This window comes from Aerococcus sp. UMB7834, from assembly GCF_030215145.1.
Taxonomy (GTDB): domain Bacteria; phylum Bacillota; class Bacilli; order Lactobacillales; family Aerococcaceae; genus Aerococcus.
Window position 1 is genome coordinate 115344 of record NZ_JASOLI010000004.1, and the last position, 57671, is coordinate 173014.

General features: G+C 47.3%; 50 protein-coding genes (2 of these 50 cut by a window edge). 42 read left to right on the forward strand and 8 right to left on the reverse strand.

Features of this window, described 5'->3' with window-relative positions; genetic code table 11:
* The 10 genes from QP339_RS04315 to QP339_RS04355 form a co-directional block, all read left to right on the forward strand.
* Positions 1 to 1620, forward strand: partial view of a phospho-sugar mutase gene (locus tag QP339_RS04315; RefSeq protein ID WP_284910564.1) — the 3' portion only. The gene continues 102 nt to the left of window position 1, outside the view; the window shows 1620 of its 1722 coding nt (coding positions 103–1722); the start codon falls outside the window, past its left edge; the stop codon is at positions 1618 to 1620.
* A 61-nt stretch (positions 1621 to 1681) separates the two neighbouring features.
* Positions 1682 to 2572 (forward strand): RNase adapter RapZ, encoded by an 891-nt coding sequence (gene rapZ / locus QP339_RS04320; RefSeq protein ID WP_070616497.1) that lies wholly within the window; start codon positions 1682 to 1684, stop codon positions 2570 to 2572.
* Positions 2569 to 3597, forward strand: a complete 1029-nt coding sequence (locus tag QP339_RS04325) for a gluconeogenesis factor YvcK family protein (protein WP_284910565.1) — start codon at positions 2569 to 2571, stop codon at positions 3595 to 3597. The genes rapZ and QP339_RS04325 overlap by 4 nt, the downstream gene beginning before the upstream one ends.
* 15 nt (positions 3598 to 3612) lie before the next feature.
* Positions 3613 to 4545 (forward strand): DNA-binding protein WhiA, encoded by a 933-nt coding sequence (gene whiA, locus QP339_RS04330; RefSeq protein ID WP_284910566.1) that lies wholly within the window; start codon positions 3613 to 3615, stop codon positions 4543 to 4545.
* A gap of 189 nt (positions 4546 to 4734) precedes the next feature.
* The gene (locus QP339_RS04335; RefSeq protein ID WP_284910567.1) at positions 4735 to 5175 is read left to right on the forward strand and encodes an NfeD family protein; all 441 of its coding nucleotides are present in this window, start codon (positions 4735 to 4737) and stop codon (positions 5173 to 5175) included.
* Between the two features lie 31 nt (positions 5176 to 5206).
* Positions 5207 to 5335, forward strand: a complete 129-nt coding sequence (locus tag QP339_RS09640; RefSeq protein ID WP_502869651.1) for a hypothetical protein — start codon at positions 5207 to 5209, stop codon at positions 5333 to 5335.
* Entirely contained in the window at positions 5328 to 6308 is a 981-nt protein-coding gene (gene floA / locus QP339_RS04340) for a flotillin-like protein FloA (RefSeq protein ID WP_284910568.1), read from the forward strand. Before QP339_RS09640 ends, floA begins: the two co-directional genes overlap by 8 nt.
* A 93-nt stretch (positions 6309 to 6401) precedes the next feature.
* Positions 6402 to 6773, forward strand: a complete 372-nt coding sequence (locus QP339_RS04345) for a hypothetical protein (RefSeq protein ID WP_284910569.1) — start codon at positions 6402 to 6404, stop codon at positions 6771 to 6773.
* A gap of 95 nt (positions 6774 to 6868) precedes the next feature.
* Positions 6869 to 7840, forward strand: coding sequence for a GMP reductase (locus QP339_RS04350; RefSeq protein ID WP_284910570.1), 972 nt, complete (start codon positions 6869 to 6871; stop codon positions 7838 to 7840).
* 128 nt (positions 7841 to 7968) lie between these two features.
* On the forward strand, positions 7969 to 9378 hold the full coding sequence (locus QP339_RS04355; RefSeq protein WP_284910571.1) for an aldehyde dehydrogenase family protein: 1410 nt from the start codon (positions 7969 to 7971) through the stop codon (positions 9376 to 9378).
* 592 nt (positions 9379 to 9970) lie between these two features.
* Here the strand turns inward: QP339_RS04355 and QP339_RS04360 are convergent.
* Positions 9971 to 10324, reverse strand: coding sequence for a single-stranded DNA-binding protein (locus QP339_RS04360; RefSeq protein ID WP_067974720.1), 354 nt, complete (start codon positions 10322 to 10324; stop codon positions 9971 to 9973).
* A 164-nt stretch (positions 10325 to 10488) separates the two neighbouring features.
* Here QP339_RS04360 and QP339_RS04365 point away from each other — a divergent pair, with 164 nt between their 5' ends.
* From QP339_RS04365 to QP339_RS04375, 3 genes are read left to right on the forward strand one after another with little or no spacing between them, the layout of a single operon-like run.
* Positions 10489 to 11232 carry a response regulator transcription factor gene (locus QP339_RS04365; protein WP_070616511.1) on the forward strand — a complete coding sequence of 248 codons (744 nt, stop codon included), beginning with the start codon at positions 10489 to 10491 and terminating at the stop codon, positions 11230 to 11232.
* A 1-nt stretch (position 11233) separates the two neighbouring features.
* On the forward strand, positions 11234 to 12673 hold the full coding sequence (locus QP339_RS04370; RefSeq protein WP_284910572.1) for an ATP-binding protein: 1440 nt from the start codon (positions 11234 to 11236) through the stop codon (positions 12671 to 12673).
* Positions 12651 to 13838, forward strand: a complete 1188-nt coding sequence (locus QP339_RS04375; protein WP_284910573.1) for a class I SAM-dependent rRNA methyltransferase — start codon at positions 12651 to 12653, stop codon at positions 13836 to 13838. Before QP339_RS04370 ends, QP339_RS04375 begins: the two co-directional genes overlap by 23 nt.
* 51 nt (positions 13839 to 13889) lie before the next feature.
* Here QP339_RS04375 and QP339_RS04380 read toward each other — a convergent pair whose 3' ends face one another.
* Positions 13890 to 15158 (reverse strand): BaiN/RdsA family NAD(P)/FAD-dependent oxidoreductase, encoded by a 1269-nt coding sequence (locus QP339_RS04380; RefSeq protein ID WP_284910574.1) that lies wholly within the window; start codon positions 15156 to 15158, stop codon positions 13890 to 13892.
* A 109-nt stretch (positions 15159 to 15267) separates the two neighbouring features.
* Here QP339_RS04380 and QP339_RS04385 point away from each other — a divergent pair, with 109 nt between their 5' ends.
* The 16 genes from QP339_RS04385 to QP339_RS04460 all read left to right on the forward strand — a co-directional run bounded on the left by QP339_RS04385 (position 15268) and on the right by QP339_RS04460 (position 36359).
* Complete coding sequence (locus tag QP339_RS04385) at positions 15268 to 15969, forward strand: ABC transporter ATP-binding protein (protein ID WP_070616515.1); 702 nt, start codon at positions 15268 to 15270, stop codon at positions 15967 to 15969.
* 8 nt (positions 15970 to 15977) lie between these two features.
* Positions 15978 to 18764 (forward strand): FtsX-like permease family protein, encoded by a 2787-nt coding sequence (locus QP339_RS04390; RefSeq protein WP_284910575.1) that lies wholly within the window; start codon positions 15978 to 15980, stop codon positions 18762 to 18764.
* 205 nt (positions 18765 to 18969) lie between these two features.
* Complete coding sequence (locus tag QP339_RS04395) at positions 18970 to 20139, forward strand: ABC transporter substrate-binding protein (RefSeq protein WP_284910576.1); 1170 nt, start codon at positions 18970 to 18972, stop codon at positions 20137 to 20139.
* Positions 20140 to 20325: 186 nt separating this feature from the next.
* Complete coding sequence (locus tag QP339_RS04400; protein WP_070616657.1) at positions 20326 to 21144, forward strand: branched-chain amino acid ABC transporter permease; 819 nt, start codon at positions 20326 to 20328, stop codon at positions 21142 to 21144.
* 8 nt (positions 21145 to 21152) lie between these two features.
* Positions 21153 to 22139, forward strand: coding sequence for a branched-chain amino acid ABC transporter permease (locus QP339_RS04405; protein ID WP_067974743.1), 987 nt, complete (start codon positions 21153 to 21155; stop codon positions 22137 to 22139).
* A 1-nt stretch (position 22140) separates the two neighbouring features.
* Positions 22141 to 22905 carry an ABC transporter ATP-binding protein gene (locus QP339_RS04410; RefSeq protein ID WP_070616523.1) on the forward strand — a complete coding sequence of 255 codons (765 nt, stop codon included), beginning with the start codon at positions 22141 to 22143 and terminating at the stop codon, positions 22903 to 22905.
* Between the two features lies 1 nt (position 22906).
* On the forward strand, positions 22907 to 23614 hold the full coding sequence (locus QP339_RS04415; protein ID WP_070616525.1) for an ABC transporter ATP-binding protein: 708 nt from the start codon (positions 22907 to 22909) through the stop codon (positions 23612 to 23614).
* Positions 23615 to 23747: 133 nt separating this feature from the next.
* Positions 23748 to 24389 (forward strand): glycoside hydrolase family 73 protein, encoded by a 642-nt coding sequence (locus QP339_RS04420; RefSeq protein ID WP_284910577.1) that lies wholly within the window; start codon positions 23748 to 23750, stop codon positions 24387 to 24389.
* Positions 24390 to 24465: 76 nt separating this feature from the next.
* Positions 24466 to 25122, forward strand: coding sequence for a GntR family transcriptional regulator (locus QP339_RS04425; RefSeq protein ID WP_070616530.1), 657 nt, complete (start codon positions 24466 to 24468; stop codon positions 25120 to 25122).
* A 604-nt stretch (positions 25123 to 25726) separates the two neighbouring features.
* Positions 25727 to 28201, forward strand: coding sequence for a UvrD-helicase domain-containing protein (locus QP339_RS04430; RefSeq protein WP_284910578.1), 2475 nt, complete (start codon positions 25727 to 25729; stop codon positions 28199 to 28201).
* Positions 28202 to 28221: 20 nt separating this feature from the next.
* Complete coding sequence (gene ligA, locus QP339_RS04435; RefSeq protein WP_284910579.1) at positions 28222 to 30216, forward strand: NAD-dependent DNA ligase LigA; 1995 nt, start codon at positions 28222 to 28224, stop codon at positions 30214 to 30216.
* 67 nt (positions 30217 to 30283) lie between these two features.
* A complete protein-coding gene (locus tag QP339_RS04440; protein WP_284910580.1) occupies positions 30284 to 31417 on the forward strand; it encodes a CamS family sex pheromone protein in 1134 nt (377 codons plus the stop codon).
* Between the two features lie 185 nt (positions 31418 to 31602).
* Entirely contained in the window at positions 31603 to 31908 is a 306-nt protein-coding gene (gene gatC, locus QP339_RS04445) for an Asp-tRNA(Asn)/Glu-tRNA(Gln) amidotransferase subunit GatC (RefSeq protein WP_067974773.1), read from the forward strand.
* The gene (gene gatA, locus QP339_RS04450) at positions 31908 to 33362 is read left to right on the forward strand and encodes an Asp-tRNA(Asn)/Glu-tRNA(Gln) amidotransferase subunit GatA (RefSeq protein WP_284910581.1); all 1455 of its coding nucleotides are present in this window, start codon (positions 31908 to 31910) and stop codon (positions 33360 to 33362) included. Before gatC ends, gatA begins: the two co-directional genes overlap by 1 nt.
* An 11-nt stretch (positions 33363 to 33373) precedes the next feature.
* Complete coding sequence (gatB, locus tag QP339_RS04455; RefSeq protein WP_284910582.1) at positions 33374 to 34801, forward strand: Asp-tRNA(Asn)/Glu-tRNA(Gln) amidotransferase subunit GatB; 1428 nt, start codon at positions 33374 to 33376, stop codon at positions 34799 to 34801.
* Between the two features lie 304 nt (positions 34802 to 35105).
* A complete protein-coding gene (locus QP339_RS04460) occupies positions 35106 to 36359 on the forward strand; it encodes a YkvI family membrane protein (protein WP_284910583.1) in 1254 nt (417 codons plus the stop codon).
* Between the two features lie 113 nt (positions 36360 to 36472).
* On the opposite strand, the gene QP339_RS04465 is transcribed toward QP339_RS04460, so the two are convergent.
* On the reverse strand, positions 36473 to 37537 hold the full coding sequence (locus QP339_RS04465; RefSeq protein WP_284910584.1) for a methyltransferase domain-containing protein: 1065 nt from the start codon (positions 37535 to 37537) through the stop codon (positions 36473 to 36475).
* Between the two features lie 44 nt (positions 37538 to 37581).
* Positions 37582 to 37944 (reverse strand): TIGR02328 family protein, encoded by a 363-nt coding sequence (locus tag QP339_RS04470; protein ID WP_284910585.1) that lies wholly within the window; start codon positions 37942 to 37944, stop codon positions 37582 to 37584.
* A 117-nt stretch (positions 37945 to 38061) separates the two neighbouring features.
* On the opposite strand from QP339_RS04470, the gene QP339_RS04475 reads away from it, so the two are divergent.
* From QP339_RS04475 to QP339_RS04515, 9 genes are all read left to right on the forward strand, one after another.
* On the forward strand, positions 38062 to 38889 hold the full coding sequence (locus QP339_RS04475; RefSeq protein ID WP_284910630.1) for an exodeoxyribonuclease III: 828 nt from the start codon (positions 38062 to 38064) through the stop codon (positions 38887 to 38889).
* 417 nt (positions 38890 to 39306) lie between these two features.
* Complete coding sequence (locus tag QP339_RS04480; protein ID WP_284910586.1) at positions 39307 to 40821, forward strand: C40 family peptidase; 1515 nt, start codon at positions 39307 to 39309, stop codon at positions 40819 to 40821.
* Between the two features lie 227 nt (positions 40822 to 41048).
* Positions 41049 to 41756 carry a response regulator YycF gene (gene yycF, locus QP339_RS04485; protein WP_067974791.1) on the forward strand — a complete coding sequence of 236 codons (708 nt, stop codon included), beginning with the start codon at positions 41049 to 41051 and terminating at the stop codon, positions 41754 to 41756.
* A 3-nt stretch (positions 41757 to 41759) separates the two neighbouring features.
* Complete coding sequence (walK, locus tag QP339_RS04490) at positions 41760 to 43622, forward strand: cell wall metabolism sensor histidine kinase WalK (RefSeq protein ID WP_284910587.1); 1863 nt, start codon at positions 41760 to 41762, stop codon at positions 43620 to 43622.
* Positions 43619 to 45082: a YycH family regulatory protein gene (locus QP339_RS04495; protein ID WP_284910588.1), complete on the forward strand. Its 1464-nt coding sequence runs from the start codon at positions 43619 to 43621 to the stop codon at positions 45080 to 45082. Before walK ends, QP339_RS04495 begins: the two co-directional genes overlap by 4 nt.
* Before the next feature lie 10 nt (positions 45083 to 45092).
* The gene (locus tag QP339_RS04500) at positions 45093 to 45941 is read left to right on the forward strand and encodes a two-component system regulatory protein YycI (protein WP_070616554.1); all 849 of its coding nucleotides are present in this window, start codon (positions 45093 to 45095) and stop codon (positions 45939 to 45941) included.
* A gap of 12 nt (positions 45942 to 45953) precedes the next feature.
* Complete coding sequence (locus tag QP339_RS04505) at positions 45954 to 47603, forward strand: DUF2207 family protein (RefSeq protein ID WP_284910589.1); 1650 nt, start codon at positions 45954 to 45956, stop codon at positions 47601 to 47603.
* 123 nt (positions 47604 to 47726) lie between these two features.
* Positions 47727 to 48539 carry an MBL fold metallo-hydrolase gene (locus QP339_RS04510; RefSeq protein WP_070616558.1) on the forward strand — a complete coding sequence of 271 codons (813 nt, stop codon included), beginning with the start codon at positions 47727 to 47729 and terminating at the stop codon, positions 48537 to 48539.
* Between the two features lie 81 nt (positions 48540 to 48620).
* Positions 48621 to 49901: a S1C family serine protease gene (locus tag QP339_RS04515; RefSeq protein ID WP_284910590.1), complete on the forward strand. Its 1281-nt coding sequence runs from the start codon at positions 48621 to 48623 to the stop codon at positions 49899 to 49901.
* Positions 49902 to 50271: 370 nt separating this feature from the next.
* Here QP339_RS04515 and QP339_RS04520 read toward each other — a convergent pair whose 3' ends face one another.
* Positions 50272 to 50946, reverse strand: coding sequence for a potassium channel family protein (locus QP339_RS04520; RefSeq protein ID WP_070616560.1), 675 nt, complete (start codon positions 50944 to 50946; stop codon positions 50272 to 50274).
* 9 nt (positions 50947 to 50955) lie between these two features.
* The gene (locus tag QP339_RS04525; RefSeq protein WP_284910591.1) at positions 50956 to 52335 is read right to left on the reverse strand and encodes a TrkH family potassium uptake protein; all 1380 of its coding nucleotides are present in this window, start codon (positions 52333 to 52335) and stop codon (positions 50956 to 50958) included.
* A 157-nt stretch (positions 52336 to 52492) separates the two neighbouring features.
* On the opposite strand from QP339_RS04525, the gene rlmH reads away from it, so the two are divergent.
* Complete coding sequence (gene rlmH / locus QP339_RS04530) at positions 52493 to 52972, forward strand: 23S rRNA (pseudouridine(1915)-N(3))-methyltransferase RlmH (RefSeq protein ID WP_284910592.1); 480 nt, start codon at positions 52493 to 52495, stop codon at positions 52970 to 52972.
* Positions 52973 to 53030: 58 nt separating this feature from the next.
* Here the strand turns inward: rlmH and QP339_RS04535 are convergent, their stop codons facing one another.
* Positions 53031 to 54011: a DUF1002 domain-containing protein gene (locus QP339_RS04535; protein WP_284910593.1), complete on the reverse strand. Its 981-nt coding sequence runs from the start codon at positions 54009 to 54011 to the stop codon at positions 53031 to 53033.
* A gap of 91 nt (positions 54012 to 54102) precedes the next feature.
* Positions 54103 to 54897 carry a polysaccharide deacetylase family protein gene (locus QP339_RS04540; RefSeq protein WP_284910594.1) on the reverse strand — a complete coding sequence of 265 codons (795 nt, stop codon included), beginning with the start codon at positions 54895 to 54897 and terminating at the stop codon, positions 54103 to 54105.
* Positions 54898 to 55042: 145 nt separating this feature from the next.
* Between QP339_RS04540 and QP339_RS04545 the strand changes: the two genes are divergently transcribed.
* The 3 genes from QP339_RS04545 to QP339_RS04555 all read left to right on the forward strand — a co-directional run.
* The gene (locus tag QP339_RS04545) at positions 55043 to 55537 is read left to right on the forward strand and encodes an Lrp/AsnC family transcriptional regulator (protein ID WP_067974828.1); all 495 of its coding nucleotides are present in this window, start codon (positions 55043 to 55045) and stop codon (positions 55535 to 55537) included.
* Positions 55534 to 56709 carry an aminotransferase class I/II-fold pyridoxal phosphate-dependent enzyme gene (locus QP339_RS04550; RefSeq protein ID WP_070616568.1) on the forward strand — a complete coding sequence of 392 codons (1176 nt, stop codon included), beginning with the start codon at positions 55534 to 55536 and terminating at the stop codon, positions 56707 to 56709. The genes QP339_RS04545 and QP339_RS04550 overlap by 4 nt, the downstream gene beginning before the upstream one ends.
* 193 nt (positions 56710 to 56902) lie before the next feature.
* Positions 56903 to 57671, forward strand: partial view of an Mbeg1-like protein gene (locus QP339_RS04555; RefSeq protein WP_284910595.1) — the beginning only. It continues 968 nt past the right edge of the window; 769 of the gene's 1737 nt are visible here — the first part of the coding sequence; its start codon is at positions 56903 to 56905; its stop codon lies beyond the right edge, outside the window.

Sequence of the window (57671 nt, forward strand, 5' to 3'; positions counted from 1 at the left end):
GAAGATGCCTTCTACCAACGAATTGCTTTTGGGACAGCAGGTATGCGCGGACTCATGGGCCCAGGAATTAATCGCTTGAACATCTATACGGTTCGCCTATCTACAGAAGGCTTGGCCCGCTTAATGGAAGACTATGGGGCCGAGGCCAAGGAAGCTGGGGTGGCGATTGCCTATGATGGCCGTCACGATAGCCAGCGCTTTGCCTATGAGTCAGCAGCGGTCTTGGCCAAGCATGGCATTCCAACTTATGTTTATGAATCCCTGCGTCCAACCCCAGAACTTTCCTTCACTGTGCGTGAACTGGAAACCTTTGCGGGGATTATGATTACTGCCAGTCATAATACCGCTGAATATAATGGCTACAAGGTCTATGGCGCGGATGGCGGCCAGATGACGCCTGAAGATGCCGATGCCCTGGTGGCCCACACGGAAGGGGTTGACCTCCTAACGATCCCTAGCTTGTCTCATGAAGAGCTGAAGTCGACTGATCTCTTAACCATTATTGGAGAAGAGCTTGACCAGAAATACTTGGCCCGGGTAGCGGAAGTGACCATTGACCAAGACCTGGTTAAAGAAATGGGCGACCAAGTGACCATCGTTTACACGCCCCTGCATGGGACCGGCCAGATGCCTGTTTCACGGGCTCTAGACCACGCCGGTTTTGAGTCAGTTGTCTTTGTGGACGAACAGAAGAATCCAGACCCTGACTTCACCTATGCGCCAGATCCTAACCCTGAGGATGCGGCAGCCTTTGAATATGCTATCAAGTACGGGGAAGCAGAAGCAGCCGATATTCTGCTAGCAACCGACCCCGATGCTGACCGGATGGGGGGCGCTGTCCGCCTACCTAATGGCAAGTACCAAATCTTAACCGGGAATCAGATTGGGGCACTCATGACCCACTACATTCTCCAAGCCAAGAAGGAAGCGAATGACCTGCCCGCTAATGGCGTGATTTTGAAATCGATTGTTTCTTCTGACTTGCCAGCTAAGATCGCAGCGGCTTACGGGGTTGAGACTGTTAATACCCTGACTGGCTTTAAGTGGATTGCGGATAAGATCAAACAATATCAAAAAGACCAAAGCAAGACCTTCCTCTTTGGTTTCGAAGAGAGCTATGGCTACCTGGTTAAGCCCTTTGTCCGCGATAAGGATGCCGTTCAAGCTATTCTCCTAATGTCAGAAATGACTGCCTATTATAAGAAGCAAGGCAAGACGCCTTATGATGGCCTGCAAGAAATCTTCCAGGAGTATGGTTACTTTAAAGAAAAGACCATTTCTGTTAAACTACCTGGACAGGCAGGTGCCGCTAAGATTGAGCAATTGATGAAGGGCTTAAGAGAAGAACCCCTCAAAGAAATTGCGGGGGTTCAAGTTAAAGTAACTTCTGATTTTGCCGACCAGACCAAGACTTATGCGGATGGCAAGCAGGAAAGTTTAGACCAAGCCCCATCAAATGTCTTAAAGTATGAACTTGAAGATGGGACCTGGATTGCTGTTCGCCCAAGTGGGACTGAGCCCAAGATTAAATTTTATATTGGCGTAGAAGCAGAGAATGAATTAGCTGCTCAAAAAGCTCTCGACCAATATGAAGCAGCGATGAAAGAATTTACAGCATAAAAGTTGAGCCCAAGCTAGGTCAAAGACCTGGAAAGTCCCATCTTTTTATAGGAGTGATCGAATGACCAAAAATAATATTAAACTTGTGATAATTACAGGGATGAGCGGGGCCGGCAAGACGGTCGCCTTGCAATCCTTTGAAGATATGGGATACTTCTGTGTCGATAACCTGCCCCCATCCCTCTTGACTTCTTTTTGGGACCTCTTGCAAGGTTCGAATACGATCAGTAAGGTTTGCCTAGTGATTGACCTGCGTTCGCGTGATTTCTTTACCGAACTCAACCAGGTCCTCACGAATATGGACCATAAAGATTTTATGAAATTACAAATTATTTTCCTTGAAGCTAGCGACAGCAAGTTGGTATCGCGTTATAAGGAATCTCGTCGCAGCCACCCGCTCCAACAAGACGGTACGGTTTTAAACGGTATCCAGCGTGAACGCGAGCAATTAGCTGCCGTTAAGGAAAACTCTCATTTAGTAATCGACACCTCGTCCTTGTCACCGAGGGAATTGCGGGCAACCTTAATACGTGAATTCCATAGCGGAGATGATGCCATTTTTACGGTAGAAGTGATGTCCTTTGGCTTCAAATATGGAATTCCGATCGATTCAGATATTGTCATGGATGTTCGTTTCCTACCCAATCCTTATTACCAGACAGATCTCAGACCGCTGACGGGTCAGGATGCACCGGTCTATGATTATGTCATGGCCCAGTCCGATACCCAGACCTTCTTTGATAAATTTACAGATATGATCGACTTCACTCTGCCACTCTACGAAGCAGAAGGAAAGAGCAGTGTGACGATTGCCATTGGCTGTACGGGAGGCCAGCACCGGTCTGTCGCTTTGACCGAGCGCATTGGAGACCATATCAAAGCACTGGGCTACAATGTCCATGTTTCCCACCGGGATGCCAGTAAGAGTCAGGCGGCGGTGAAGCATTCATGATTAACCGCGACTTGCTTAACCAAGCCAAGAACGATAAGCTAAAAATTACTGTCATTGGAGGGGGGACAGGCCTCCCCATCCTCCTGTCCGGTCTCAAACAGGCCAATTGTGAGATTACGGCAGTGGTTACAGTCTCTGATAATGGGGGAAGCAGCGGCAGTATCCGGACATCCCTCAATACCATTCCACCAGGTGATATTCGAAATTGTATTGTGGCCTTATCAGAAGTCGAACAAATCTATAAGGATATTTTCCAATACCGCTTTGCACCAGAAGACCAGGAGTTTTCAGGACATGCGATTGGAAATCTGATTATTGCTGCCCTAGCCGAGATGCGCGGGGATGTCTTTAGCTCCCTCCGTCTTTTATCGGCCATGATGAAGGTCAAGGGGCGGGTACTCCCGGCAGCTGAAGAGCCACTTGTCTTACGGGCCCACTACAGCGATGGCCAGACGATTGATGGCGAAACGGAAATTGTTGGCCAGCGCCGGCCAATTGACCGGGTAAGTGTCCACTGTATGCCAGGCAGTCCCTGCCAGGACCGGGAACCCCAAGCAGGCCGTCAAGTGGTCTCGGCCATTCGCGAGGCAGACCTGATTGTTTTAGGTCCGGGCTCCCTCTATACCTCGATCCTTCCTAATTTAGTGATTGAAGATATCCGCCAGGCAGTTCTAGAAAGCCAAGCTAAGGTCGTCTATATTTGTAACATTATGACGCAGTTAGGGGAGACGGAGCACTTTTCTGATGCGGACCATGTCCGGGTGATCAATGACCACCTCCAGGCTAAGCGAATTGATTATGCCTTAATCAACAAGGCCCCGGTTCCCTATGAATACATGGAATCTGAACTCACCCCAGAGTACTTGGTCCAGGTGGAAAGAGACCGGGCAGGGATTCTCCAAGAAGAAGCCCAAATAGTTGCAGCTGATTTCCTTGACCTCAGAGAGACAGGCGTGTATCATGATCAAGATAAACTTGTCGAAACGATCTTACGTCTTTATGAAGCGGACAAAGGTTTCGAGTAGAGAGGAATACCAGTCGTGAGTTCATTTGCTGCAGATGTCAAAAAAGAATTAACCCGGATTGAAGTGAGTGTTGCTGAGGCCCAGGCAGAACTTTCTGCCCTGGTCAGGATGAATGGCTCGATTAACTTATTGAGTCAAGGTCTGGTCTTAAATGTTCAGACAGAGAATGCAGCCATTGCCCGGCGGATATATAGTCTTTTTAAGAAAACCTACCAGGTAACTGGCGAGATTATTGTGCGCCGGAAGATGAAATTAAAGAAGAACAATGTCTATATTGTGCGTATCCATCAAGAAGCCCAGGCCCTCTTGTCTGATATGGAGATCTTAGACCGCTTAATGATTATCCCCCAGGTTCCCCAAGCTATTAAAGCGGATCCAAAATTGGCCAAGGCCTATCTACGGGGCGCTTTTCTAGCGGCAGGATCGGTGAATAATCCAGAGACGTCGAGTTATCATCTGGAAATTTATTCCATCCACCAGTCCCACAATCAAGATATTATCGAGCTTATGAACGCTTATGATCTCAATGCCCGGCAGATTGAGCGGCGGAGCGGCTATATTACCTATCTTAAGGAAGCGGAAAAAATTTCTGACTTCTTAGCCTTACTGGGGGCCACCCAGGCTATCCTTCGCTTTGAAGATGTCCGGGTGATGCGGGATATGCGCAATTCCATCAACCGGATTGTGAATTGTGAGAGCGCTAATTTGAATAAGACGGTCACTGCTGCTGGGAAGCAAATTGAAAATATTAATTATATCGAAGCCCGTGTCGGCTTAGGGGAATTGCCGGTCAAATTGCGGGAGATTGCAGAGGCACGCTTGAAACACCCAGGGGCCAGCTTGAAGGAGCTGGGTGAGACCTTGGAGAGCGGCTCGGTTTCCAAGTCTGGCGTCAACCACCGCCTCCGCAAAATCAACCAATTTGCCGAAGAATTGCGCCGGCAGTAGAGTGTGCAAAATCAGTACTTTAGCTATGGAGGCACCCCATACAAATTTAGAGAGTTGGTTTTTGACCAGCTCTTTTTTGTATGGGCGAACTTATAAGTCAGCTTGTGAATTGCAGGAAACTTGGCAAGTATTGTATACTCGTATCAGAAGGTAACCGTCAATGGAAGTTAGGTGGAGGGAGGTCTTAAGATGGCGCTTATCATCTTTATCATTTCTGTTCTTTGCTTGGTCTATGGCTTTCAAGGTAAGTACCGGTTGGGAGCAAGTGCCTTAAGTTTAGTCTTTGCTTTAATCGCTCTCTATCTCTGGGGCCCGGGCCATTATGCCTTTATCGGTGTCCTGGCCCTAGGCTTAGCCTTAGTGATTTTTGAAGCCTTTTTACCTTCTTTAGGAATCTTAGGGCTGATAGGTCTGGGGATGCTGGCTTTTGAACTCTTCCAGCAGCGCTTGTCCCTCGACACTTTAGGCTTTGAAATTTTGGCTGCTCTTTATTTGGGCCTAGTGACTGCTGTTTTGATGATCCGCCTGGTCCTTAGTAAGTCCCCAAGCTCAAGCACTGGTCTTAGAAGACCGGCCAGGCTCTCAAGGCAAAGGAGGAGACCAAGAAGATTTATTGGGCCAGCAGGCTGAGGTAGTCGCCCCTTTGAGACCGGTTGGTAAGGTGCGGTTGCCAGACGGTCGCGTACTTGAAGCGATCAGTGAGCAAGATTTCGTTGACCGTGGCCAAGCCGTTGAAATTATTGCAGTTCGGACAAAAGATGTGAAAGTGAGGAGAATCGATCATGACTAATGTGTGGTTAGCAGCTTTTCTAGTATTTTTAGCCTTTATCTTGCTTATCCTATTCTTTATCTTTGTGCCTGTGGGCCTTTGGGTAACGGCTCATTTCTCAGGTGTTAAGGTAGGTTTAGGGGACTTAGTGGGCATGCGTTTGCGCCGGGTGAATCCGTCTCGTATTATCAAACCCCTGATTAAGGCGACTAAGGCGGGGCTTGACTTGGACCTCAACGACCTGGAAGCTCATTACTTGGCAGGTGGGGATATTAACATGGTGGTGGATGCCCTGATTGCAGCCCAACGCGCCATGATTGACTTGGAATTCGAACAGGCAGCTGCCATTGACCTAGCAGGCCGTGATGTCTTTGAAGCTGTCCAAGTTTCGGTTAATCCGAAAGTCATTGAAACGCCCGTGATTGCTGGGGTCGCCATGGATGGGATTGAGGTTCGCGCCAAGGCCAAGGTAACGGTGCGTGCCAATATTGAACGCTTAGTCGGCGGGGCAGGCGAATCAACCATCATTGCCCGGGTTGGTGAAGGGATTGTGACGACAGTCGGCTCATCTAAGACCCATACCATCGTCCTCGAAAACCCTGACTCTATCTCACCAACCATCCTGCGCAAGGGTCTGGACTCAGGAACTGCCTATGAAATTCTCTCCATTGATATCGCTGACGTTGATGTTGGACGCAATATCGGAGCGAAACTGCAAGCCGAACAAGCAGAAGCTGACAAGCGGATTGCCCAAGCCAAGGCTGAAGAAAGACGGGCGATGGCTGTGGCCAATGAACAAGAAAATATCGCCAAGACCCAGGAAATGCGTGCCAAGGTCGTTGAAGCCCAGTCTCAGGTCCCTCTTGCCCTGGCTGAAGCCTTGCGTTCAGGACGTTTAGGGGTGATGGACCATTATCAATTAGAAAATCTCCAAGCTGACACGAAGATGCGTCAGTCCTTTGGGGAAGAGGAAAGCCCAGCAGGTGACGACTAATGTGGGCGTGGGTCTTACTGGCTTATGTTATTTACCGTCTCATTAAAGCTCTAATCCAGGCACTGGGCCCTAGTCAGGAAGCAGCTGAAACAAGTGAAGAGACTGTTGGCGAAGAGGAAGCACTCACCCCCCATTGAATTAGAGGAAGGCCAGGAAGAAAAGGCGGGTGCCTATGACCTGGACCAAGATCTAGACTTGGCGCCAATGACTTCAGATACGACCAACGAAGCGATTGATGATGCAGTTGACCGTTTCCATGAAGATCATGAAGACTTTAAGGCTTACTTGGATGACCATGCCCGAGCTCTTTTGGCGGACCAGGACCAGGCTGCTGTCGATCTTCCGAGGATCAATCCGAAGAGAGACTCAGACCCTAAGCGGCGTCCAAGTAAACAAGAGATTCGCCAGGGCTTGAAATGGCAAGTTTTGCTCAACCCACCGCCCAGTCGTCGGAAGAAAAAATGAGATTGTTTTAAGGAAAACTTTGCTTTTGTGGCTAATATAGAGTAAAATATTCGACGGACAATTATAATGAATAGCCAAGCAGAAAGGTGAAAATCGTGCAAACTTTTGATTACGAACAGGTTCAATTAATTCCCGCTAAATGTATTGTGAAAAGCCGTCGCGAATGCGATACAAGTGTTGAATTTGGTAAACATCGCTTTAAGATTCCGATGGTACCAGCCAATATGCAGACGGTGATTGACGAAGCGCTCGCTATCCAATTAGCTGAGAAGGGATACTTCTACATTATGCACCGTTTCCAACCCGAAAAACGCCTTGATTTCATCAAAATGATGAATGAAAAAGGCCTCTATGCTTCCGTTAGTGTGGGAGTTAAAGATGAGGAGCGCGACTTTATCCGTGAAGTGAAGGCTTCAGGGCAGGCAGTGGATTATATTACCATTGATATTGCCCATGGGCATTCACAAACGGTGATCGATATGATCCGCTTTATTAAGGAAGAATTACCCGATACTTTTGTGATTGCGGGGAATATTGCCACACCAGAAGCTGTTCGCGATTTAGAAAACGCCGGTGCCGATGCGACTAAGGTGGGAGTTGGCCCTGGTCGGGTATGTATTACCAAGATTAAGACTGGTTTTGGGACCGCTGGTTGGCAGTTAGCTGCTGTTCGCCTCTGTGCTAAAGCCGCCCGCAAGCCGATCATTGCTGACGGGGGAATTCGGACCAATGGCGACTTAGCGAAGAGTATTCGCTTTGGGGCCAGCATGGTGATGGTAGGATCACTTCTAGCTGCTCATGAGGAATCGCCTGGTGAACAAGTTGAAGAAGATGGTGTCACCTATAAGGAATACTTCGGTTCAGCTAGTCAATTCCAAAAAGGCATCTACAAAAACGTGGAAGGCAAGCGAATTTTAATTGAGAGCCGGGGCAGCCTCTTCTCTACCTTGAAGGAGATGGAAGAAGACTTGCAGAGCTCTATTTCCTATGCAGGAGGACGCGACTTGGGGGCCCTGCGTACCGTTGACTATGTGGTGGTACCAAGTATTTACAACGGCGACCGGTAATTTATAGGAAAGATATAAGCAATAAGTCGATAATTTCGGCTAAACTGTGTTACAATGAGATAACCCTAAGCTAAATGGGGCAAAAGCTTAGCGTATTCTCATTAAAATCAGAAAGAAGTGATATTGACATGACAGATTACCAATTTTATATTGATGGTGAATGGCGTAATGCCTCATCCAATGAATGGATGGAAGTAAAGAATCCAGCCAATGGTGAAATCGTGGGGCGTGTTCCTCGGGGGACTGCCGATGATATGAATGCTGCGGTTGCAGCGGCAAAAGCAGCCTTCCCAGCATGGAATGAAACCAGTGTAGAAGAACGGACTGCTTTATTGAAAAAAGTGCGTGACGGTATTGTTGATCGTCAAGATGAAATTGCTGATATTATCGTCCAAGAATTGGGCGCACCGATCAGCCTCGCTCGCTCTAAGCATGTCCAACAACCAATCAAAGAAATGGATGACATGTTCGATGACTTAGAAAATGTTCATTTCGAAGAAGATATTGATGGGACGCAAGTGGTTAAGGAAGGCTTCGGTGTAGTAGCTTGTGTGACGCCATGGAACTTCCCATTAACCCAGATTGAACGTAAGATTGGACCAGCCCTCATTGCGGGTAATACAGTGGTTGTAAAACCTGCGACCGATACCCCAATTACCGCTGTCCTCTTAGCTGAAATTTGTGAGGAAGCTGGCTTACCTAAGGGCGTCTTTAACTTAGTGACAGGCCAAGGGAGTCAAGTCGGCGACGTGCTAACTGAACACAAGGATGTTGATGTCATTTCCTTTACCGGGTCAACAGAAGTGGGCCGCCACCTCTACCAACATGCCAGCTTTACCATTAAAAAGTTAATCCTAGAACTCGGTGGGAAATCTCCATTGATTTATATGCCAGGTGGTGACTTGTACTATGCTGTGAAGAAATCCATGGATACTGTAGTCAATAACTGTGGGCAAACTTGCTCAGCCTTGACTCGTCTCTTGGTTCCTCGCGAGGAATTGGAAGCGGCTAATCAAAGTATTTTAAACTACTATGAAAAGAATGTCGTAATCGGTGATCCGACAAATCCTGATACAGTGGTAGGTCCCGTTGTTTCCGAACGTCAAAAAGAAACCGTTGAATCCTATATTCAAAAGGGTAAAGAAGAAGGTGCCCGCGTACTTGTCGGCGGTGGTAAAATCGACCGTGAAGGCCACTATGTTGAACCAACTGTCTTTACCGATGTGGATAACAAGATGGTGATTGCTCAAGAAGAAATCTTCGGCCCAGTTCTCTGTGTCATCCCTTATGACAGCTTAGAAGAAGCCATTGAAATTGCTAATGATACAGAATACGGTCTATCCGGTGCTGTAGTTGGCCCAAGCGATGAAGAAGCCATCGCAGTTGCCCGCAAGATCCGGACCGGCTCTGTCTACATTAACAAATCCGGCAAGAGCAACAAGGCTCCATATGGCGGCTACAAACAATCCGGAATCGGACGCGAAAACGGCCGCTACGGCGTCCAAGACTACCTCGAAATCAAATCCATTTATAAATAAAGGGTGAGAGCAAGAGCGGTTAGCTTTGGATGCTTGGAGTGAGTCGGGATAAGTGCAAGCACGGCTTGCACGTTTCCGACTTGTGAAAGCACTCCAAAGCTGCTCTTACGAACCCAACTATAAGGGTGTGAGAGGATGCGGTAGAAAGGGACCTCTGGAGCAAAGAAGCAGAGAAGACTGCAAGTCTTCGGCGCTTCTTTGTGAAGAGGAGCCCTTTCTGCATCCTCGAACCCGACTAGATAGGGTGAGAGCAAGAGCGCTTAGACTTGAATGATTGGAGGCTCATCGAAAAAGACTGACGCTAGTCAGACGTTTCGATGAGCTGAAATCACTTCAAGTCTGCTTTTGCGACCCCGACTAGAACAGGGTGTGAGCAAAGGCGTCTAGAAAGGGATGACTGGAGGAAAAGCGGATAAGAGCGGCTTTAGCCGGTCGTTCCACTTTTCTGAAGTCACTCCCTTTCTGCCTTTGCGAACCCGACTAAGGGTGTGAGCAGAAGCTTCTGTATCCTCGCCTCCCACATTTGAAAGTATAAAAAAGCAACAGGCTGCCTTTTCGCAGCCTGTTTTTATTAGGGGAGGGATTTTTCTAATTAGTCTTTAGCGACTTGGATAGTCATGACCTTGTCTGCGTCGCTTACTTTTTTACGCAAGAAAGTGACATCGCTGATCACAATTTCAATCGCTGTTTGATTGTGTCCTGCTTTATTCTCATAACGCCGGCTTTGGATCCGACCAACTAGGCCTAGTTCATCACCCTTTTCAAGGTATTTGGCGATTAGGCGGGCGGTACCGTTCCAAGCGACAATGGGAATAAAGTCTGCTTCTTGTTTTTGACTATTGCGTCGGTTAATCGCAATGAGATTATTTAGGACGGCATTGCCATTGGCAAACTCTTTAATTTCAACATCAACGGCTAAACGACCGATACAAGCAACTTGATTCATTTATTCTCACCTCCTATTAGATATATAAACGAAAAAAGCTGAAATTCACGAAAGAATTTTAAGATTTTTTACTTCAAAGCTAATTTAAATAGGGTACAATAGTTTTGAAGGCTCACATAGAAAATACTTATTTTTGTGAACGATAAAGAAAGTGGGGACCTCGAATGCGTATACTAATGATTGAAGATGATGCCTCGATTTCTGAAATGCTAGGCATGTACTTTGAACCAGAAGAGGATTGGTCAGCCATTTTTATTGCTGATGGTCAAGAGGGTTGGGAGTATTTTCTTAACCATGAAGAAGAAATTGAAATGATTATTTTAGATTTAAACCTGCCTTCTTTAAATGGCAAGGAAATCTGTAAGCGGATCCGCGCGCGCAATAAGATGGTACCAATTATTATGCTCACAGCTCGTGATTCTGAGAGTGACCAGATCTTAGGTCTGGGTTTAGGGGCGGACGACTATGTCACTAAACCCTTCAGCGCGATTACCTTGATTGCCCGGATGAAGGCCCTCTACCGCCGCTATCAGGAAGAACAGGACCAGTTAGCGGCTGTTGACCAGGACCAAGATAAGGGAGCAAAGCAGGACCAAGACCATATTGTGTCCACCCAATCGATTCGGATTAATACTAAGACCCGGGAAGCTTATTATAATGACCAAGAAATTAAGAATTTAACGCCTAAAGAATTTGATATCTTAGCCCTTCTTGCTTCTCATCCTAAACAAGTCTTTACCCGAGAAAACCTGCTCAGCAGCCTCTGGGAAGAGCCGTTTTACGGGGATGAGCGAACGGTTGATGCCCATATTAAGAAGCTCCGCCATAAGATGGAAGCTCTAGGGCCCCAGGTGATCCAGACTGTCTGGGGTGTCGGTTACAAGTTCGACGAGACTGAGGGGGATTAGTTTGCGTTACTTTTACCAACTCTTGTTAGCTTTTATTGTTGTGATTTTGTTTACCCTATCCGGCTTGTCCTATGTCATGATCCGTATCCCGGAAGAACGTTTTCAAAATCAAACGGCCCAACAATTGGATTCAATGGCCGATTATTTTGAAGAAACATCAGTCAACCCGGATTACTTAGCAGACAAGAAAGAGCTCTTAGAGAGCACGGGCATTAAGGTTTTTCTCTATGACCAAGATGCCCAGCTCGTCTATCCTAAAACGGAAGGCCAGGGAACAGAGCCTGTCTCTAACTATCTCGACCAACAAGATTTGGCCAGTTTAAAGAGCGGGACACGTCAGCCTATGCGAGCCTTTGATATGGGCTTTTCTAAGGAAGATGGGGATGCCTTAGCTACCTTTGTGCCCCGTTTTGATGGCGATCGCTACCAGGGCTTTGTGGCTATTGGCAAGAATAACTTTGAATTTGGCCACCGCCTCTTAGGCAACCGCATGGATACTCTTGTTGCGGCTCTCTTAGTGGGTGGAGCTGCTTTAGTCATTGCTCTTGGGATTTCTTACTTCTTGAACCAGCGGATTGGTCGCATCCGCCAGGCAACTAAGGAAGTAGCGGATGGTAATTATGCTGTCCGCTTGCCCCAAGACTATGATGATGAAATTGGCGACCTCAGCCGGGACTTTAACCGGATGGCGGCGTCTCTTGAAGGTTCGATTGAGGAGATTAACCGCCGAGAAAATATTCGCCGGCAATTTATGTTAGACGTGGCGCACGAAATGCGGACGCCGCTAACCACCATGAACGGCCTTTTAGAAGGCTTGCGCTATGGCCTAATCCCAGAAAAACATTTCGACCGGAGTATCGAACTGGTCCACAATGAGACCCAGCGTTTAACGCGGCTCGTTAACCAAAACCTGGACTATGAAAAGATCCGCTCGCAGGAAATTTTCCTTATGCCGATGACCTTCAAGCTGCGGCAAATGCTGGAAGACCTGGCCCTTCAACTGGATGAGGCAGCTAAGTCCAAGGAAGACCAGATTCTAATCGATTGTTCGGATGAGACAGAAGTTTATGCGGACTGGGACCGGCTCCGGCAAATCCTCTTTAATATTACTCAAAATGCGATCCAATTCACGGACCAAGGCCAGGTTAAGCTGCAAGCCCGCGAGACGAGTGAAGCGACAGAAATTCAAATTATCGATACGGGGATTGGGATGACGGAAGAGGAATTAGCCAATATTTGGGAACGCTTCTACAAGGCAGATGAATCACGTAAGTCATCGGCCTATGGGGAGTCAGGACTCGGTTTGGCTATTGTTCATGAACTGATCCATGCCCATGGTGCCCAGGTAGAGGTTGAGAGTAGGCCTGGCCAAGGGACCCGTTTTATCCTGACTTTTCCTAAAGCAAAGGAGGAAGATTGTGACAATCAAGATGACCGTTAAATTGAAACAAGAAGCAGCCCAAGCCCTGCGCCAGGGGAGGCCTCTCTTGCAGGCAGATGATTTTATGGGGGAAGTCTCCTTTAACGAAGGGGACCAGGTTTATTTGACCGATTCCAAGGGAGACTTTCTCGCTATGGCTTACTTGGCTAAGCAGAATAAGGGCTCGGGTTGGGTCTATAGTTACCAAAGAGACCAGGTTCTCGACCCGTCCTTTTTCAAGCAAATTTTTAGCCGGGCCAAGGCTAAACGTCAAGGCCTATTCGATGATGAGCTAACAACAGCCTTTCGTTTCTTTAATGGGGAAGGCGATGGCTTGGGTGGGCTAAGTGTTGATGTCTATGGGGACTACCTACTGATCCAATGGTATTCGTTAGGTATTTATGCCTATCGGGCAAGCATCGTTGAAGTCCTTAAGGAAATCCTGCCAGCTTGTCGGGGGATTGTGGGTAAGAACCGCTTCCAAAGTCAGGATCACTTAGCCAGTGAATGGTTGGCTGGAGAGGAAGCGCCTGAGCATTTTACAGTCCTGGAGGAGGGTCGTCGCTATGTGGTTCGACTTAATGACCATTGGATGACGGGGATTTTCTTGGACCAACGCGAGGTGAGAACCTATCTTCAGAGCGAACTAGCAGTAGGTCGCCGTGTCCTAAACACCTTCTCCTATACCGGCGCCTTCTCAGTGGCAGCAGCTCTAGGTGGGGCCAGCCAAACCTGCAGTGTGGACTTGGCCAACCGCAGTCGTGACTTGACAGAAGAACAATTTGCGGCTAATGGTATCCCCTTAGCCGACCAGGAAATTTACGTCATGGATACCTTCGATTACTATAAGTATGCCTGGCGCCATGACAAGTTTTATGACTTGATCATTATGGACCCGCCGAGCTTTGCCCGGAATAAGAAAAAAGTTTTCAAAGTGAACAAAGACTATCCTAAATTAGTGGCGGAGGCTTTAGAAATCCTATCCAGTCAGGGGGACTTGGTCTGCAGCACCAATGCTTCCAATTATAGCCTGGCTGCTTTTAAATCTGATATTGAAAAGGGCGCTAAGAAAGCCCAGCGCTCTTTACGTCTTATTCAAGAATTTAAATTGCCCGGGGATTTCCCTGTGCCAGCTCACAGTCCGGAAAGTGATTATTTGAAGGTATTGATTTACCGGGCCGACTAAAAAACAGCACCGCTTGAACGTTCGAGTTTAGGCGGTGCTGTCTTTATTTGATTAGGCCATGCTGAAGGCTTGGTAGGCGGCGCTTTCGCCGGCTGCGTGGCCTGTGACGAAGGCGGCGGTGATATTATACCCGCTTGTGTAGCCGTTGAGGTCGAGAAGTTCGCCGCAGATAAAGACTTGGGGATGGAACTTGCTCTGCATAGAGTAGGGGTCGACCTCATCTAGCGTGAGCCCGCCTCCTGTGACGAAGGCTTTATCGATCGATAAGCTGCCATCGACTTCAAAGCTAAAGCCCTTGAGCTCATGGACTAAGGCGGCCCACTGCTTCTTGGATAGGTCTTGGCAGGGGGTCAGGGCAGGGACCTTGGCTCTCTGGCAGAGAAATTCGGCATAACGCTCGGGGACGACTTCTTTGAGGACATTGCGGATAGCCTTGGCCTTATAGTCCGCTTGGAGGTCAGCATAGGCTTGGATGAGCTCTTCCTTACTGCGACTAGGTAGGGCATCGAGTTTCATGTGGACAGTTTTTTGCTGGCCTTGGCGGAGTAAGTTTTGAACGAACATGGAACAGCGCAGGACGGCTGGCCCACTGACCCCAAAATGGGTAAAGATCATATCCATTTGATGGCTAACGACCGGCTTTTCTTGGGCATCTAGGACGGTCAGCTTGACATCGCGCAGGGAGAGGCCATGGAGCCTTTTCTTCTTGATAAAGGGCTCTGAAGAGGTTAGGGGAACTTCGGTGGGATAGATAGCTTGGATGGTGTGGCCCAGACCTTCTAAGATAGGGTAGGCATCTCCTGTCGATCCTGTTCGCGGGTGGGCCCGGCCCCCCATAGCTAAAACCACTGTTCGCCCCTGAAATTGCCGCTGGTCTTCTAAGTGGACCGTCACTTCATCGCCTTGGATCTCTAGCTCTTTCAATTTGGCCTGGCAGATAATGTCCACTTTTAGATGCTTCAATTCATCAATAAAAGTCTGCAGGATAGTCTTGGCTGAGTCTGAGACAGGAAACATGCGGCCGTGGTCTTCTTCTTTAAGGGCGACGCCACGCTCTTCGAAGAAGGCCATAATATCGCTGTTATCGAAACGCGAGAAGGCACTGTAGAGAAACTTGCCATTGCCTGGAATATGGTCGATAATATAGCGGGCGGGACGTTTATTGGTGACATTACACCGGGTCCCTCCAGTGAGCAAGAGCTTTTTGCCTAGGCTGGGATTTTTTTCTAAGAGGAGGACTTGGGCACCAACTTGAGCTGCGGCACAAGCTGCCATGAGACCGCTAGTCCCTCCACCAATGACAATCACGTCGTAAATCATAAAGAACTCCTTAAATTTATTTATTTTAATTGCTTTTATTTTCAGCTAGTTTTTACTATTGATATACTAACAAAGTAACATATTGTATGAAGAAAGGGAATGGTCAACTATGGCATATATCGAATTCAAAGATGTCGTTAAATCCTATGGTGAAGGCCGATCCCAGGTGAAGGCAAATGACCATATGAGCTTTGAAATTGAAGCGGGAGAATTTGTCGTCATTCTGGGACCATCAGGAGCTGGTAAATCGACAACCTTAAATATTCTAGGGGGAATGGACAAGCCCACATCGGGTGAAATCTGGGTAGATGGCCAGGAAATTGGTCAGTTTAACGACCGGCAATTGACTAAGTTTCGCCGGGATAATGTTGGTTTTGTCTTCCAATTCTATAATCTCATTCCCAACCTGACCGCCCGGGAAAACATTGAATTAAGTGAGCAGATTGCCCAACAAGCCATTGCTGCTGATCAGGCTTTGGCAGCAGTAGGCTTAACGGACCGGCAGAATAACTTTCCTGCCCAATTGTCTGGGGGCGAGCAGCAGCGGGTTTCCATAGCTCGAGCCCTAGCCAAAAATCCTAAGCTCCTTCTCTGCGACGAGCCGACAGGGGCCTTGGATAATGAAACAGGTCAGCAAGTCCTCGCCCTCTTACAGAAGCAGTCTCGTGAAGAGGAGACAACAGTCATCGTGATTACCCATAACCGTGCCATTGCCCCGATGGCTGACCGTGTTATTGAGATCAAGAACGGCCAGGTGGCAGATAGCTACCTACAAACAGAGCCCAAGACCGTTGCAGAGATTGAATGGTAGGGGTAGCTATGAAGAGAACAGCTTTATGGAAAGATAGTTTACGCGAAATTAAAAATAGTTTTTCTCGCTTCATTGCCTTACTGGGAATTATCTTCTTAGGGGCAGGCTTTTTCGTAGGAATCCGAGCAGCAGCTCCAAATATGCGTCAGACCGCTAATCTTTACTTCCAAGACCAGCACTTACAGGACCTGAGCCTGCAAGCTGACTGGGGACTTACAGATGAAGATATTGACCGGGTGGATGACTTGGAAGGCATCCAGGTCTATCCCTACCGCAGTGTCGACCGAGAAGAAAAAAAACAAGAGACTCTTTTACGCTTCTTGCCGAACTTTAACCAGATGGGCGAGGTTAACCAGTACAAGTTACGGTCTGGCCGTCTCCCTGAAAATAAGGATGAAGTGGCTCTGGATGCCCGCTTAGCTGAAGAAGGGGGCTTCAACTATCAAATCGGGGATGAAATCGAACTAGCTGATCCTGACCAGGAAGGCGATGACCAAGCCCCAGGCCTAGCCTCCAACCGCTTCAAGGTGGTGGGCTTTGTGACCTCACCGATGTATATTGACCAGAGTGCCCGGGGGAATAGCCCTATCGGCAAGGGAACTATCGATGGCTTTGCGGTCGTTCAGCCCGAGGTCTTTACCGGGGACTTGTACAGCCAGCTGGCCTTCAAAGTCGATGGCCTAGAAGATTATCCAGCTTATAGCGACGCTTATGAAGAAAAAGTTGACCAGGCTAAGGCGGATATCGAAGCGGCCTTGGATGGTCGGCCAGAGGAACGCTATCAAGAACAACAAAAAGATTTAGACAAAGATATCCAAGCGGCGGAGGAGGACTTGAAACCAGGCCAAGAAGCTATTCAAAAGGCCAAGGATCAGGTTGAGGCGCAGAAGGAAAGTTTGCAGAGTCAAGAAGACCAATTGAAGCAAGTGACTGCTGGCCTAGGAGAAGGAGCTGCTAACTTACCTCAATTCGCCCAAGCTAGAGAACAATTAGACCAAGGCAAGGAAGCTCTTAAGCAAGCCGAAGAGGATATCCAAGCTAAAGAAAAAGACTTAGCAGAAGGCCAGGAAAAACTCAACCAGGCCAAGACTTATAAGGATGAAATGGAGGCTCCTAACTACCAAGTCAATGACCGCAGCCAATTGAGCGGTTACAGTGAGTATGAGGACAATGCAGACCGGATTGCCGCCATTGCCCGGGTCTTTCCAGTCATCTTTTTCCTAGTGGCTGCCTTGGTGAGCTTCACAACTATGACGCGGATGGTCGATGAACAGCGAATCCAATTGGGGACGCTCAAGGCTTTAGGCTACCGGTCTTCCGAAATCGCCATTAAGTTTCTTTTATATGCTGGACTGGCTAGCGTCATTGGGACCTTGCTGGGAGTGGCAGTGGGCAATTATCTCTTGCCCAATATTATTGTCAACGCCTACGGGATGCTCTACGATTTAGGTCAGGAAGTCTACTATGGCTTCTACTGGAAGGACTTCCTCCTTGCCCTCAGCATCTCCCTCCTGACAACCGTTGGACCGGCCTGGTTGGTGACCCGCAATTCGCTAACCGAACCAGCGGCCGTTCTGATGCGGCCTAAGCCCCCTAAAGAAGGCCAGCGGATTCTCTTGGAACGTTGGACCTGGTTCTGGCAAAAACTTAGCTTCAATAATAAGATCAGCTTGCGTAACCTCTTCCGCTACAAGGGCCGTAATGCCATGACCCTGATTGGGGTGGCTGGGTCAACTGCCCTCCTGCTGACGGGCTTTGGGATATCGGACTCCATATCTGGCTTGGCTGATCGTCAATTCATCGATCTCGAGCATGCCCAAGCTATTGTTCAATACCAGCCCAAGCTATCGGCGGAAGAAGTGGCTGATTTAAATGAAAGTGTCCACCAGCACGACCAGGTGGCAGATGCCCTACCTCTCTATACGGCTAGCTACCAAACAACAGACGACCGGGTCAACCAACAGACCGTTTCCCTCCATGCTTTGGACCCTGATTCTAACTACCAGGACTTCTATGCTCTCGCAGATGTGGCGACAGGGGACAGAATGCCCCTGCCTGAAGATGGGGTTCTTATCAACCACAAACTAGCTAAACTTCTGGATATCAAAGCAGGTGATTCTATCAGCTTGGAAGATCCTGATGGTCAAGTGGTGGACTTGCCAGTTAAGGGGGTCTTTGAAAGCTACATCATGCACGATGTCTTTATGAGCCAGTCGGTCTACGAAGATTTAATCGGTAGCCTCCCTAGTCAAAACCAGGTGGAAATAAAATTAAAGGATAATGCGCCTGAGAAGAAGGGCCAGGTCATCGATGATTTGATGGCAGAAGAGGGGATTGTCACGGTCGTTAACATTGACCAATTCCGGAACATGTTCAATGAAACCTTGGAAACTTTGAACCTAGTGACCCTGGTCTTGATTATCGCGGCAGCTATCCTCGCTTTCATTGTGCTCTATAGCCTGACCAATATTAATGTCTCGGAACGGATCCGAGAATTATCAACTATCAAGGTACTGGGCGCCTACCCACTCGAGGTCACCCTCTATATCTATCGGGAAACCCTCTTGTTGACAGTGGGCGGTATCCTAGCCGGACTTGCCATGGGACAAATTTTGACCACTTATATCTTACAGACAGTCGAAGTGGATATCATGATCTTCCCGGCCCAAATCCAAGGCTTATCCTATCTTTATGCCAGCCTTCTAACCTTAATCTTCTCACTTATCGTTATGGCAATCATGCACCATAAATTGAAGCAGGTAGATATGGTTGAAGCCCTCAAAGGGGTGGAATAAGATTTAATTATCCGTCACCGATACTAATAAGTAGATAAATAGAAAAGCAGCACCAGTGGCTGCTTTTTTATTTTTAATAGAAACATTCTATTAAAAAGATAAGAAAGATGATAAAATTCTGATTGATTTCTTAAAAAAAAGCTTGACTTAATTGTCTGAAAATTCTAAACTATATCTCATAGCAAAAACACAAGGAGGTTCAGGCATGTCAATCAAGAAATTTGTTTTAATAATGATGAGCGCCCTGACGTTGGGAGCCTGCTCCACTCGAGCAACCCAACCAGCTAGTGGGGAGCAAGAAGAATACGACACCATTAAAATTGGAGGAAATCTGGAATTATCAGGTGGGGTGTCGGCCTACGGGATTGTTCAAAATAACGCCATTAAACTAGCCGTCGATGAGAAGAACGCTCAAGGTGGGGTTAACGGCAAACAAATCGAATATGAAGAGTATGACAATAAGTCTGCTCCAGAAGAAGTGACCACGGGGGCTGCTCGCTTGGTTGACTTAGAAGATGTTGCTGTCCTCTTAGGGCCGGCAACGACGGGGAGTGTTGAGGCTCAGATTCCAATTGCCCTGCAGAGCCAAACCCCAATGATTACTCCGACTGCGACGGGGGATACCATCACCCTAGATAACGAAGGCAAGACCCTGCCAGAAGTCTTCCGGACCTGCTTCCAAGACTCTTTCCAAGGGGCCGCCTTAGGAGCCTTCGCCAACCAAAAAGGCTTCCAAAAAGCAGCAATTATTAAAGATAATGGATCAGATTATGGCCAAAACTTAGCCGATGAATTCAAAAATACCTATAAGGGTGAAATTGTAGCGGATGAAAGTTATGTGACCAAGGAGACGGACTTTAGCGCCATCTTGACCAATGTGAAGCGCCAGAATGCGGATGTGATCTTCGTGGCAGGTTATTATGAAGAAGCGGGTCCCTTGATTAAGCAAGCCCGGGAAATGGGCATTCAAGCTGCAATCCTAGGGCCTGATGGTTTTGGTAATGAAGAAATTGTAAACTTGGCTGGTAAGAAGAATTTTACCGATATTTACTATGCAGCCCACTTTGTTGCCGACGAGAATTCACCCCAGCGGACCAAGGACTTCATGAATAATTACAAGGCCAAGTACGGGACAGAGCCTGATATGTTCGCGGCTCTCGCTTACGATGCCGCTTACCTTGCCTTTGACGCCATGGAGCGTGCCGGTTCAGACAAGCGGGAAGATGTGCGTCAAGCTCTGGAAGAAACCAAAGATTTTGAAGGGATTACTGGGACCTTCTCAATTGACGATAAGCATAATACAGTGAAGACAGCCTTTATCCTAGAGGCTAAGGATGGAAAGGTCGTTGATTCAACAGCGATTGATCCAGAATAAGACAAGTTCATGAGACCAAGTGGACAGGACACCAAAGAGGGACGCGTGCTTTCCAGGTGAACTGTCTTCTCTCTTTGAGAGTGAGTGGTCGTAAACTGATCAGTTATAAAAGGAGGACGGATCAAAGTGGCTAATTTCTTTCAACAATTAATTAATGGGGTATCGCTCGGGAGCATCTACGCCCTGATGGCTTTGGGCTATACCATGGTATACGGCATTATTGGGCTAATTAACTTTGCCCACGGGGATATTTATATGGTGGGGGCTTTCGTTGGCTTTAGTTTGGTAACACAGACAGGTCTCGGAGTTTTACCAAGTATCTTAATTGCCATGATTTTTACAGCAATTTTGGGGATGATTGTCGAACGTCTGGCTTATAAGCCCCTGCGTGGTCAAGCTCGGATTTCAGCCTTGATCACAGCAATCGGTGTTTCTTATCTCTTACAGAATGTCATGATTTATTTGGTGGGGCCTGAAGTTCGGGCTTTCCCGACTAACTTGCCCAACTACAGTTTACAGATTGGCTCTGTCGCCGTGAGTACTCAACAGCTTTTAATTTTAATCGTTACTATTATCCTGATGGCAGGCCTCCAATTTACCGTTCAAAAAACCAAAATGGGCCAGGCGATGCGGGCGGTTTCCGTTGATGAGACAGCTGCCCGTTTGATGGGGATTAATGTCGACCATGTGATTTCCTTTACCTTCGCCTTGGGTTCTGCCTTGGCTGGTGCTGGTGGGGTCTTAGTTGGGATTTACTACAACTCTATTTCACCGCTGATGGGGCTTACCCCAGGGATCAAGGCCTTCGTTGCGGCGGTGCTTGGTGGGATCGGCTCGATTCCAGGTGCCATGGTAGGCGGCCTCTTGATCGGCTGTATTGAAACCATGGTCTCCATGATCGGCTTGTCAACCTGGAAGGATGCCGTAGTTTATGGCGTATTAATTGTTATCTTACTGATGAAACCAACCGGAATCTTCGGTAAGACAGTTAAAGAGAAAGTGTAGGTGGTTTTATGAGAACGAACAGTTGGGCTAAAAATTTCTTTACTAAGTCGAGTCTGTCATGGATAGGTCTTATTGTTGGGGTCTTTGCCTTTATCTTAGCCTCTTATTGGACGGGACAAGTCACTGCCTTTACACAGAATATCCTGATGAAGATTGGTATTAATATTATTCTTGCGGTGGGGCTGAACTTGATTGTCGGCTATGCCGGCCAGTTCTCCTTGGGACACGCCGGCTTTATGGCTATCGGGGCTTACAGTGCCGCCTTGGTTTCCAAGGCTATCCCAGGTGTCCAAGGGATGTTCCTGGGGATGGGCCTAGGCCTCGTGATTACTTTTGTCCTCGCCCTAGTGGTTGGGATTCCCACCCTGCGCTTGCGTGGGGACTACCTGGCTATTGCTACTTTGGGGATTGCAGAAATTATCCGGATTACTATTATGAACCTCGAGATTACTAATGGGGCAGCCGGGATTGCTGGGATCCCACAAAATGTTAACTGGATCACCCTCTATGTTTTTGTTGTCATTACGACTTTGATTATTGTGAACTTTATCCACTCCAGTCCAGGGCGGGCAATGATTGCCGTCCGTGAAGATGAGATTGCCGCGGAATCAGTTGGCCTACAGACGACCCGCTATAAGACCATTGCCTTTGTCTTAGGGGCTTTGACTGCAAGTATTGCTGGGACTCTCTATGCTTCTTACTTTGGCGTGATTACACCGGGCCAATTTACCTTCCAAAAATCTATTGATATCTTAATCATTGTTGTTTTTGGGGGAATTGGGTCGATTACCGGGAGCTTTGCAGCAGCTATTCTCTTGGAGCTATTGAACGTTATCCTAGCGCCTTACGGTCAGTTGCGGATGATTGTTTATGCCCTAGCCATTATTGCCATTATGATCTTTAAACCATCTGGCCTGATGGGAGAATTTGAACTGCGTTTTTCACCTTTCTTTAAACAGAAGAAACAATATTCTAAATTGAAAAAGGAGGATTAAGATGACTTTGCTAAAAGTAAATCAATTGACCAAAACATTTGGTGGTTTGACAGCTGTCTCCGACGTCAATTTAGAAATCGAGAGTAATGAACTAATTGGTTTGATCGGTCCAAACGGGGCTGGGAAGACCACACTCTTTAACCTGATTACTGGGGTTTACGAACCGACCAGCGGCAATATTGAATTGGCTGGCCAAGATATCTCCGGAGCGAAACCTGAGAAGATTAACCAGGCAGGTATCGGCCGGACCTTCCAGAATATTCGACTCTTTGCTAATCTAACGGTTTTAGAGAATGTATTGATTGCCCTCCATACAGAACATGGGGCTGGCTTCTTAACTAGTGTCTTACGTTTACCCGCTTACTACCGGAACCGCAACCAGCTCTACCGCCGGGCCATCGAACTGCTCGAAGTCTTTAACCTAGAAGATCTAGCTAATGAGAAGGCTAAGAACCTCGCTTATGGGCAGCAGCGGCGTTTGGAAATTGTGCGGGCCTTGGCAACTGAACCGAAGTTACTCTTCCTGGATGAACCAGCTGCCGGGATGAATCCGCGTGAAACGGCAGAATTAACCGAATTAATCCACCGCATCAAGGATGAATTGGGGATTACAGTAGTCTTGATTGAGCATGACATGTCCTTGGTTATGAATATTTGCGAACGTATCTATGTTCTAGAATACGGTAAGGTGATTGCAGAAGGGAACCCAGAAGAAATTCAATCGGATGACCGCGTGATTAAAGCATACCTAGGAGGTGTCGATTAAAATGTTAGATATCCGAGATATCCATGTCTCATACGGCATGATTGAGGCTCTCAAAGGAATTGACCTCAAAGTTGAAGAAGGACAGATTGTTTCCTTGATTGGTTCGAATGGGGCGGGTAAGACGACGACACTCAAGACCATCTCAGGTCTCTTGCGGCCCACAACAGGGGAAATCCTATTTGAAGGCAAGCCCTTACAGAAGATGTCGACCATTCAAATCGTCCGCAATGGAATTTTACAGGTACCAGAAGGCCGTCATGTCTTCCCTAAGATGACCGTCTATGAAAATCTCTTGATGGGCGCTTATTCACGGACCGACCGTTTACAAATCATTGAAGATATTGAACATATGTTTGAATTCTTCCCCATTCTAAAGGAGCGCTTGAACCAAGATGCGGCGACCCTTTCCGGTGGGGAACAGCAGATGCTAGCTATGGCCCGAGCTCTGATGGCCAAGCCAAGGTTACTCTTGCTCGATGAGCCTTCTATGGGGCTTGCGCCGATTATTATCCAACAAATCTTTGAGATTATCCAAAAGATCCACAAAGAAGAAGGGACAACCGTGCTTTTGATTGAACAGAATGCCAAGTCTGCCTTGGAGATCTCTGACTATGCCTATGTGCTTGAAGTCGGCCGGATTACGGCAGAAGGTCGCGGTAGCGAACTCTTAGATTCAGAAGAAGTCCAAAAAGCCTATCTGGGCGGCTAGCAATCCTCCCATTCACTGCATCCTTGCAGGCATTCTGCCTGGGTAAAGGGTGCAGTTTTTTACTTGATGGGTGGGGGAGTAAAGTTTCTTTTTCTTGTTCAATTGTGTAAAATATAAGGGAAGGAGGAATGCTATGGCAAAGCGCAAAAAGTCTCGATTAAAAAGAATTAAATTATGGAAGCAGCCAGCTCGCTCGCGGAGGCAGAAAATCCTCCTAGGGGCGCTTTTTGTCTTTGCGCTAGGGCTCCTAATTTGGCCATCTATAAGATTAGAGAGTCATGAGGAAGATCAGACGACAGAGGAATTTTTGGATGAGATTGGTCAGTATGCGGCTGCCAATGCCGACAAGTCAGGCGTCCTACCTAGCTTGGTTGTGGCTCAAGCAGCGATTGAATCGGACTTTGGCCGTAGCCAGCTCGCCCGCGACTATAATAACCTTTTTGGGCGGAAGGCTTATGGGAGTGAGCGGGCAATCAACTTGCCTACCCAGGAGTATACGTCGGCTGGTTATCAGACAGTGGAGGCCCCTTTTAAGGTTTACCCTTCTTGGAAGGCAGCGGTAACTGACCATGGGCGTTTGATGCAGGAGGGAACCGATTGGAACCCAGACCTCTACCTGCCAGTGCGTCAAGCTGAAGATTACAAGACAGCGGCTTACGCCTTGCAGGAAGCAGGTTATGCAACAGATCCTCACTATGCAGAAAAATTAATTGAAATCATCGAAAGCTATGGTTTAACAAAATATGATAACTTAGATAAAAATACAATATTTTAAACTTTGCATTTTTAATTCTTTGTGCTATATTAAAAGTAAGTTAAAATCAACTAACAGTCGATTGGAGGGGAATTTGGTGGCCAAGACGCAAAGCTATAAAGATACGGCTTATGAGTATCTTAAAGAACGTATAGATAATAATATTTTGTTGCCTGATACCCACTTGAAGGAAGTTGAAATCGCCAACAAGTTAGGGATGAGCCGGACGCCTGTACGTCGTGCAATGGCCCAACTTGAAGAAGAAGGTTATGTTAAGATTGAACCTTATAAGGGAGCGGTTGTAATCAAATCTTCTTTAACTTCAACGGCTATTGTCGAGCGGCTACAGTTTGTTGAGCTGATGGCTATGCACTTATTCCAACACATGCAAAATAAGGATATTCATGTAGACAAGGAAGAATTGCATGAGATAGTTGAAGAAATGGAACGGGGACGAGAGTCGGAAGATGATGCAACTTATTATGCGGCAGAGTTCAAGCTCTTTCGCTTTTTAGCCTTCTATCATTCCAACTCTTACTTCCGTCAAATTGGCTTAAGTACCATTGCCACCTTGCATGAACTTTATTTAAAAAATGTCAAAGCAGACCAACGGAATTTCGCCAAAGAACGGAACGAAACCTCGGACGTTTATCCCGAATTCATCCGTGCCATAGAAGAAGCAGACTATCCCAACGCCCGCAAACAAGTCAGAATCTGGATGAACCAACTCATACTCAACCAAATCAATAGTTAACGGAGGGTGTGAGGGAGCGCGGTTAGAAGTGGACCACTGGAGCAAAGCGGCAGAGAAGACTGAAAGTCTTCGGCGACGCTTTGTGAAGAGGAGCCACTTCTGCGCGCCCGAACCCGACTATAGGGTGTGAGCAGAGGCGTTCAGAAAGGAATGACTGGAGGCAAAAGGGATAAGAGCGGGTTTAGCCGATCGTTCCCATTTGCTGAAGTCACTTCAAGTTTGCAACTGTGAACCCAACTAAGCAGGGTGTGAGAGGGTGCGGGAGAAAGGGACCTCTGGAGTAAAAGGCAAGAGAAGGCTATGAGCCTTCGACGGACTTTTATGAAGAGGAGCCCTTTCTGCATCCTCGAACCCAACTAAGTAGGGTGTGAGAGGATGCGGGAGAAAGGGACCTCTGGAGTAAAAGGCAAGAGAAGGCTATGAGCCTTCGACGAACTTTTATGAAGAGGAGCCCTTTCTGCATCCTCGAACCTAACTAAAGTAAAGCTACCCCAAAAGAAGGCCTTTGATCAGGCCTTTTTTCTTGTCTTGATAGGCCCCTGGTGATTGAAGGGGCGAGGGATAAATGATAGACTTGAGAAGTATTTAGTGAAGGGAGACTAAGATGGCAAGCAGGGAAGATTTAATTCAAGGACTCAACGATAAACAAAAAGAAGCTGTGCAGTGTACCGAAGGCCCGCTCTTGATTATGGCTGGGGCAGGCTCGGGTAAAACCCGGGTCTTGACCCATCGGATGGCCTATATTTTAAGCGAGAAGGATGTTCGCCCTTGGAATCTACTGGCGATTACCTTTACCAATAAGGCTGCAAAAGAAATGCGCGAGCGGGTGGACCAGTTGATTGGTCAAGGTGCAGAGGCTATGTGGGTGGCAACCTTCCACTCCATGTGTGTCCGTATCCTCAGACGGGAAGCAGAAGCAATCGGCCTTTCGCGCTCCTTCACCATTGCTGATCCAGCTGAGCAGCAGACCTTAATTAAACAAGTGATGAAAGACCTCAACATTGACACGACTAAGTTCAAGCCACGGATGATCTTGGGCAAGATTTCGGATGCTAAGAATAATTTGCAGACGCCTGACCAGTATGCAGATAGGCATTCTGGCCTGATTGAAGATATCGTGGCTAAGTGCTATGCAGCCTATCAGAAACAATTATTGGCGGCCCAATCCTTGGACTTTGATGATTTAATCATGTATACGGTACGCTTATTTGAAGAACAGAAGGAAGTTTTGCGCTACTACCAGCAGAAATTCCAATATATCCATGTAGACGAATATCAGGATACTAATGAAGCCCAGTACCGCCTAGTCAAGCTATTGGCTGATTACTTCAAGAATATCTGTGTGGTGGGAGACGCCGACCAGTCCATCTATGGCTGGCGGGGGGCTAATATGGAGAATATCCTAAATTTTGAAGAGGATTATCCCGAAGCCAAAGTCGTTCTCTTGGAACAGAATTATCGGTCTACTAAGACGATCCTGGCTGCAGCTAACGATGTGATCGGTCGCAACCAGAAGCGCAAAGAAAAAGACCTCTGGACAGACAATGACCAAGGCGAGAAGATCCATTATTACCGGGCACAAACTGAGCAGGATGAGAGTTACTTTGTTATTGAAGAGATTAAAAAGGCCCTCCAAAAAAACTACCAGTACAAGGATATAGCCGTCCTCTACCGGACCAATGCTCAGTCACGGGTGGTCGAAGAAAACCTGGTTAAGGCTAACCTGCCTTACCGCATTGTCGGGGGCTTGAAATTCTATGACCGTAAAGAAATTAAAGATATCCTAGCGTATTTACGCTTACTGGCTAATCCCCAAGACAATCTCAGCTTTACCCGGGTAGTGAATGTACCTAAGCGAGGCGTAGGGCCAGGCAGCTTGGATAAATTGCGCCAATTTGCCAGTGACCAGGGCTTGACCCTCTTGCAGGCAGCAGGTCATGTTGATTATGCACCGATTTCTGGTAAGGCCGCTAAATCGCTGAAAAATTTTGCGCAGATGCTAGCTGACCTTAACCAGGAACGGGCTGAGCTCAGCATCCGCCAACTAACAGAGAAGGTTTTAGACCAATCTGGCTACCAGGAAGACCTAGAAAATCAGAAGACTCTGGAAGCCCAGACGCGCTTGGAGAATATCCAGGAATTCCTTTCCGTTGCGGATGAATTTGATAAGCGTTGGCAGGAGGAAGCGGGCAACCGGCAAGTCGCAGCGGAGGCAGATGACCAAGGCCAGCCGGTCCAAGTGGAAGCTATCCAATTGCCAGAAGGTCCTGGGCCATCTGCTCAAAAGCAAGAGGTAATCAGTCTCTTTGGCGATGACACCTTGGACCGCTTATTGGATGAGGAAGATTTAATGGTCCCTGAACTTGAGGAAGACCGCTTACTAGCCTTTCTCACCGACCTCTCCCTGGTAGCAGATACAGGCGAAGAGGAAGAAAGCACTAGCGGCCAGGTGACCCTGATGACCCTCCATGCGGCTAAGGGATTGGAATTTCCTATTGTTTTTATGATCGGTATGGAAGAAGGTCTCTTCCCCTTGTCCCGGGCAGCTCAAGACCCAGATGAATTAGAGGAGGAGCGGCGCTTGGCCTATGTTGGAATTACCCGTGCTGAAGAGAAACTCTACCTCAGCAACAGTTACAGTCGCATGCTCTATGGTAAGCGTGAAGCCCATGCTCCCTCACGCTTTATTGAAGAGATCGATGCCGAACATCTCGACCAATCTGCTAAGCAAGCGACCAGCTTTTCCTTCGATTTTGGTCAAGGTCAAGCTACGACAGCTGGGTCCTACTGCAATTACCTCAAAGGCAAGCGCCAGGAACGGGCAGGGGCCCAGACTTATTACGACCGACAAGCTAAGGAAGCCAAGCGATCGGTCTTTGACAAGCCGCAAAGTCAAAGCGAGTCGTCGGAACAAGAAACCGCCTGGCGGGTTGGCGACAAGGCCCAGCATAAGAAGTGGGGCCTAGGCACCGTTGTCAAAGTGACCGGCGAGGGGAATGACCAAGAATTAGATATTGCCTTTAAAGCGCAGGGAATCAAACGCTTGTTAGCAGCCTTTGCGCCGATTGAGAAAGTTTAAGAAGGAGGGGTCAAAAGCCAGTGGATGCTAAAGAAGAAATTCGAAAATTGACCGAGCAATTGAACCACTATGCCTATGAGTACTATGTCTTAGACCAACCGAGCGTGACTGATGCGGACTACGACCAAGCCTACCGACGTTTAGAGGACTTGGAGGCTCGTTATCCAGATTATATTCAGGCTGATTCACCTACCCAACGCGTTGGTGATAAGTTAGATAATCGTTTCGAGAAAGTCCAACACCCCACGCCGATGTTATCTTTGGGAGATGTTTTCGATCGTCAGGAATTAGAAGACTTCATGGCTTCCGTGGAACGGGGTTTAGGTTTTATGCCTCGCTTTGTTTGTGAAATGAAGATTGATGGTCTGTCGGTTTCGATTCGCTACCAAGCGGGCGCCTATCAAGGGGCGGCTACCCGGGGCGATGGGACGGTAGGCGAAGATATTACGGCGAATGTGAAGACGATCTCGGCCGTGCCGATGCGCTTGCGGGAGGATCAAGATCTGGAAGTGCGCGGGGAGATCTATATGCCCAAAGCTTCTTTCAAACAGTTGAATGAACAGCGTGAAGAGGCGGGACAGGCTACCTTTGCTAATCCTCGTAATTCGGCAGCTGGTTCGGTCCGCCAACTCGATCCTAAGGTCACGGCCCAAAGAAAACTGAATGTCTTTCTTTACAGCGGCGTCTTTGATGAGTCATTGGGTGTGTCTAGCCAGTCTGAACTCCTGGCCCGCTTGCCCGAGCTGGGTTTGCGGGTTAATCCTAATTACCGGATCTGTCAGACAGCTGAAGAAGTTTGGGCTTATGTGGATGAGGTCCAAGAGAAACGTCATGAACTCGCCTATGAAATCGATGGCATTGTGATTAAGGTGGACCGTTTTGAAGACCAGGAAGCTCTAGGTTATACCGTCAAGGCACCGCGCTGGGCCATTGCTTATAAGTTCCCAGCCGAACAAGCTCAGACCGAATTAAAGGATATTGAGTGGACGGTAGGTCGGACTGGGGTCGTCACTCCAACAGCGGTGATGACGCCTGTTCTCTTAGCTGGTTCAACGGTGCAGCGGGCCAGCCTCCACAATGCTGACTTGATCCAGGACAAGGACTTGCGTTTGGGCGACCAAATCATTATCCATAAGGCAGGGGATATCATCCCCGAAGTGGTCCGTGTCTTAGAAGACGAACGGCCAGCTGATAGTCAGCCCTATGCAATTCCCGAAACTTGCCCCGTTTGCGGCAGTGATTTGATCCATTTAGAGGATGAGGTTGCCCTGCGCTGTGTGAATCTAGCTTGTCCGGCCCAGGCCAAGGAGAAGCTCTACCATTTTGTATCCCGCAATGCTATGGATATCAGTGGGGTAGGCCCCCGCTTACTAGAACAGCTTTATGACCGTGACCTAGTCGGCGACCCTTCAGACCTTTACCAATTAGACAAGGAAAGTTTACTCGATCTCGATAAGGTAGGCGATAAATCTGCTGACAATATCTTGACGGCCATTGAAGCGTCCAAGGCGAATTCTCTGGAACGCTTGCTCTTTGCACTCGGTATCCGCCATGTCGGAGCTAAGGCCGCTAAAGACCTGGCCGCTCATCTTCCTAGTATGGAAGAACTGATTGCAGCTGACAAGGCCTCCTACTTAAGCGTTGATGGGATCGGTGAAATTATCGCTGACTCACTCGAAGAATTCTTCGCTAATGATGAGGTCCTAGCCTTGATTGAACGCTTGCGCGCAAGTGGCCTTAATATGACTTATTTAGGTGCTAGCCCGGAAAGCGTCGCCGACCAGGATTCCTTCTGGCAAGGGAAGACAGTGGTACTGACAGGTAAGCTAGACCAGTATACGCGCCAGGAAGCTAAGGCAGCCATTGAAGCCTTGGGTGGCAAGGTGACCGGATCTGTCTCTAAGAATACGGATATTCTCGTTGCTGGCGCTGATGCAGGGAGTAAGCTGACTAAGGCTCAGGATTTGAATGTGACGATTTTTACAGAAGACGATATGGTTGACCGTCTCGATTAAAGACCTGGCCAGAGAATTATGCTAAAATAAGAGAAACTAGTTTTTAGAATAAGGGGAAAAATGAGTCATGAAACGATTACACCATAAATTGGGCTTGCTCGCCTGTCTGGCCCTGGCTCTCGCGGGCTGCCAGGGCCCAGACCAAGTCGAGGAAGGTCAGGCCCAGGAGAACAGTGGGCAAGCCTCGCAAGCTGAAGAACAAGATGTCCCGGCTCTTTCCATTAACCATTACCCAGCTGCGATTGAAGATGGCCATTATAAGATGAGTGAGAGTCGGGGCTTGATGGCCCGGCCAAGTTCTGAAGCCAACCTACGCAACTTTGAAGAGGGCCTCTACCGGATCGCAGAGGGGCAATTTTCGACGGAAGAATATTATTTCCAAGAAGGTCAGTTGATTACACGAGAAATGGCCAACCAGTGGCTAGGGGCTAAGACTAAAGACAATCCAGAGGGGCTCAACCCCGAAGGCAGTGCTTCGGATAAGCGAGAAGATTACCAGCCTAAGTATCTCAACAGTATTCTAGAATATAATTTTATGAAAAAAGACGATGAAGATAACTATCAGCTGGAAGGAGTCACTATTGGTTTAGCTCTCAATTCAGAAGATACCTTCAGCAATGGAGAAAGCCAGGAAAAAATAAGTATCGACAAGGACCAAGCCTTGGAACATGGCAAGCAGATTGCAGAAGAAGTGGTGGCACGGATTCGCAAGGATAAAAAATATGCCAAACTTCCTATTCAAGTGGCCCTCTTCTACAATGGTCCTACCGATAGTTTAGCCGGAGGATCTTATGCTTCAGAAGTGATTTCGGTAGCCGGGACGGCCTTCTCGGACTGGGAGAACTATGACACCCAGCACTTGGTCTTCGGCGTTGATGATGCGGCAGCTGAAGAGGATAATGTAGCCTTCGCGCGTTTCACTTCCGAAGTTGAAGATTTCTTCCCTCGCCTGAGTGGGATATCTGGGGTAGGAACATATGAAGAAGGACGCTTGAGCCAGATTGATATTGAAATCAATACCCAGTTCGATGGCTATTCAGAGCTCGTTGCCCTGGTCCAACATACCATGAACACGGCCAATACAATCTTTAGGAACAATCGAGGAAGTATTAGCATCCGCGTGGAAGGACCGAGTGGCATACGTGCCATTATGGAAAGACAAGCGGGCGAGAATAACTTCACTTATGAAATGATCTCCTAAAGGCTTGTAGGATCCTTGCCGTTGTGACCCTTTTCTGATTATGATAAAATAAGAAGGATGACAGTCTTTGCTGGAGTTTTTCCAGTTAAGATGTGGCCTTTAACCACCATCTTTTGCTCAACCAGCTCATTCAAATTTTGACCTAAATGTAATGTTATAAAGTAAGCGACTAAGGAGGCGACAACATGGAAGTAAACAAAGATTTAATTCAGCATGTTGCAAAATTAGCAAAATTATCCTTTACGGATGAGGAAATTGATAAAATTACCGACAAATTCGAAAATATTATCCACATGGTAGACCAGTTAGAGGAAGTGGATACAACGGATACGCCGATTATGACCTGGGGGATTGACCTGGAAAATGTCTTGCGCGAAGATGAGCCTGTACCAGGCCCTGGCGCTGACGTGCTCTTGAAGAATGCGCAAACCCCTCGTGATGGTTTTATTGGTGTACCAACAGTTATCGATGAAAGTGAGGACAATGCCTAATGAGTAAGAGATTTGAGGAAACAATCCGTGGCCTGAACCAACAATTAGTCGATGGCGACATTACAGCTGTTGAACTAGTTGAAGAGACCATCGCTCGCATCAAAGATTTAGATGAAACTTACAATGCTTTTATCAGTTTGAATGAAGAAGCGGCACTCGAAGCCGCTAAGGCGAGTGATGAAGCGGGCTACAGCACCGACCGTCCCCTACAAGGGATTCCTTTGGGGATTAAGGACAACATCGTGACGGAAAACTTGCGGACAACAGCCGCTTCCCGGATGTTGGAAAATTTTGTTCCAGTCTATAATTCAACGGTCTGCGACCGCTTAGAAGCTGCTGGGGCTATTATTATCGGTAAGCTAAATATGGACGAATTCGCTATGGGCGGGTCTACGGAAACTTCTTATTTTGGTCAAACTCGCAACCCATGGGATACCGACCGAGTTCCTGGTGGCTCTTCCGGTGGTTCAGCTGCGGCTGTCGCTGGGGGCGAAGTCGTTGCTGCTCTAGGTTCTGATACTGGGGGGTCTATCCGACAACCGGCTGCTTTTACAGGGATTGTTGGTCTAAAACCAACTTATGGCCTGGTTTCTCGTTGGGGGCTAATTGCCTTCGGGAGCTCTTTTGACCAGATTGGGCCAATGACCCGGACTGTGGAAGATAATGCCATTATTCTCGAAGCCATTGCTGGCCATGATGACCACGACTCAACGACAGCTGACTTGACAGTACCTAAATACAGCCAAAACCTCGATGAGGGTATTGAAGGACTCAAGGTCGCTGTACCAAAAGAATTCTTCGCTGAAGGCGTCGATGAAAAGGTACAAGAAAATGTCCGTCAAGCCATTGCTAAATTAGAAGAATTAGGGGCTATTGTTGAAGAAGTCAGCATTCCCCACTTGAAATACGGCATTCCTGCTTACTATATCCTTGCTTCATCAGAAGCTTCTTCTAACCTCCAACGTTTTGACGGTGTTCGCTACGGCTACCGGGCAGAAAATGTTAAGGACTTGGAAGATCTCTATGTGCGCACACGGTCTGAAGGTTTCGGATCAGAAGTTAAGATGCGTATTATGTTGGGGACTTTCGCCTTATCATCCGGTTACTTCGATGCCTACTTCAACAAGGCAGGCAAGGTGCGTTACCTACTCCGTCAAGAGCTGGCTTCGGTCTTTGAAAAATACGATGTCATTGCAGGACCTGTTTCCACAACACCTGCTTATAAGTTGGGTGAGCGTGTCGATGATCCGCTACAAATGTACATGGCTGACCTCTTAACCGTGCCGGTCAATCTAGCTGGCCTGCCAGGCATGTCGGTTCCAGCCGGATTTGATGAAGATGGCTTGCCAATTGGTCTCCAATTAATTGGTAACTACTTCGATGAATCCACGCTCTACAAGACGGCTTATGCCTTCGAACAAGCAACTGACTACCAAAGTAAACACCCAGAATAGGAGGAAACAGCGTGAATTATGAAACAGTCATTGGTCTGGAAGTCCATGTTGAATTAAAGACCAAGTCTAAAGTTTTTTCTAGTGCTCCTACCAGTTTCGGAGCTGCCCCAAATGAGAATACCAATGTGGTGGACTGGGGCTATCCAGGCGTCCTGCCTTTCACTAATAAAAAGGCTGTTCATTATGGCTTAAGAGCTGCGACGGCCTTAAACTGCCAAGTGAACCCTCGTCAATACTTTGACCGGAAGAACTACTTCTACCCAGATAACCCTAAAGCTTATCAAATTTCTCAATTAGACAAGCCACTGGGTGAACATGGTTATGTCGATATTGAAGTCAATGGAGAGACCAAGCGGATCGGGATCGAACGGATCCACTTGGAAGAAGATGCCGGGAAGAGTATCCACTCTGGCCAAGGCTCTCTGGTTGACTTAAACCGCCAAGGGACACCCCTTGTTGAAATTGTTTCTGAAGCAGATATGCGCTCGCCTGAAGAAGCCTATGCCTATCTTGAAAAGATTCGTGAAATCATGATGTTTATCAATGTTTCCGATGTGAAGATGGAAGAAGGGTCCATGCGTTGCGATGCGAATATTTCCCTCCGTCCTTATGGGCAAGAAGCTTTCGGAACTAAGACCGAAATTAAGAACTTGAACTCCTTTAACAATGTGCGTCGCGGCCTGGCTTATGAAGAGAAACGCCAAGCTCAGGTTCTTAACAGTGGTGACCAAATCTTACAATCTACCCTGCGTTGGGACGATGCCAATAACAAGACAGTCTTGATGCGTGTTAAGGAAGGAGAAGCGGACTACCGTTACTTCCCAGAACCTGACCTACCTCCATTTACAGTCAGCCAGGAAGAATTAGACCAAATCAAGGCTGACATGCCTGAGATGCCAGACCAACGCCGTAAACGTTACATTGAAGAATTCGGTCTGCCAGAATACGACGCTAAGGTCTTAACCTTGACCCGTGAAATGTCTGAGTTCTTCGACGCCGCGGTAGCTGCAGGCGCTGATCCGAAGCAAGCTTCGAACTGGTTAATGGGCGAAGTCTCTGCTTATCTAAACGATAATGCTAAGCGGCTTGATGAAATCGGCTTAACACCTGATAACTTAGCGGAAATGATCCAACTTATCCAAGACGGGACGATTTCTAGCAAGATCGGGAAGAAAGTCTTCAAGCACCTCGCTGAAGAGGGCGGGTCTGCTAAGGCATATGTTGAATCAGCAGGACTGGTTCAAATCTCTGATCCCGAACAATTAGTCCCAATGATTAACGACATCATTGATGCTAACCCTCAATCCTTGGAAGACTACCAAGCTGGTAAGAAGAAAGCAATGGGCTTCTTAGTTGGTCAGATTATGAAGGAAACACGTGGTCAAGCCAACCCACAAGTTGTCAACCAACTGCTTAAAGAAGAATTAGATAAACGTTAAGTCTGATTCAAATAGGAGAGGGTGACAAAAGTCGATCAGGCCTGACTTTTGGAGCATGTTTTTGAAAAAAGTTCGCTATTTAAAAAGAGGCTGGAACATTTGTCCCAGCTTCTTTTTTTGCTTCATTTTCAAATCGGCTGTCCTGTCTATTAAGCGATAGCTGGCTCGCTAATGGATCTCTCTAAATAATAGGTCGAACAGTTTTTCCAAAGAGCGTCTTGCCCTTATTACTGGCATTAAAAGAAATTGCCATTATAATTAAAGTTAAGAAAACGTTAATGTTAAGGAAGGGAAAGGGCTTACTATGGATGCTAAAATAAAAAATATGTTCCACATCGGACTGGCCTACTTGGGTGTCATCATTGGGGCTGGATTTGCGAGTGGTAAGGAGATGCTGCAGTACTTTGTTAGTTTTGGCAAAGAGGGAATTTGGGGTGTGGCCCTGTCGGCATGTCTCTTTGTTATTGGGGGGATCGTCCTCCTCCAGTTTGGTTCTTACTACAAGGCCCAGGAGCACAGCGAACTTTTCAACCATATTTCTTCGCCCTTGGTGTCAAAAATTATTGATTTTATCATTAATATGAATCTCTTCTGTACGGGCTTTATTATGATTGCAGGAGCGGGGACTAATCTCAACCAGCAGTTCGGCTTACCCATCTGGATGGGAGCCTTGATCTTGTCGGGCCTGGTAATTGTCACTGCCTATATGGATGTGGACCGGGTGACGACTTTGATTGGTGCCATTACGCCTTTTGTCATTGTTTTTCTGATTGGGATCCTTATCCATACCCTGATCCAACAGCCTCTGACCTTTGACGAAGCGATGGCACTATCAGCTAGTCAACCGACGACTCTGCCGAATTGGTTGATTTCGACTCTGAATTATTCCTGCCTGGCCTTGATGCTAGCCTTGTCCATGGCAGTTGTGATTGGTGGGGATCAGTACAGTCCCAAGCAGGCAGGTTTCGGCGGGCTCTTCGGAGGTCTCTTGGTTGGTGCCCTCCTCTTCGCTTCCTTTTTCTCCATTAGCTTGAATATCGACCAGGTGGCAGGGTCATCCATGCCCCTCTTAGCCCTCTTCAACGCTATTAATCCAAGGCTGGGCTTGGTCATGGCGCTGATTATCTTTGGTATGATTTACAATACAGCCATCGGAACCTACTATGCCCTAGCCAAGCGAGTATCGCGGGCCCATCCAGAAAAATTCAGCCGCAATATGATTTTTTTAGTAGCGGTTGGTTTTGTCCTTTCCTTTATCGGATTTGAAACCTTAGTGGCCTATCTCTTCCCCTTTATTGGCTATTGTGGCTTCTTCGTGATTGCCTTATTAATCACCCAATGGGCCCTCCGCTACCGTCACATTCATAAAGAAAGCGGGATTCGCGATCGTTTACTGGAACATGAGGAGCGGCGCTTATCGGAGGACTATGACTTTGACCGGGAAGACGCTGCCCAGATGCGCGACCTTTACGACGAATCGCGTGTGGATAATAAGGAACTATATGATGAAGTGACTGAAATTGGTCAAGAAGAATTTGGTGAAGATGGCGATCAGTAGATTTTCGACATAGTCCTTATTTTAAAGATGAAAATAGCAACCTAGAACAAGTTTTTCCTATTCTAGGCTGCTATTTTTAGTATATTCAGAATTAAGTTTAGCTGACTGCTTGCCTAGCAGCAGCAGGAAGAAGTGCTCTGGTCTTCACTTACTGGGATCCTTGGGCTTCCCCCTTGGCAGTCGAAGGCACCGAAGTGTTGGCTGCGGTCGCCGATGATTTTAAAATAAGGGGCAAAGCGGCTGTGCTCTAGCATAGCGCAGGTATTTCCACAGACCTTGGCTGGCAGGCCCTTGTCGAAGGGGTGGTCTAAGTCCAGGTAAAAGCGGTCTTCATGGCCTGGTATGCCACCTTGGTAGATGGCAATCTGTCCATATTCTTCGCAGGCATCTTCAAGGAGGTTAGGCAATTTAAAGGCCCGGACGGTGGCAGAGACAAAGCCAATGTTGCCAATCAGCTTTTCAATCCGGCCATTACCAATAGGAGCTGGGACATTAGCCGTGTAGCGGAAGTCTAGCCAACCAAGTTTTTGCATTAAACGTCGGAAGTCGGCTTGGTACATGGCACCGGCTAAACATTCACCGAGCAGGACAGTGTTTTGGCTGAGCTCTTCGGGTAAACGGCGGTCTGCAAAGATATCAGAAAAATAAAGTTCACCGGAGGGCTTAAGTATCCGCCAGATTTCGCTAAAGACTTTCTCCTTGTCGGGTGAAAGATTAATCACACAGTTTGAGACGACGATATCAATCGAGTCATCATCAATGCCTAGAGCCTTTAGATCTTCAATATAACCCTGCTTAAAGCTGACATTGGATGATTGATAGCCGAATTTGCGGGCCATCTTATCTTGGTATTTTTGGGCAATAGCTAGTTGGTCAGGGTTCATATCTACTCCAATTACTCGACCCTTTTCACCGACGAGATAGGAGAGGGTATAGACGTCGAGCCCGGTTCCACAGCCTAGGTCGAGCACAGTCAGTCCTTCGAGCAGGTCGGGGATAGGGGACCCACACCCATAGAAGCGCTCCTTAATTTCTTTAGGAATTTTGGAGCGAATGCGCTTAATTTCCCGAGGCAGGTCTTGTCCGGCTAGTGAACAGATCTGTGTAGCCATCTCGCCTTCTTGCTCAGTCGTGATTTGGCTGTAATAGTCTTTAACTTGCTTTCTTTGGTCTGTCATGGTCTCCTCCTTAGTTGAATTAAAATACTAACTATATGAAAAAACTATAGGGTGATTCCCTTACTCTTTAAATTAGCTAGGCACTCGTCCATATAAGCCACATCGTGTTCGGGATAGATGGGCTGGCTGATAGGAACTGCTTCTAAATTAGAGTAGGGCGCATACTTCTTGCCCCGATAATTCTTATCTTCCCAAGCCGGGTCAGGATGGTAGCCCCGAGCCTTCATTTCACCGATAACGAGCTGGTGGTAGGCATAGAGCCGGTAGGGGGAATAGTTAAAAACATAGTCGACCGTCGCGTGTTTCTTCCCCCAGCCGCCTCCCCGAAGCGCCGCACACTCTCGGTGCTGGCCTAGGAACTGTTGGCGGGGTAAGGCTGGAATCAGGCCCTGGTGCCAGAGTCGCATATCAAACGCCCTCCTTTGTAGATAGTTTAACATAGTTCTGTTCGAGCTTTAATTAGAAGAGGTGGAGAATTTTATGTTAAACTGGATGCACGATTAGACGAAGGAGTTATTTAAATGATGAAATTTATTTCTTGGAATATTGATTCGCTGAATGCAGCACTGACGAGTGATTCGAACCGCGCTCAAATGTCCCGGGATGTCTTAGCGACGATCCAGACTTATGAGGCAGATGTTATTGCCATCCAGGAGACCAAGCTATCGAGCAAGGGACCGACCAAGAAGCACCAGGAAGCCTTGGCTGATTGGTTCCCTGGTTATCGCTATGCCTGGGTTTCGTCGGTTGAGCCTGCCCGCAAGTCCTATGCTGGCAATATGGTCCTCTTTAAGGAAGCTTTTGATCCTATCATTAGCTATCCCGAAATCCAAGCACCGGATACCATGGACCAGGAAGGCCGGCTGATTACCCTAGAATTTGAAGATTTTTATTTCAACCAAGTCTATACCCCAAATGCAGGGAATGGCCTCAAACGTCTAGCGGACCGTCAAATTTGGGATCAAAAATATGCCGACTACCTAGCTAACTTGGATGAAGACAAGCCGGTGATTGCGACGGGAGATTATAATGTTGCCCACCAGGAAATTGACCTGGCCCATCCTGAGAACAACCGACGTTCAGCTGGTTTTACAGATGAAGAACGCCAAGGCTTTACGCGCTTGCTAGACCGCGGCTTTACGGATACCTTCCGCTACCTCCATGGCGATGTGGAAGGGGTCTACTCTTGGTGGGCCCAACGTGTCAAAACCAGTAAAATCAATAACTCTGGTTGGAGGATCGATTACTTCTTGACCAGCGATCGCCTCAAAGACCAGGTTCAAAAATCGGAAATGATTCATTCTGGTGACCGTCAGGACCACACGCCAATTTATCTCGAAGTCGACTTATAGAAAGGATGCACCATGCAGAAACGATATCCTAAATTCTTCCTAGCAGTTTTCATTATCCTCGTTCTCGCGACCATCTTCTGGCAAGCCCGGGGCTAAGTCATTTTTCGGTCCCATTAAAGCCTAGACAAGCAAAAAATTAGGGACTAAGTTTACAGTTGTGTTACAAAAGAGTGAATTTTCTTTGAATTTCAAAGCTTTTAGCAAGAATTTGTAAAAGTAAATAAAGACTTTTAAAAGCTCAGACCAGGGAAAAGAGGCTGTCATCAGCTTTGTCCGCATATTATTTAAAAGCCGTCAAGACTTTTTTTGCAACAAAGTGAAATAATTTGTAATCTAACTGTTATCCCAATTTGGGGAAAAGATGGTTATAATAATAGAGAATTAAATTTTGAGTAAAACTCAGGGGGTAAAATTTAAATGAGTAAATTGAAAACTATGGTAGGAACTTCATTAGCAACGACCACAGCTTTACTAGCTTTCGCACAGACCGCGTCTGCTGATGAATTATATAAAGTAAATGCTGGCGACACCTTGTCATCTATTGCAAACAGCTTCGGAACAAGCGTTGACGCTATTGCTAAAGAAAACAATATTAAAGATGTTAACCATATCTTAGTGGGCCAACAATTCAATATCCCAACTGAAACGGTTAAAATCGACACCCAAGCTAGCCAAGCTGCTAGTCAAGCTGCCGATACTGTTTACCACGTTCAAGCCGGTGACACCTTAAACCAAATCGCAGCTAAGTTTAATACAACAGCTGACGCTCTCCGTCAATTAAACCAAATCAGCGGGGACCTCATCTTAGTTGGTCAACAATTGAAGGTTAAGGGTCAAGTTGAAGCAGCTCAAAATACCCAAGCTGACCAAGCAGAAAACGGTAAAGTAGTGGCTGACACAGTAGCTACAGAAGCTCCTGTTGTTGAAAAAGAAGCTCATGTGATTACAATTAACGGCAATACCTATACTGTTAAGGCAGGGGATACCCTTCCAGCAATTGCTCAAGCTGCAGGAACAAGCGTTGAGAGCTTGCGTGCCTTAAATGGTTTATCTAGCGACTTTATTTATGCTGGCCAAGTTCTTGTACTTTATCCTGAAGTAGAAGAAGCTCCAGCAGAAGAAGCTCCAGTAACCGCTTACCAAACTGCTCCAGAAGACGCTGAAGCAATTGTGATCGATCAACCTGCTAAAGAAGAAGTTGTGGCTCAACCTGCTAACCAAGTAGCTCAAGAAGAAGTAGTTGCCCAACCAGCAAGCCATAACCAAGAAAAGGCTCAAACTGAAGCTCAAGTAGCTGAAGCCAAGGCCCAAGAAGAAGCCCAAGCAGCCGAAGCTCAACGCCAACAAGAAGCCCAAGCAGCTGAAGCTCAACGCCAACAAGAAGCTCAAGCGGCTGAAGCTCAACGTCAACAAGAAGCTCAAGCGGCTGAAGCTCAGCGTCAACAAGAAGCTCAAGCAGCCGAAGCTCAACGTCAACAAGAGGCTCAACAAGCTGAAGCTCAACGTCAACAGGAAGCTGCTCAAGCTCAACAACAACAGCAACAACAAGCCCAACAAAATAAGCAAGGGAACCAAAATGTCGTAGCAACTGCTCGTCAATACACTGGTGTTCCTTATGTATGGGGCGGTAAGACACCTAATGGCTTTGACTGCTCAGGTTTCACTAACTATGTTTACCGTGAAGCAACTGGCCAAGACATTGGTGGCTGGACAGTTCCTCAAGAATCAGCTGGTCCAACTATCGCTGTTAGCCAAGCTCAAGCTGGCGACCTTTACTTCTGGGGGAACCATGGTTCTAGTTACCACGTAGCGCTTGCTACTGACAGCCAAGGGGGCTACATCCACGCACCTGCTCCAGGCCAAACTGTAACAGAATCTAACGTTCAATACTTTGCGCCACATTTCGCAGTAAGCATGCAAGCTTATCAATAAGATTTAAATCAAAAAAGTCGAGACCTACCCCGCTCGACTTTTTTTCTATATATAGTCCATCGGCTGGCATCTGCCAAGTAACCCGATGGACTTTTTTTGTGCTATCATGGGAGGAGAGTCCTTGGCTCCGGGTGAAGAATTGAACTTTAGCTGGGCTCAAGGTATAATAGATTAATGAAAAAAGCGCTTGAATCGTCTGTTAATTCATGAATTAAAGGAGTGCAAACATGAAAAAGGTGTTAATCGTTGATGATGAAAAAGCCATTTCTGATATCATCAAATATAATTTAGAAAAAGAAGGCTATGAGACCTATGTCGCCTCAGATGGTGAGATGGCTTTGGATTACTTTGAAGAATATGAACCAGACTTGATTTTATTGGACCTTATGCTGCCTAAGAAAGATGGGATTGAAGTTTGCCGGGAAATTCGCAAGGAGAGCCAAGTTCCTATCATTATGCTGACGGCTAAGAGCGATGAAATTGACAAGGTGCTAGGCCTTGAAATGGGCGCGGATGACTATGTGACCAAACCCTTCTCCAACCGGGAACTTTCTGCCCGTGTCAAGGCTAACTTACGTCGTTCAGCTATTGCAGCTGAACCGGAAGCTAAGGAGGAGAAGACCCACAATATTGAAGTAGGTGACTTGGTCATCCACGAAGAGGCCTATATGGTGTCTAAGAATGGGGAAGATATTGAGTTAACCCACCGTGAATTCGAACTTCTCCACTACTTAGCCCGCCATATTGGTCAAGTGATGACCCGGGAGCACCTCCTGCAAACTGTTTGGGGCTATGACTACTTTGGGGATGTGCGCACCGTGGATGTTACAGTCCGCCGACTCCGGGAAAAAATTGAAACGTCACCTTCCCATCCTGAAATTTTGATGACTAGACGGGGCGTCGGTTACTTCATCCAAGACCTCAATCAGGAGTAGGCCATGGCGAAGAAAGGCATCCCATTTTATAAATCGGTCCTCTTTAAGATTCCGATGATCTTTATCCTTGTGGTGCTCCTCTCGCTCCAAATTATTGGGGCTTATTTTATCAAGCAGCTCGAATCTGAAATGCTAGCTTCTTTTGATGAGCAGGTTAGTGTGCAGATGAGCTTCTTGGAGGAATCTGCCCGGCCCATATTGGATGATGACAACTTGGATAACCAGGAGAAGGCGGACCGTCTAAATACGATCTTTCACCGCTTCAATTCTAATAATATCCTGGAGTCTCAGATTTTGGACCGCAATGGTTTTTTGGTGGCGAGCTCCAGCCCCAACAGTCAGGCGCACTTGGGTCAACGGGTGACCAGGGAGGATATCGACCAGACTCTCTACAATAATACAGCTTCTTCGCGTGAAATTTATGATACCGAGCAGAATATCCGGGTGAAACAGTATGTGGCGCCTATCCTATCTTCGGATTCCTCAGGGCAATTGGTCGGCGTATTAAATCTGCGGGTCAATATTGAGAGCGCTTACCGGCAGATTCAAAACATTATTATCATCTATTTGACCTCATCGGCTGTTTCCCTCTTATTTACTATTGTCTTGGCCTTCTTGATTTCAACTGGGATTACCCGCCCGCTCAAGGCCATGAAGGACCAAGCCGAAAAAATTGCGGATGGGGACTTCAATGGTCAAGTACAAGTTTATAGTGATGATGAAATCGGCAATCTTGCGGAGTCCATCAACTACCTGTCTGTCCGCGTTAAGGAAGCTCAAGAGTCTACTGAGTCGGAGCGCCAGCGTCTGGATTCGGTGCTCAAGCACATGACCGATGGGGTAATGGCAACGGACCGGCGGGGGCGAATTATCCTAACCAACCGTAAGGCCCTGGACTTTATCTCAGCTTCAGAAGAGGAAGTGATGGGTCACTCTATTATGGAAGTCCTCAAATTACAGGACCGCTATACTTTCCGTGAACTCTTTGATAGTAATGACGAGATTCTAATCGATATGTCCACCCCTGACCAAGAATCGGTGATCAAGGGTGAGTATTCGATCATCCAGCGGGACAGTGGCTTTATCTCTGGCCTAGTCTGGGTTTTGACAGATGTTACCGAACGGGAAAAGATTGAGCGTGACCGCCGGCAATTTGTTTCTAATGTTTCCCATGAATTGCGAACACCTTTGACCAGTGTGCGGTCTTATAGTGAAGCATTGGCAGATGGGGCGATAGCTGACCAAGACCTGGCGGTAGAATTTTTGGGCGTTATCCAAAACGAAACCGACCGAATGATCCGGATGATTGGCGACCTCCTTCACCTATCTAATATGGATTCGGGTAAGGAACAGTTGAACTTTGAACTGGTTTCTTTTACGGCCCTGGTCTCCCATGTCCTCGACCGTTTCGATATGATGATGCAGTCTGGGCAATTTGGGACTGACCGTTCCTTTACCATTGTCCGTGAATTGGCAGGGGATGATTACTTTGTCGAGATTGACCAGGACCGAATGACTCAGGTCATTGATAATATTATTAATAATGCCATTAAGTATTCACCGGATGGCGGAACGATTACGGTCCGACTGATGTCGACCCACAATGAAGTCACCCTCAGTGTCCAGGACCAAGGTTTGGGCGTGCCACAGAAGAGCATTCCTCATCTTTTTGACCGCTTCTACCGGGTAGATAAGGCCAGGTCCAGGGCCCAAGGTGGGACTGGTCTGGGCTTAGCCATCGCCAAGGAAGTGATTGAGATGCACCATGGCCGCATTTGGGTCAACAGTATTGAGAATAAGGGGTCGACCTTCTTTGTCAGTCTCCCTTATGTTGAATTCTATGGAGAGGATGAGTGGGGCGAATGAGAAAACATTGGGGACGTTTTGTTAATATCATTTTGATCTTGCTCGTTGCCTTTAGCCTCTTAGCAACTTTTGCTATCTTTAGTCCGACTTTTCGGGTCTTCAATGCCTTCCCAGGCTTTGGGCAAAATAAAGACCAAGACCAACAGCAAGTGGCTACTGGGACCCTCAATGTGACCCAGCCCAGTTCAGCTCCCTTACAGGTTGTCTTCTCGCCTAAGTCTGTGGTGCGTCACGACAAGGAAGAAGGCTATGTGAAATCTTTCAATCCCGACCTGATTAAGCAGCTGACCCAGCCCCTCTTTGATTTGTCGAAGACCATTGATGCTGGGAAGATCAAAGAAGAGTCGGAAGACCTCCGCCAAGCCATCGATAAGAAAAATTTTGTGGAATTTGAATTCTCGGATGAAATCCCCATGGCCTTCTTGCTTAAAGGGGCGCCCGAACTCGATAAATCCCACCGCGATTATGTCTTTGACCGGATTATTATGACAGTCGACGATCCCAAAATTTATTTATTGAGTGAAAAAAACGACAAGGCTTTTACTGTGGAAGCCCAAGAAGAAGGCCCCATTCAAACTATTCAAGACCAGCTCAACCAAGATAAGTCGACTTTTTATGCCGTCCAACCCTTTGAGTGCCGAGAAGGGCGCATCTATTTAAGCAAGGAAGCTCAAGAATTGGATATCCTGACTTATATGGTTGAGCGGCAACCGATTAATTTTTACTTGAACAAGCTCTTTCCTTCACCGGAGAATATTCATGATTATAGTGATGCTAACTATTCCCGCTATTTTTCCGATGGTAAGAGCCTGCTTCTGGACAATAATACCCTGGAATTGGTCTATGCGAGTGACGGTAGCGATGGGGAAGCCCTCCAGCAGGATGAAGCCATCCAAGAGAGCTTTAACTTGCTAAAAGACTTCCAACCTGCCTATGATTCTTGGAAGTTTACGGACTTTAGTGGGCAAAGCCAGCAGATCGTCTTCCGTAAATTTATTGCGGGCCTCCCTGTCTTCGGGCCCCACAATGTGTCGAAGATCAAGCTAAAGATCTCTGACCAGGGCTTACTAGGACTGAACTTGTCAGCTTTGACTATTCAAACGCCTGTGACGCCCTTGTCGGCACCCGTCCGGCTAATGAGCGGCAAGGATGTTGTTAGAATACTGGCAGAGAATAACTATTCGACCCAGGAGATTGATATGATCCAACTCGGCTACCGCTGGGTGAGAAGCGATAAGTCCAACGCCCTGGTGGAACTGGTGCCTAGCTGGCATGTCAAGCTGAAGGGACGCTGGCATATGTTGGATAACTTGGTGGATATGTCCAAGTACAAGGGCCTCCAGACCATCCACCTAGACACTAAAGAAAATATCAATATGCAGGGACTCACCGATCACAAGGACCGCGAAACTGGCGAAGAATCTGAAGATATTTCGCTTGATCAAGAACAAGAAGATTAGGAGGAAAGTCATGGATTTTAGACGTATACAGTACATACTCATTGTGGCTTTCTTAATTTTAGATCTTTTCTTATTGAATATCTTTGTGGGAAAGAATTCCGTTTACTTTCTCAATGACTATAACCGGTCCACAGCCCCTAGCGTGCAGAAGGAAATGAATCTGGAAGAGCTAACAGAAACCTCGGTGTCAGATGAGACGGGGGAATTGCCTTTCGTTGCTGGCCAATTAGACTTAGAAGCCTGGCAGGAAGAGGCTGAGAAGTTAACGGACCAGGAAGTCACGGTGGATTCCAAGGGCCGGCTCTTTAGTAAATTAGACCGGCCTATTCCGGTCGCTAGTCTCCAAAAAGGAACGGCAGAAGATTCCTGGTCTGTCAGTGATTTTAAAGAAATCAATGACTTTAAGGATAGCTCGCAGCTTCTAAATGGTAAAGATTACCAGTTCGCCTATTATAATCCCCGCAAGTCGACCATTACCTATTACCAAGAAGCCTATGACGGTCACGGTATTATTGATGGGACTGGGGACTTAATCTTCCACCTTAATGACAAGCAGGAAGTCGACGCCTATGAGCAGAGTTATGCTGGGGAGACCCAAGTCCAGGGCGAAGACCGCCCCTTAATTTCTGAGAAGCAAGCCATTGAGAACCTCTACCTCAATGATGAGATTCCCAATAAGGCAACGGTAGTTAAGGTTAAGATTGGCTACCGGACCAGCTTAGCCTTAGACCAGCTTCATATGTACAAACCCATTTGGACCATCTATATTAGACACAATGATGATGAAATTGAAACAGAATATGTGGATGGTATCAATGGGACAATTATTCAACCGCAGACCACCAATACCGGGACCTAGGAAGGAGCAGCCATGATCAAAACTTATCTCAAAATAGGCTTTAGCTTCTTAGTTTTATGCTTAGGGCTCTTCCTGGCTGGCCCCGCTCAAGCTAAGGAGCTGAAAATTACAGATTATCAAGTCGAACTGGCAACGGATGAACATGGCGTGATTAAACAAAATGAAGTAATCACTTATGATATCCAAGGTCAAGTGGACCAGCTCCGCCACCAAATTGCCCTAGGCGATGTGGGGGAAGTGGAGACTTTGAAGATTGACATGCGGAGTGCCGATGCCAAGTCCGCCTTTCCCTTTGCTTTGAGCGATTCCCACGAGGTTGGCACCTTCTTTGCCCAACAGGATGATAGCATGCTCCAGGTCAATGTCTTCAACAAGATGAGCGACAGTCAGCAGATTGCCCGCTACCAGTCCACCATCAACCGAACTTGGACGAACTATGGCAACTATGCGATCTTGAGCTTGCCCCTCCTATCAGCACCTGGGACTGTGGACGAAGCCCATATCCGCTTGAAATTTCCTAAGCCCATCAAGGCCCAGGATGCTCAGATCTTAACGACTCCCCAGCAGAAGACCCACTGGCGCTGGGTCAATGACCAGGAGTTAGAGATCCAAGTCCGGGATAAGGGAGCGGGCGATAGCATTCTTCTGGAAGCCTATATTCCTTCTCAAGTCTTGGCCAACAATCCGACAGTTGGCCCTGAAAGCAAGGGCCAGTCTATTGTTCAAGAGATGGACCAAGAAGCCGCGCAAAGAGCCAGCAAGCTCAGACGCCAGTCAGTCTTTATTTGGGGTATGGCAGCTCTCTTGGCCATCCTCTTAATTATTCTAGCTTATTTCCTAGGCCGGGATAAGCACCGTTTAGCCCAAACAGCACCGGCTAGCCATTTGGCCTTAGACCAGGTCCATCCCTACCAAGTCTTGGCTTTGAACACTAAAGCAAGGTCTAAGGAGCGCTTTTATGGCAGCCTCTTTAGCTTGTACCAGGATGGTTTGATAGATCTAGTGGCCCAAGCTCCATCTGGCAAGAAAAAAGTGGACTTATTAGTTGTTCGCCAAGCTGACCAGGCCGCCAGGGGCCAGGACCAGGCCTTGTTGACTGCAGGGCAAAAGTTAGGTGAGGGGCAAAGCTTCTATGTTTCCGATTTATTAGCTGACAAGTCCCTTAAAGGCTCCTTAGCCAAAGCCCAGACTAAAGCCTTTAAGAGAGTAAAAGCCAAGTCTTTCCCCGTCTCTCGCCGCAATAAGTGGTACCGGCTCCTGCTTGTGGGCTATTTAATCTTAGCTATGGCAGCAACACTAGCTGCCCTGCTCTTGATGTTGGAGATGGATACCTCTTATGGGGCCCTCATCGTCTACGGCCTTTGTCTGGTCTTGGCTCTGGTTTTCTACCGGCGCGCTTTGCCGATCTATACACCCCAGGCTCTCTCTAAGCGGCGCGCCATCAAAAAATTAGTCCATTATTTAACCCAAAAGGAATGGACTGACCAAGAGATTAATCGATCCGAAAGAGAGCTAAGCCAGCTTTACTTGCTCTCTTGGTTTACAGGGACCAATGCTTTGTACTATAATAAACTAGTAGCTAGCGGACGTTTACCGCGCCAGATTCAGAACTGGCCGGACGTCCTGTACGATAAAAAATTAAGTGATATGATTTGGAAATAAAGCGAGAACCATTCAGGGGAGACCGAGTGGAGGAGAGCGGGACCATAAGCACTCCTTAAAACTGACGTCTGCCCTGACTTTTTTATAGGGCTTACTTAGTCATTATCACTGAGAAGGGATGTTATGATGAGTTCAGAAGATTTTTCAATGCGGATTTCGATGTTAGCCAGTGGCAGCTCCGGGAACGTGACCTATGTCCAGACTCCCCAGCGTGAAATTCTCGTTGATGCCGGTCTGAGCGGGAAGAAGATTGAACAATTAATGGCCAGTATCGGCCGGTCCATGCATAATATAGATGCGATCTTTGTGACCCATGAGCACAGTGATCATATCAAGGGGCTGGGGGTCTTAGCCCGCCGCTATAAGCTGGCGATCTATGCTAATGAAGAGACCTGGCTAGCCATTGGCGACAAGTGTGGGAAGATTCCTCTCGAGCAGCGCTTCGTGATGGAGCCAGGGGAGCTTTTGACTTTCGGGGATTTGGATGTGGCGAGCTTTGGGGTGAGTCATGATGCGGCCCAGGCCCAATTCTATGCCTTCCAGAAGGACAATAAGCAATTTGCGATGATGACTGACCTTGGCTATGTCAGCGACCGCCAACGCGGCTTCTTGCGGAATTGCGATGCTTATCTGATGGAGAGTAACCACGATACCGATATGCTGAGGATGGGACGCTATCCTTGGCATTTGAAACAGCGGATCTTAAGCGATAGTGGCCACTTGTCTAATGAAGCGGGAGCTGAAGCCTTGTCCGAAATGATCGGGGATAAGACCCAGCATGTTTACCTAGGCCATCTTTCCAAGGATAATAACTTACCCGAACTGGCCATGCAGACAGTGACTTCTGTTCTAAGGGACCATGATTTAGGGGTCAATGACCAATTCCTCATCCACAATACCCATCCCGATGAGGCAAGCGACTTATTGACTTTATAAAATAGCCATAATAAATTTCACAAAGATTTCATAATTATCACCTACAATAAAGCAAAAAATGAGAGTTAGGGGGGTAGCTAAATGCCTGAGGAAAATCAAAATAAATCATCACTTAAGAAAATATGGACACCAGCTATCGTGGGAGGCTTAATTGGCGCAAGCTTAGTCGGAGGTGTCGGCTATGCGAGTGGCGCCTTCAATCAAGTGACTTCACAGGACGAGGTAGAAGAGATTGTTCATAAGGAATTAGCTAAGAAAGATCAGGGACAAGCCAGTAAAGCAAGTGGGACCCAAGAAGAAGCGTCAGTCAATATAACGACCGATGTTTCCGCTATTGTCGACAAGGTCAAAGGTTCTGTTGTTTCTGTCGTTAATCTGGCGGATACTTCAAATAGTGAACTTTATGATCTTTTTGGTTTTAAGAATCCAGGTAGCCAATCCGCCCAAACTCCCGAAGAACAGTATACGACAGCCTCTGAGGGCTCAGGGGTCATCTATAAAGTGGAAGGCGATCGAGCTTATATCGTGACCAATAACCATGTCATCGATGGCCAGGATGCGATTGAAATTATTACCAGTGAAGGGGAGCAAGTTCCAGCTAAATTAGTCGGGGCCGATAAGTTTACCGACTTAGCTGTCTTGTCGATTCCAGCTGAATATGCGCATACAGTCGCACAATTTGGAGATTCACGCGCCCTATCGGTAGGGGAACCAGCCATTGCCATCGGTTCTCCACTCGGCTCAGATTTTGCCTCAACGGTGACTTACGGTATTATTTCAGGTCTTGACCGCCAGGTACCTGTGGACTTGGACCAAGATGGGAGTGCTGATTGGCAGGTCAATGCCATTCAGACGGATGCCGCTATCAATCCTGGGAACTCGGGTGGGGCCCTAGTTAATTCAGCTGGCCAACTTATCGGGATCAATTCCATGAAGATCTCTACTGCCAATGTTGAAGGCATGGGCTTCGCTATTCCAAGCCATGAAGTCCAAGAAATTATCGCCCAGTTAGAAGAAAATGGGAAGGTCATTCGCCCTAAATTTGGGGTACAAATGACCGACCTGCGTCGGATCCCATTAGACCAACAAGAAAACCTGCTCAAGCTACCAAAAGAAGTTGAAAACGGTGTCGTGATTATGGATGTTATTTCCAACACACCAGCTTCCAAGGCAGGGCTCAAGCCTTATGATGTGATTACTAAATTCAATGGTGAAGCGGTTAATTCTACGGTCGAACTCCGTCAAAAACTTTACAGCACGGACCCAACGGCTACTGTAACTGTAGAAGTCTACCGCGAAGGTCGGCCAGTGAAAGTTAAAGTTCAACTCGAAGCCCAGTCTTCCAATGAAACACCAAGTTAATGATTAAACCTTAAACACAGGCTAAAGCTGTTGTTTAAGGTTTTTTTCTGTCCTAAATTGGGAACTTGTGTATAAAGATGTGGGAAAGTTATGCACAGGCCTGTGTATAGATAGGGTGAAAACAGTGGAAAACCATCCGTTATGGGGATATACTTGTGAATTGTATTGTGTAGAAAAAATAAAAATATAACAGCTAAAGGGGCTAGGATGATTCAGAATGGGGAGAAATTAGGCTTTTACCTTGTGTAATTGTTGATAAGATTGTGGATAAGTTGGTCTGTTCCAAGGAACTGTTATAATAAAAACAAAAACACCTGCAGAAACTGCTTAAGCAGTGTCCGCAGGTGTAGGGGATAGTCAAGAAAAGTTTTTAAAGCTTCTCCAAGTAGTCGATTTGTTCGAAGCGGTCGCGGTTGACGACGGCGACGACTAAGTCATCGGGGCCAAAGTGGTAATCGGGATCGAACTTGGTATTCAGGGTTTCTTTGATCTGTTTACGCAAACCGATGATATTGATATCATAGTGGCGGCGGAGGTCGAGCTCATCGACCGTATGTCCCAACCACTTTTGTGGGACCCGGAATTCAACGATGGCTGTTTCGCTGTCGAGCTTGATCATGTCTTCTAGGGAATTGCGGCTCAAGACATCGGCGATATGCTCGCCGGATTCAATCTCAGGCAGGACCACCCGGTTGACCTTCAGGGCGTCGAGGACCTTAGCGGCGGATTGGTTTTTGGCCTTACAGATGATGGTTTCAATGCCGAGTTCACGGGCGTTGATCACACCGAGAACACAGGACTCTAAATCGCTCCCTGTGGCAATGACAATCACATCGCAATTGCCAAAGCCGCTTTCGCGCATAAAGTCTAAGTCGGTAAAGTCGCCAATTGAAGCGATAGCCAGGTCATTTTCCAGGGCATTAACAATTTTTTCATCCCGGTCACAGGCAATAATATCAATGCCATTGTGGGAGAGAGACTTGGCAAGGGCAGAGCCGAAAAGACCCAGGCCCAGGATGCCGATAACACGATTTTTTTTACTCATTATATTCACCTATCCTATAATAATATTTGTTTTTGCGTACTGAATATCTATTTTCTGACGTTTGCGTCCTAGTAAGACTAAGAAGAGGGTCATGGGGCCGATCCGTCCGATATACATTAAGAACATGAGGGTGCCCTGGCTAGCCATGGACAGGCTAGGGGTCAAGTTACAGGAGACACCGACCGTCGCTAGGGCCGAAATGGCTTCAAAAAGCAGATGGAGATAGGGTACTTGAGGGTCAAAAGTTAAGAGTAAGGCGCTTCCTGTGAAGAGGAGGGCCGCATACATTAAGGCAATGGCAAAGGCCTTACGCACAGTGGAATCTGGAATGGTATGGTGGTCGAAGCTCACATACTTAGACTGGCGAATTTCTTTCAAAGCGAGCATGAGGGTTAAGGCGAAGGTAGTGACCTTCAAACCACCAGCTGTCCCGCCAGCGCCACCCCCAATAAACATGGTCAGGACAAAGATAAGCAAGCTGACCGGATGGCTTTGGCTGTAGTCTACGCTAGCGAAGCCCGCCGTCCGCATGGTCACAGTTTGAAAGCTGGAAACCAAGAGCTTGTCCAAGGGATTTAAGGGCCCCAAGGTATTTGGGTTGGACCACTCAACCAGAAGGAAGAGCAGGGTACCAAGGACGATGAGAATAACAGTTAGGCCCAGCACTAATTTCGTGTGGGGACGGAGGTGCTTGATGAAGTAGGAGAACTTAATCCGCTTCTTCTCATGGTAGAAGCGTCGGAGCTGCTGGCTGACATCGAACCAGACGCTAAAGCCGATGCCACCTAGGATGATCAGAGCCATAATGGTCAGATTCAAGACGGGGGCGGTTTGATAGTCGAGCAGGCTGTTATTCCCCATCAGGTCGAAGCCAGCATTACAGAAGGCCGAAACGGCTGTGAAGAGACTGTGGAAGAGCCCCCTAGCTAGGCCAAAGCGGGGAACGAAGAAGCTTGTGAGCAAAAGAGCTCCGATGCCTTCGATGACGAGGCTGTACTTGAGAATCCGACTCAGGAAGGCGGAAAGATCATCCAGTTCCGAGTGGTTGAGGGCATCGCCCGTCGCCATCTGGTTGCGGATATCTAAGCGTTGACCGAGACGGTGGTAGACGATACTGATGAGTGTCATGAGCCCCAGCCCCCCTGTTTGAATGAGGCCCATCATGATGCTTTGTCCGAGTAGATTGTAGGAATCGTGGATGGATTGGGTCCAGAGCCCCGTTACACAGACGGCTGAAACCGAAATAAAGAGGTTGTCCCAATAAGTCGCTTGGGAACTCGCTGTTTGGCAGATCGGCAGGCTCAACAAGACCGAGCCAATAAGGATCACCACTAAGAAGCTCAAAGCAATTTTTTGCGAACTGCCGAGCTTATTCAAGAATTGAAGCATAAGATATGTTACTCCTTTTAAGCATTGAGAATAGCCAAAAGCTTGGCGGAAATGATATTATATTAGCGGCTTTAGACAGAAAAATAAAGTAAAGTTTAGCTAAAAGATAAAAATGACCTATTCACTGACTGATTTTGCATAGAATGGATGGATTAGCATGCAAGTAAAATTGATTGTTGTTGGTAAATTAAAGGAAAAATACCTCAAGCAGGGGATTGCGGAATATGCCAAACGTCTCCAGGCTTATTGTAAGTTCGAGGTGATCGAAGTTAAGGATGAAGCGACCCCAGGAGAAGGTTCAGAAGCTGAGCTCGACCTAGTCCGCAATAAGGAAGGTGAGCGCATCCTAGCCAAGATCAAAGCCGATGACTATGTGGTCCATTTGGCTCTCGACGGCGACTTATTGGATTCGGAAGGCTTGGCAAAGAAATTACAGAATGCCATGACCCATGGCAAGAGCAGCTTTGTCTATGTAATTGGAGGATCAGTTGGGACTAGCCAAGCCGTCCGCCGCCGAGCCGATTTAAACCTCAGCTTCGGCCGTTTAACCCTGCCCCACCAACTCATGCGTTTGGTCTTGGTGGAACAAATTTACCGCAGCTTCCGCATCCAAAACCACCAGCCCTACCATAAATAAAGCTCAACACAAGAAAAGCTCGTCTCTCAAAAAAGAGAAACGAGCTTTTTGAGTTTGCTTAATTTTGTTGGTCAGCGCTTGCTGGGGCTTCTTCCGAATTAGAGAAGAAGCTCTTAACAAAGGCAACAATCTGGTCCCAGATACTTTGAGCATCCTGGGCTAATTGTTCCTTATCCGCATTATCCCAAGCAGACTTGGCATTTTGAATAATTTGGTCCCCGTTCTTCAAGAGGTCTTGGCCAAATTGATTGATGGCATCCTTTTGTTCCTGGGTCAGTTCAATCTGGCTAAATTGTTGCATCAGGTTAATGATGGATTGCTTATTCTCTTCCGAAATAACTTCATTTAAATTATAATTGTTGATAATATTGTTGACGATCACTTGGATTTGTTGGCTGTCAATTTGGCCATTGTTTTCATCCTTAGCTTTTTGGATCTCAGTCTTGATTTCAGCAATGGCAGCATTCATAGCCTCGTCAGAGAAGCCTTCCTTGCCTTGGTTTTCTTCGTTGATCTTGGAAGTAGTGGTTAACTCATCTTGGGCGACGCTGACAGCCTGGTCGTTTAATTGGTAACCAGCGTCCTGGAAGGCCTTGTAAACACCAGCTAGGGCACCCGACCCATCAACGGGAACAGCTGAGGCTACCTTGATATCCACATCAACAGCTCCGGCTGTTAGGGCCGCATTCTCATACTGGATTGGGGTAATGGCCGTAATAGTTTTGGGGGTGACAATTTCGACGGTAACATCCCCATTGTTCTTGGCTGGAGTGATATAAGCCGAAGAGTAAACCTGGCGATAAGGGTAGTTGTCTTGTAGGAGACCATTCAATTCATTAATATTCACTTGAATTTCTTTGGCCCCATCTTGGACACCTAGGGCCTGCTTAGTTTCTTGGTATTGGCTTTGGTTTAAGCTCTCCCCATAGGTAAACATGGGGTTAATTTGGATCTTATCAGCAAGTACAGTGGGCACCAAGTTCAAGCTGAGTACAGCCAGGCTTGTGCCGAGGGCCAATTTCTTCAATAATGCTTTCATTTGTATAACCTACTTTCACAATTTTGACTACATTATAGCACGTTTAGCGGTTGGTGCTTTTAGCTTTTGCTTAAATTCTTCCTAAAAAAGTCTAAAGGCCTAAGTCCTTCATCTCTTCTGGACGGGCAATCTCATTAGGGTCAACGATTTGATAGCCTTGGTCCTTCAAACCCTGGATGATGGCGGGCAGGGCTTCAGCTGTCCATTGAGTATCGTGCATCAGGATATTAGCGCCCGGCTGTAAGAATTCTGATTCTAAGGTTTGCTTGGTGAGAGCCTCAGCGTCCTGGTAGTCGGCCACCCAGTCGTAGCCAAAGGACCAGTTCATGGGCAGCATGCCGAATTCTTCCATGAGGCCATCGACCGCAGCATTGGTGGAGCCAAAGGGCGGGCGGAAGAAGTGGACTTTTTGTCCTGTAGCCTCTTCGACAGCTTGGTTGGTCGCCTGGATTTCTTCACGGGTCTGTTCGGCTGTCAGGTCGTTGAGATTGGCATGGGTTTGGGTGTGGTTCCCCACCACATGGCCCTTATCCGCAATAGCTTTCATAATATCGCGTCCTTCTTGGTCTTCCAGGTACATGCCGTTAGCGAAGAAGAGGCCTTTTACGCCGGCATCTTCCAAGTGCTTGGCAATGGTTGGCGCATTACTGGTCGGAAGGGGACGGGGGACATCGTCAAAGGTCAAGAGGACAACATTGGGGTCGGCATCGCCAATAGGGCGGACGCTGTAGGTGGTGGGATCGATATAGTATTTTGGGGTCTGCCTTTCCGTTTGGGCCTCGTTCTTGGCATAAGGTTGGTCCGTTTCTGCTTCGCTTTCCTGCTTGCAACCGAAGAGGCAGAGGGCTAGGAGAGCCAGCAGGGCCAAAAAGTTTCGTTTTTTCATAAATTTTCTCCTCCAGAGCATATTCCAACTTGATTCGAGTAAAAGCCGGATCAAAGTGTGGTAAAATGTAGGTATCCAATAAGAGATGGCCAAACTGACCATCCAAATTGTAAGTCTATCATACCATAAAGGAGGAAGTCTGCACATGGATCACAAGAAGCAATACCGTCTTCTTCGTTACATTGAAGATGATGCCCATATTTCTCATAAGGCACTCGCCAATGCGTTGGAAGAAGATGTGGAAACTGTATCAGCTACCATTGCGGAATTAGAAGAGTTAGGTATTATTTCTGGCTATAAGACCATGATTAACTGGGATGCCACAGAGAGTGACTATGTCTCAGCGATGATTGAAGTTTCGGTTAACTTACACAAGGGAGCCTCTTATGAAGAAGTGGCGGAAATGATGTACCGCTTCAAGGAAGTGGAAGCCCTCTACTTAACTAGCGGGGCCTACGATTATATGCTCTTAACCAAGCGGGCGCCTATGCAACAAATTTCACGTTTTGTTAATAAGTTAGCCTCAATCGATGAGGTTTCCGGTACGGCGACCCATATCGTGATGAACCGCTACAAGGACCACGGCACCATTTTTGAGAGTAAGTTAAAAGATGGGGAACGGTTGGTGATCTCTCAATGACAAAAAGCCTCAACCAAACCGTCCTTGATATGGCACCTTCTGGTATTCGTCGCTTCTTCAACGTCGCGAATGAAGTACCAGGGGTCATTTCACTAGGTGTTGGGGAGCCAGACTTCGATACGCCTTGGACGGTCCGCCAAGCGGCCATTAAGAGCCTGCGCCAAGGTCGGACCTTCTATACGGCTAATGCGGGTCTGATCGAACTGCGCAAAGAAATTGCCAAATACATTGACCGCCACTACGGCCTCCACTATGACCCAGAGGAGGAACAGATTGTCACGATTGGTGGGAGTGAAGCCATTGACTTGGCCTGCCGGGTTCTGATTAATCCAGGTGATGAGGTCATCGTGATGGACCCTAGCTATGTCTCCTACCTGCCTTCGGTTCAACTGGCTGGTGGGGTGCCTGTTCCCGTCCGCTTGAAGGCAGAGGACAAGTTCGTCATGCAAGCCGAACAACTCGAAGCAGCCATTACGGATAAGACCAAGGCCATTATCTTAAATTATCCGAATAATCCGACTGGGGCGGTCTGCTTAAGAGAGGACATTGAAGCCCTGGCTCAGGTGATTAAGGATCACGATCTTTACTGCATTACCGATGAAATCTATTCTGAAATTTGGTATGCCGATGAGCCTTATACCTCGATCGCCTCGATTCCGGGTATGAAGGAGCGGACCGTCTATATCAATGGTTTTGCTAAGGCCTTCTCTATGACCGGTTGGCGCTTGGGCTATGTCTGCGCTCCTAAAGAAATCACGGAACAGATGCTTAAGGTCCACCAATACACCATCATGGCAGCACCAACCACTTCGCAATATGCGGGGATTACCGCTCTCAAGGAGTGCGATGATGAGGTTGCCGATATGCGGGATGATTACTTGGAGCGGCGTAACTTCCTTATGAGTCGCTATCGTGAAATGGGCCTACCTTGCTTCGTACCAGAAGGGGCCTTCTACACCTTCCCAGACATTCGCGAATTCGGCTTGACCAGTGAAGAATTTGCCCTAGAACTCTTGGATCGAGAGAAAGTCGCAGTAGTTCCTGGTTCTGCCTTCGGTGAATCAGGCGACGGCTTCTTGCGGATTTCCTATGCTTATTCCATTAAAGAGCTGGAGCGGGCGATGGATAAGATTGAAAACTTTGTTAAAGAATTGCGCGCTGAAAAAGCTTAATACAATCAATTACCATGCCAAGTGAGGCAAATCCATGTCTAGTCGAGATCTGGAGCCTTGTCTTGGCATGGCTTTTTTAGTTCAGAGGTAAGGGTTAAAGAAAAGCTTTAGTTTTAATGGTATCTGAGTGTGAGTGCCTCTTGTCTCGCCCGGCCCGTGCTATAATAGAGCCAAGCTTTAAGGAGGTGTCTGAATGCGTTTAGTGGATTATATTGCGGCCCATAGTAGCCAGACTTTCGATGACATGCCCCTCAATGAAGTTGATATTGCAGCCTTAACGGAGCTGTCCAATTTAGAGCTGGATGACTTGGTGCCGGCTGACTTGACGGGGGAGGCCTGGGTGTCTTTAAGTCAGGTCCAAGCTTGGTTAGCCAAAAACTACCAAGCGAATACCCGGGATATTTGGCATTTCATTAGCCAGGGGCGTCATGCTGTTCTTGATGCCTTGGTGGAAACCGAACGCTTCCGCCAAGTCCGCCTTTATGGCTTTCGAAGTCTCTTAGACCAAGAGAAGGCCGTACAGTTTGCGGCTCTAATGGTCGAGATACCAGGCTATAAGAAATTAGTCATCTTTCGTGGGACGGATAATCATATTGTTGGCTGGCAGGAGAATTTCATGCTGGCCTATAAGAAGACCATGCCCTCCCAAAAGGCAGCTGGCCGCTACTTGACAGAAGTTATGGACCAGGGCGATCAAGATCAGGTCATCATAGCCGGGCATTCCAAAGGTGGTAACCTGGCCTTGGCGGCTGCTATCCAACAATCAGCTTCAGACCAGGGATTGATTGAAGGAATCTATGTCTTGGACTCGCCTGGTTTCTACGAGGAAACTTTTGAGCAAGCAGGTTTTAAGCGGATTCAGTCTAAGGTCTATGAGTACCTGCCGGAAGATTCCTTGATTGGGATTATCCTCCACACAGCGACTGCACCAACGATTATTAAGAGCGGAGGAATTTCTCTCC

What these genes read in the sequence shown, in the direction of transcription:
- rapZ (WP_070616497.1), top strand. Translation starts at nt 1,682, where the DNA reads ATGACCAAAAATAATATTAAACTTGTGATAATTACAGGGATGAGCGGG.
- QP339_RS04325 (WP_284910565.1), top strand. Translation starts at nt 2,569, where the DNA reads ATGATTAACCGCGACTTGCTTAACCAAGCCAAGAACGATAAGCTAAAA.
- QP339_RS04335 (WP_284910567.1), top strand. Translation starts at nt 4,735, where the DNA reads ATGGCGCTTATCATCTTTATCATTTCTGTTCTTTGCTTGGTCTATGGC.
- floA (WP_284910568.1), top strand. Translation starts at nt 5,328, where the DNA reads ATGACTAATGTGTGGTTAGCAGCTTTTCTAGTATTTTTAGCCTTTATC.
- QP339_RS04355 (WP_284910571.1), top strand. Translation starts at nt 7,969, where the DNA reads ATGACAGATTACCAATTTTATATTGATGGTGAATGGCGTAATGCCTCA.
- QP339_RS04360 (WP_067974720.1), bottom strand. Translation starts at nt 10,324, where the DNA reads ATGAATCAAGTTGCTTGTATCGGTCGTTTAGCCGTTGATGTTGAAATT.
- QP339_RS04365 (WP_070616511.1), top strand. Translation starts at nt 10,489, where the DNA reads ATGCGTATACTAATGATTGAAGATGATGCCTCGATTTCTGAAATGCTA.
- QP339_RS04380 (WP_284910574.1), bottom strand. Translation starts at nt 15,158, where the DNA reads ATGATTTACGACGTGATTGTCATTGGTGGAGGGACTAGCGGTCTCATG.
- QP339_RS04385 (WP_070616515.1), top strand. Translation starts at nt 15,268, where the DNA reads ATGGCATATATCGAATTCAAAGATGTCGTTAAATCCTATGGTGAAGGC.
- QP339_RS04390 (WP_284910575.1), top strand. Translation starts at nt 15,978, where the DNA reads ATGAAGAGAACAGCTTTATGGAAAGATAGTTTACGCGAAATTAAAAAT.
- QP339_RS04395 (WP_284910576.1), top strand. Translation starts at nt 18,970, where the DNA reads ATGTCAATCAAGAAATTTGTTTTAATAATGATGAGCGCCCTGACGTTG.
- QP339_RS04400 (WP_070616657.1), top strand. Translation starts at nt 20,326, where the DNA reads ATGGCTTTGGGCTATACCATGGTATACGGCATTATTGGGCTAATTAAC.
- QP339_RS04405 (WP_067974743.1), top strand. Translation starts at nt 21,153, where the DNA reads ATGAGAACGAACAGTTGGGCTAAAAATTTCTTTACTAAGTCGAGTCTG.
- QP339_RS04410 (WP_070616523.1), top strand. Translation starts at nt 22,141, where the DNA reads ATGACTTTGCTAAAAGTAAATCAATTGACCAAAACATTTGGTGGTTTG.
- QP339_RS04415 (WP_070616525.1), top strand. Translation starts at nt 22,907, where the DNA reads ATGTTAGATATCCGAGATATCCATGTCTCATACGGCATGATTGAGGCT.
- QP339_RS04420 (WP_284910577.1), top strand. Translation starts at nt 23,748, where the DNA reads ATGGCAAAGCGCAAAAAGTCTCGATTAAAAAGAATTAAATTATGGAAG.
- QP339_RS04430 (WP_284910578.1), top strand. Translation starts at nt 25,727, where the DNA reads ATGGCAAGCAGGGAAGATTTAATTCAAGGACTCAACGATAAACAAAAA.
- QP339_RS04440 (WP_284910580.1), top strand. Translation starts at nt 30,284, where the DNA reads ATGAAACGATTACACCATAAATTGGGCTTGCTCGCCTGTCTGGCCCTG.
- gatC (WP_067974773.1), top strand. Translation starts at nt 31,603, where the DNA reads ATGGAAGTAAACAAAGATTTAATTCAGCATGTTGCAAAATTAGCAAAA.
- gatA (WP_284910581.1), top strand. Translation starts at nt 31,908, where the DNA reads ATGAGTAAGAGATTTGAGGAAACAATCCGTGGCCTGAACCAACAATTA.
- QP339_RS04460 (WP_284910583.1), top strand. Translation starts at nt 35,106, where the DNA reads ATGGATGCTAAAATAAAAAATATGTTCCACATCGGACTGGCCTACTTG.
- QP339_RS04465 (WP_284910584.1), bottom strand. Translation starts at nt 37,537, where the DNA reads ATGACAGACCAAAGAAAGCAAGTTAAAGACTATTACAGCCAAATCACG.
- QP339_RS04470 (WP_284910585.1), bottom strand. Translation starts at nt 37,944, where the DNA reads ATGCGACTCTGGCACCAGGGCCTGATTCCAGCCTTACCCCGCCAACAG.
- QP339_RS04475 (WP_284910630.1), top strand. Translation starts at nt 38,062, where the DNA reads ATGAAATTTATTTCTTGGAATATTGATTCGCTGAATGCAGCACTGACG.
- QP339_RS04480 (WP_284910586.1), top strand. Translation starts at nt 39,307, where the DNA reads ATGAGTAAATTGAAAACTATGGTAGGAACTTCATTAGCAACGACCACA.
- yycF (WP_067974791.1), top strand. Translation starts at nt 41,049, where the DNA reads ATGAAAAAGGTGTTAATCGTTGATGATGAAAAAGCCATTTCTGATATC.
- walK (WP_284910587.1), top strand. Translation starts at nt 41,760, where the DNA reads ATGGCGAAGAAAGGCATCCCATTTTATAAATCGGTCCTCTTTAAGATT.
- QP339_RS04495 (WP_284910588.1), top strand. Translation starts at nt 43,619, where the DNA reads ATGAGAAAACATTGGGGACGTTTTGTTAATATCATTTTGATCTTGCTC.
- QP339_RS04500 (WP_070616554.1), top strand. Translation starts at nt 45,093, where the DNA reads ATGGATTTTAGACGTATACAGTACATACTCATTGTGGCTTTCTTAATT.
- QP339_RS04505 (WP_284910589.1), top strand. Translation starts at nt 45,954, where the DNA reads ATGATCAAAACTTATCTCAAAATAGGCTTTAGCTTCTTAGTTTTATGC.
- QP339_RS04510 (WP_070616558.1), top strand. Translation starts at nt 47,727, where the DNA reads ATGATGAGTTCAGAAGATTTTTCAATGCGGATTTCGATGTTAGCCAGT.
- QP339_RS04515 (WP_284910590.1), top strand. Translation starts at nt 48,621, where the DNA reads ATGCCTGAGGAAAATCAAAATAAATCATCACTTAAGAAAATATGGACA.
- QP339_RS04520 (WP_070616560.1), bottom strand. Translation starts at nt 50,946, where the DNA reads ATGAGTAAAAAAAATCGTGTTATCGGCATCCTGGGCCTGGGTCTTTTC.
- QP339_RS04525 (WP_284910591.1), bottom strand. Translation starts at nt 52,335, where the DNA reads ATGCTTCAATTCTTGAATAAGCTCGGCAGTTCGCAAAAAATTGCTTTG.
- rlmH (WP_284910592.1), top strand. Translation starts at nt 52,493, where the DNA reads ATGCAAGTAAAATTGATTGTTGTTGGTAAATTAAAGGAAAAATACCTC.
- QP339_RS04535 (WP_284910593.1), bottom strand. Translation starts at nt 54,011, where the DNA reads ATGAAAGCATTATTGAAGAAATTGGCCCTCGGCACAAGCCTGGCTGTA.
- QP339_RS04540 (WP_284910594.1), bottom strand. Translation starts at nt 54,897, where the DNA reads ATGAAAAAACGAAACTTTTTGGCCCTGCTGGCTCTCCTAGCCCTCTGC.
- QP339_RS04545 (WP_067974828.1), top strand. Translation starts at nt 55,043, where the DNA reads ATGGATCACAAGAAGCAATACCGTCTTCTTCGTTACATTGAAGATGAT.
- QP339_RS04550 (WP_070616568.1), top strand. Translation starts at nt 55,534, where the DNA reads ATGACAAAAAGCCTCAACCAAACCGTCCTTGATATGGCACCTTCTGGT.